The sequence below is a fragment of the Thalassospira profundimaris WP0211 genome (assembly GCF_000300275.1).
Lineage (GTDB): Bacteria > Pseudomonadota > Alphaproteobacteria > Rhodospirillales > Thalassospiraceae > Thalassospira > Thalassospira profundimaris.
In genome coordinates this window covers 173,015-230,685 of record NZ_AMRN01000005.1, presented here as the reverse complement: position 1 = coordinate 230,685, position 57,671 = coordinate 173,015, and the positions used below count along the sequence as shown (strand labels likewise).

Below are 57,671 nucleotides of genomic sequence, written 5' to 3'. Positions count from 1 at the left end.
CGGTGATCGACGGATCTGCTTTTGCTTCCGCCACTGCTTTCAGATCATTCATTGACAGTCTGGCAACGGCGTCCTGTGCAAAGTCACGCACTGAAACAGTCATGATCTCTTGCAGGTCCTCGGGCATCGAATTCCATTTCTCGAGGTTCATTGATACCTCAACTAGCGGCATGGAATGGAAACCCGGATAGACAGGATGAACGGCGACCTTATGAAGGCCCTGCTGATGGTTGGTTGAAAACACCGTAGAGTCGGCAGCATCAATCACGCCCTTGTCGAGTGACGTGTAGACTTCGGAGTAAGGAAGGTTCACCGGCACAGCACCTGCAGCGGCAAAGACTTCCTGAATAAGACCTTCCGGGGCGCGCACTTTCAGGCCTTTAAGGTCTGCAACCCCATCAAGCGGGCGATCCGAGACAAAGCCTTCGAGGCCTGTTGTCGTTGCACCAACAAAATGGAGGCCGTACGGCTCTTCAAGTTCATTCATCAATTCATAGCCGCCACCGTAATTGATGAACCGGAACATTTCATCAGGCGATGCCCATGCACCGATCGGATTGGCGACAAGGCCAAAGGCCGGATCTTTGCCGGAAAAGTAACTAACGTCAGTTATGTGGCCGTCCAGAATTCCGGAGCCAACAGCTTCCTGTGTCTCGCTATAATTGACAACCGCGCCAACGGGCAGAAGCTCGATCGCAATGCGGCCCCCCGACATTTTGTTGACGCGCTCAGTCCACTCTTCCTGAATGGCAAAGTTGGGGTTACCAGCCGGATCAACCGACTGGAATGTAAAATCAAATTCCTGCGCGACGGCCGTAGTTCCACTCAGCAGAAGCGTAGAAAAAGCGAAGATCAGATGTGTTTTTTTCATTGTGTCTTCCTCCCTGATTAAAGCATGTTTCAGCGATCCCATGCCTTTGGACCATTTCGTAAGTCAGACTCTATTTCCGCGCCAAGATCAACTTGCCGCACGCAAACGAGTTTGCATCGGTGCGTTAACCAGATTGCGCAGTCTACCGTCGCGCAAATATTGCATCGCGGTTTCAACCGAAAGACGGCGGGCATCGGCAACACTTTCGGGGCTAGACCATGCCGCATGCGGTGTCAAAAACAGCCGCTCGCCAACAATAGGATCCTGGCCGTTGGCATAGGCCCGCGCGATTGCATCTTCGGGTGCTGGCGGCTCCACCGGCAGCACATCAATACCGGCACCGGCAATCGTGCCGTTTCGCAAGGCATCGATCAGCGCATCAATATCGATAATTGCACCACGTGCCGTGTTGATCAGGATCGCATGTGGCTGCATCGCTGCCAGCCTTTCAGCATTGATCATCTTGTGACTTTCACGTGTGAGCGGGCAATGCAGGCTCACAACATCGCTTTGGGCCAGAAGGTCTTCAATGCGGTCAACGCGGTCAACGCCCGCAGCAATCTCAGTGCCTCGGGACACCAGTGGATCATACGCAACGACGCGCATTCCAAACGCTTTTGCCCGAAGTGCTGTTGCGATACCAATACGCCCAAGCCCCACGACACCGAATGTTTTGCCGCGAAGCCGTCCCAGCAGAGGGGCACGGGCATGATCAAAGCCGCCTTGCGGCGAGTCCATAAGGTTTCTGTGGTAAGAGCCGATACCTCGACGCATGGTCAACATTAGCGCGATCGCATGGTCAGCAACTTCGCTTGTGCCGTAGTCAGGCGTATTACAAACAGGGATGCCAGCCTCGGCCGCAGCATCCAGATCAATATGGTCGAAACCGACACCAGCGCGCACAATAATCCGGCAACGGTCCAGCTTTGCAATCACCGCGCGGGTGACCGGCATTTCATGCCACACAACCATCGCATCGCATTTAGCCAGCACATCAGACGGAATGTTGTCTGGCGAACGTTCCCGGAAAATATTCCAGTCGACCTGATCGCCGGCCGTGCGGCGCTCAATCTGCGCGTCGTCTGGATATTGCGCATCGGGTGTGAGTAGACGAAAGCGTGACATAAAGACCTCTTTGGGTTCATCGGCGTCAGATATCATTGAACTGTCATTCTAGAATTCTAGAATTTTAATAGCTTGTCAATGACGTTTTTTTGGTGTTTGATAGTCGAGCAAAATCAGCGAATTGATGGCAATTGGTGCCATTGGGGACCTGAACTGAAACCATGAAGGAGAGTAACGTGTCGCTCACTCAAGAAGCTTGTGAACGGCTTCGCGATGCGATTGTGTCGGGCAAATTCGAATTTGGCGAACGGCTATCCGAAGAACAGATTGCCCGTGCGCTTGGCATGAGCAAAGCGCCTGTGCGCGCGGCGTTCACGGATCTGCGCGATATGGGGTTGGTCAGCATTGTACCCCAGGCGGGCACATATGTTTTCACACCCACGCCTGAGGAAGTAAAAGAAATGAGTGGTTTTCGCGCGATGCTGGAGCGCGAGGCGCTTGGCAATGCGCTGGCTCTTAATCCAGACGGCCTTGTGCAGGGACTTTCCGTCGCGATCATACAAATGCAGCACGCGATTGAAGCCCAAGACTTCAGGCTCTATAGCCGTGCGGACAGTGCTTATCATCGTGTGATTCTGCAGCATGCCGGCAACCGATATCTGGAAAAGGCCTATGATCTGACCGCAACCGCACTTGAAGCGCTGCGTGCGCATTTGCAATCGGGTGAAGGGGATTTCTGGCAGCGATCATTTGCCGAACATACTCAGATGCGTGACCTGATGGAAAAAGGCCATTTCGATGATGCACAGGCTTTGCTTGAGGAACACATTCTGGTGATCAATCGTTCGATTTCTCTGCCGTCGGCTAACATCAACCAGCGCACCAGAAGTCGCCGAAGGTCTGATGAAGAATATGCATCCTTGCTGTCTTAACCGCGTCTTTAAGCTGACAGCTAAAACGGTAAAACGATATCAATACTAGCAGGCTCTGGAATCACATCAGCTGATTGCAACAAGCTTTAGTTTAGCGGGATGTCGTTTTCGGCCTTGCCGTCCTGATATTTGGCGGACAGGCGGTCATACTCGTCTGATATCGCCCTGGCACGTGATTGATAATCCGCCTTCCTGTCCTCCGGCAGCTCTGCAACCATGCCCATCATGGAATGGCTATCCCAGAAGGCATTGGATTTGTTGTATTCGCCGTCCTCAAGAGTGAAGACCTCCTTCATGATTTTCAGATCATGGGGAATGGCAAAGGCATCACGCGAATCTTCATACGAGAAGAAATAATAGAAATTATCAAACCCGGCCCATGTGATGGCCGACAGGCACATGGAGCACGGCTCATGCGTCGAAAGAAAAATCAGCTCCGACGTCGCCGGCCGCTGATCAGAGGGCATTTCATAGAACCGTTTCAGGCAATGGACCTCGCCATGCCAAAGCGGATTTTCAGTTTCATTGTTGGTTTCGGCAATGACCAGTGAAAGGTCATCCTTGCACAGGATCGCCGCGCCAAACAGTTTATTGCCGCCCGATACGCCGGCACGGGTTTTGGGCAGAATGTCGTCCTCTAGAACGGAAAACAGGCGGTCGAGGATATTCTGATCAGCGTTGGTATCGGTCATGTTGGCGGTCCCGGATGGCGGTGATTTTACATGCTGCTATTTCATCGCGTCCGGGCCGCCAAGCCAACCTGTTTTTCATATCAACAGGCGCTAAACAGCCTATCGATACGCTTTACAATCAAAGACCGCGCAATATGCCGTCATTATCAGGCATCTGGCGCCTTTCCGGCGGAACCGGAATATAGAAATCACGATCAAGCAAGGTGGTGATCGCAATCAGCGTCGGGGATTTCTGATCCCGTACCTTGGTGATCAACGCATGATCAACCGGGGCCATTTCGCGGATTTTGATGACTTCGAAAATCGGACCGTTGGGTGTAGCGAGTTTGAACTGGTCGCCGACCGCGACCGGACCATGGGACTGATGGGCCATTTGGATCTTCCCGTGAGAGTATGGATGTTTGCTCCGCACGACCTGCCCGTGTCCCGTATTACCCGGGTGTTTTGTTGTATGCGACAGATCGCGCTTGACCACACTGTTGCAGAGCTATCCGGCAATTCTGTGACAGAAATGGGATATTTGCGCTCGATTTGCGATTTTCTGCCGGTTTGGCCATCACAAAACAAAAAACACCCCGCCAGATCCGGACGGGGTGTTTTCAAATGCAGGTGGTTCAGGATAACCGATCAATCGATATCTTCGATTTCGCCGGCCGATCCGGTGACCTTGGCGGCAAGGGCTGCGGCCATAAAGGCATCGAGATCTCCGTTCAGAACGCCCTGGGTATCAGATGTTTCCGTGCCCGTGCGCAGATCCTTGATCATCTGATAAGGCTGCAGGACGTAAGAGCGGATCTGATGGCCCCAACCGATATCGGTTTTGCTGTCTTCGACAGCCTGTGCCTCGGCTTCGCGTTTTTGCAGCTCCGCCTCATACAGGCGGGCTTTAAGCATCTTCATCGCCGTATCGCGGTTTTTGTGCTGCGAACGGTCGTTCTGACACTGGGCAACGATGCCGGTCGGGATATGGGTGATACGCACAGCAGAATCGGTTCTGTTAACGTGCTGGCCACCGGCACCCGATGCACGGTACGTATCGACACGAAGATCCTTATCAAGGATTTCAATTTCGATATCGTCATCAATCACCGGATAGACCCAAACCGACGAGAAGCTGGTATGGCGACGAGCGGAGCTGTCATAGGGCGAAATACGCACCAGACGATGCACACCCACCTCGTTCTTGAGCCAGCCATAGGCATTATGACCCGTGATCTTGTAGGTCACCGATTTGATACCGGCTTCCTCGCCATCACTTTCTTCAAGCATCTCAAGCTTGTAGCCCTTGGACTCCGCCCAACGATAATACATGCGCGCCAGCATCGACGCCCAATCCTGGGCCTCGGTCCCGCCAGCACCGGCATGAATTTCAAGATAGGCATCATTACCATCGGCCTCGCCCGAAAGCAGGCTTTCAAGTTCACGCTTTGCCGCGATGTCGCGGATCGAGCGCAGAACCTCTTCGGCCTCTTCGACGGTTTCGTTGTCGCCTTCGGCTTCGCCGAGTTCGATCAGACCAACACTGTCTTCAAGCTCCTGGGCGAGCTTTTTATAACCATTGATGGCGTCATCAAGCTGGGTACGTTCACGCATGACTTTCTGCGCGTTTGCCGCATCGTCCCAAAGGGTCGGGTCTTCGGCAAGTGCGTTCAGTTCGTCGAGGCGTCTAAGAGCGTTATCCCAGTCAAAGATGCCTCCTCAGCAGTGCCATCGACTGCTTGATTTCATCGACCAATGCCTGTGCTTCGGCGCGCATTGATGTCTCCGTTATTCGTCTGAAAATCCGTTTTGCCACATCAAAGATGTAGCAATGTCGGCGTGGCTTATAACAGTTTTTGTCCCGCTTGAAACCCCTGCAACCATGCAAAAACCCGACACAGAATTTGTGCCGGGTTTCGCAACAAAGCCGTGATCAACGAATACGGTGATCAGCCAAAAACAGGATCGAGCGTTACGGTGTAAAGCTCTTCGTCGGCAACATCACGAAGCGACACGCGGAACTGTTCGGTTTCGGCATCGATATCGACCAGACCAAAGAACTGCAAACCATAGGACGGCGGCAGGTTAACGCCCTGCTCCTTGGTTGGGTGTTTGGTGAATTTCACCTGTGGACCGAACGTGTTGTCCATGTCGCTGGGGCCAAAGGTCCCGGCATGAAGCGGACCGGATACAAATTCCCAGAACGGTTCGAAGTCCTGGAACTGCGCCTTGTTCGGGTCATAGTAATGAGCTGCGGTGTAATGCACGTCCGCCGTCAGCCAGACCGTATTGTTGATTTTGGCATTCTTGATAAAGCGCAGCAGTTCAACAATTTCAAGCTCACGCCCGGCAGGTGCACCATCGCCATTGGCAAGGTTTTCAAACGTGCTTTTGTTTTTCCAGTCATCATAGACAATCATGCCAATCGGCATGTCCGCCGCGATGACTTTCCAAGTCGCCTTGGAATTCAAAAGGCCGCGCTTAAGCCATTCCATCTGCGCACGACCAAGGAAGTCGGTATTGTCGGTCGGTGTTGCACTGTTATTGGCATCGTTGGTGCCGCGATAGGTCCGCATATCGAGGAAGAAGATTTCCAAGGACGGACCATAAGATACCTTGCGATACACCCGCCCCGGTTCGGATGCGTGTTCGGTCACCGGCAGCATTTCACGGAATGCACGGTTTGCCCGTGCTGCCAGAAGGGATGCCGATTTTTCAGTGTATCGATCATCGCCAAGCAGCATCTCGCCCGGATACCAGTTATTGGTGACTTCGTGGTCATCCCATTGATAATAGACCGGGATCAGGCGGTTGAATTCGCGCAGATGCTGATCAAGCATGTTGTATTTGTAGTTACCGCGAAACTCGTCAATGGTTTCGGCAACCTTGGCGGTGTCTTCGGTGGTGATGTTTTTCCAAATCTGCCCATCCGGGGTTTTCTGGGTTTCGGCAAACGGACCATCGGCATAGATGGTATCACCGGAATGGATGAAGAAATCAGGGTTATGCTTGGCAATGGTGGCGTAGGTTTTCATGCCACCACGATCTTCATCGATGCCCCAGCCCTGCCCGGCAGTGTCGCCTGACCAGCCAAACCGAATATTGCGTTTCGCCGCCGGTGCAGTACGGAAATGGCCAATGATCGGCTCGGACGATGCGCGTGCGTCATCAAGGTTTTCAAAATGGATCTTGTAAAAAACATCCTGGCCGGCTGGCAGGTCCGCCAGCGCAAGCTTGCCGGCAAAATCACGTTCCGGCAGGACATCGACATGCGGAATGCGGACCGAATTTTTGAAGCCTTCGGTGGTTGCGATTTCAGTGATCATGCGTGATGCACGATCCGCACGCCCCCAGATGCAGGCGGTGTTGGCGGTCACATCACCGCTTTGCACCCCATGGGTAATCATCGGGCGATCAGCAGCACGGGAAATAGACGGCATAAAGAAACCACCCATGGCGGATGCAGCACCTGCTGTTGCGCTGGTGGCAAGAAATTTGCGGCGGGAAAGTCGAAACGACATAACGAAACCCTCTTCAAGGTATGAAAATCACCTTGAGGAGAATGACAAAATCAAATGACAGTGCGATGTCACCCGTTTGATCGTTTTGTCATTGTTTGATGACAGCGCAACGTCGCGAAAGGCCTGATTTGAAAACAAATTCTTTCAGATGAACACATCCCTGAACGAACAAAGCCGGATGCTGATCACATCCGGCTTTGTTGATATTTAAGCGGCAAATTCGCCGCCATATGATCGTTGTCACGCGGCCTAGTAAATGCCGCCCGGACCGGACACAGCGCCAGCGCTGTTATCCGAATTGCCGGATCCGCTATAACCGCCATCAATCACGTTGTCGTTTGATGCAGGGATGGTGCCGGGTTTGAAGGCCTCCCAGATCACGTCCTGAGCACCCGGACCAGCCGGAAGGCCGGTACGCGATTCAACACGGACCATGCGAATGCCCGGCGGTGTACGGAACGGAATGGCTTTGGTGCCTTCCAGTGCACCGCGCATGAATTCCTTCCAAATCGGGGCAGCGGCACTTGCGCCCTGCTCCTTGTCACCAAGGGACCGGTTGTCATCAAAGCCGACATAAACGCCAACGGCAAGATCGGGCGAGAAGCCGACAAACCATGCGTCACGCGAATCATTGGTCGTGCCGGTTTTACCGGCCAGCGGATAACCAAGCTCGGCGATTGTCCGGCCGGTACCGCGTGAAATGACGCCTTCCATGATATGAACCATCTGGAACGCACTGGCCGGATCGGTCAGTTGTTCACGGGTATCAGGCAGATCAGGCGGCATCTGGTTGCGGAATTCCACATCCTGACACAGGGTGCATTCGCGTTCGTCACGACGATAAATCACATTGCCGCGACGGTCCTGAATACGGTCGATCAAGGTCGGGGTGATTTTCTTGCCACCATTGACCAGTTCGGCATAGGCCGCGGTCAGTCGCATCACCGTCGTTTCAGCCGCCCCAAGCGACATCGACAGGACATCTGGCATTTCATCAACAATGCCAAACCGTTCGGCATAGTCGACAACCGTGGGCATACCGATGGTCTGGGCCAGACGCACCGTCATCAGGTTTCGCGATTTTTCGATACCAAGGCGCATGGTCGAAGGACCATAGAACTGGCCGCTATAGTTGCCCGGTTTCCATTTACCAAGCCCCGGCCCCTGATCAATCACAAACGGCGCATCAAGCACCAGTGTGGACGGGGTAAAGCCCTGGTCCAATGCAGCCAGATAAATAAACGGCTTGAAGGCCGAACCCGGCTGACGGCGGGCCTGTGTCGCACGGTTGAACTTCGACAGATCGTGCGAAAAACCGCCCGACATCGCCAGTACGCGACCGGTGTGCGGATCCATCGCCACCAGACCACCGTTGACGTTCGGGATCTGGCGCAGGCCATAGGTGTTGGGCGGAAGCGTCTCGCCATCAAGTTCGGCGAAGTGTTTGACGTAAATGACATCGCCGGGTTTCAGGACATCTGACGGGCGGTTAACGACCGCACCCAATGTCTGGCCCTTTTGCCACGGGCGTGCCCATGTCAGGAAGCGCAGCGGAATGCGGCCCTGCTCGCCATTCATCAGGCCCAGTTTTGCCTCGTTGGCATCGGTATCAAGAACAACCGCACGATCCCAAGGGATATCGGCGGGCGTTTCAACTTCGCGCAAGGCCTGTTGCCAGTTGCCAGACAGGTCGATAGTGGTGATCGGGCCGCGCCAGCCATGGCGGCGGTCATATTCGACCAAGCCGTCAAACAGCGCCTTGTCGGCGATATCCTGCAAACGCGGAACCACGGTCGAACGCACCGAAAGGCCACCGTCATACAGCATGCCTTCGCCGTAACGATCAACCAGCTGGCGACGGACTTCCTCGGCAAAGAAATCAGCCTGATAGGTATCAACCGATTCACGGCTTTTGCCCTGAAGCGGGGCCGACCATGCCGCCTGTGCTTCGGCCTCGGTGATGTAATTTTCTTCCAACATCCGGCCGATCACCCAGTTACGACGCGCCTTGGCTTCGTCGTGGTTACGGACCGGGTGGTAGTTCGACGGTGCCTTTGGCAGGGCCGCAAGATAGGCGGCTTCCTCGATATTAAGTTCATCAAGGGACTTGTCGAAGTAACGCAAGGCTGCGGCGGCGACGCCATAGCTGCCACTGCCAAGGTAAATCTCGTTCAGATAAAGCTCGAGAATGTGTTCCTTGGAAAAGGCGCGCTCGATCCGGAAGGACAGAATGGCTTCCTTGATCTTGCGCTCATAGGACACTTCGTTGGTCAAAAGGAAGTTCTTGGCGACCTGCTGGGTAATGGTAGATGCACCGACCGGGCGTTTACCTGTGCCCATATTAACAACGTTGGTCACGGCCGCACGCAAGACAGAGGCAAAATCGATCCCCGGGTGGGAGAAGAAGTTTTTGTCCTCGGCCGCGACAAAGGCATCAACCACCTTGGGCGGGATGGCCGAAATCGGTACAAAAACACGCTTTTCACGCGCATATTCGGCAATCAACGCACCGTCGGATGCATGAACGCGTGTCATGACCTCGGGCTCGTAATTTTCAAGCTGGGTGTAATCGGGCAGTCCTTGGCCAAAGTGCCAGAAGATCGCCAGCATACCGGCGCCGCCCGCAACCGCCATCAAGAACAGAAAGCCGAAAATACTAAGTAAAATTCGCATGTAAGCAGGTCTTTTTCATTTTGTTGGCCTGATCCGGTAGGGGCGCATATTCATGCACTCTTACCGGAAATGCAATGTCCCGGCAGACATTTCGCCTGTCTGTGCCGAAAAAACGGATGTATCCGCATTATAGCGGCAAAATAATGACAAGGTTGTGACAGCCGCCACGCCAGACAGCATTTGTTCGCAGCAACACCGCACCCAATAAATTCGCTGCCCGTATCGGACAGAGGCGAAATCATTGGCATCATGCCCGAGTATTAGAATTTGTGTTTCTCGAAATAGATATCAATTGCCCGCAAGACCGCATCGGCAATCTTTTTGCGATGAGCCGGGCTTTGCAACAACTTGGCGTCGGTCGCATTGGAAAGATATCCCATTTCAAACAGTGCCGACGGAATATCCGGCGCCTTCAGAACCGCAAAACCGGCAAAGCGATGGGTGCGACGCTGCAGTTCGATGCTTTGGGCAAGCTGACTGACCATGTTGGCCGCAAGGGTCGCCGACAGGTTCATGGTTTCACGTTGCGCAAGATCGATCAGAATGCTTTGCACCAGCGTGTTTTCATCGGAAAGATCAATTCCGGCAATCACGTCGGCCTTGTTCTCCTTGGATGCCAGTGCCGCGGCCTCTTTGTCCGATGCGTTTTCAGACAGGGTATAGACCGATGCGCCGCGATGCTTTGGATTGCCAATTGAATCTGCATGCAGGGATATAAACAAATCTGCGCCGGCCTTGCGTGCGATGTCCACACGTTGCCGCAACTTAAGGAACACGTCCTTGTCACGCGTTAATAGCACGCGATACCGGCCCGATGCGGTCAGGGTTTCGGCCAACTGGCGTGCGGCGGCAAGGGTCAGGTCCTTCTCATAGACATTGCCAACACCAATTGCGCCCGGGTCCACACCGCCATGTCCGGCATCAATCGCGATCAGCGGCTTTTCTTCGCCACCGCGGCCCGATTGCACCGCGACATCGACACTTTGTTCGGTCGCACTGGTATCGTTACGACTGCGCGCAGAATAGGCTTCCATGCTCTGGCGCGATGCGGTCAGAAACGCATCGCGCTGTGTCGGTTTAAGATCAACCACCAGACGGTTGGGCTTCCCGCCACCGGGCGGTAACGAGAAAATCTTTGAAACCAGTGATGGTTGGGCAACATCAAGAACCACACGGAACGTGCCCGGCTTAAACAAACCATACCGCAGACCGGAAATAAGCCCACCACCAGAAGTCACCTTGCCCGGCGGGGCGTTCCAGTCAATTTCTGGCATATCAATGATGATGCGGTACGGATCGGGCAGCAGGAAATAGGTAAAGTCGACTTCCTGATCGAGATCGATCACAAAGCGCGTGTAATCGGGATAAACCCCGAGCCGCGCACCAAGCACCTTGGCCGTTTGGGCAGACGCACCTGATACGATGATCTGGGATGCACACAACAGCGCAAACACCACCATCATCGTTCTGGCAATTTTAACCCGCAACGATCGCGATGGTGCGTTTTTCGGCGTGGAAAATGAAGTCGCGTGCTGTGAATACATCTGTCGTTTCAGCGCCTGTTACCCTGCAAGAGCATCTGTTAAGCGCTTATAGCAATGCGTTGGTTAACGGGCAATTGACCAACGACAGAACTTGCATGACAGACCTTTCAACTTTCCGCGATGGGCATGGCATGGGGCAAAACTGTAAAAACAGTGTGTTTTCATATATTTGCCCGAACCAAACCATCCAAAGGAAAATCGCGCGGATTTCTGTGTGTTTTTACACGTTACTGTCAGAAAGTCGTCACATCACGCAACAAAACTGTTTGTAGCATACGCATAAAAGGGATATGTTGCACCCGAGATTCCTATGCTTTGTGGTAAGCAACCAAAATGCCACCAGGCTGAGGACGCGACGAGTGCAGTTCTTACGGTCGGTGTCTCGGTGACGCGGCAATTCCCGCTCCCGATAGAGCCCTCCTTAAAAAGGCTGTCTTGGCGCGCTCGAAGACACGCAATCTAATTCTTTTTGTTTCAACACCAAAACCAGGTCCAACCGGAAGAGCAGCCGACACGCGATGACCCAGATACATACAGGACATATCGCGACCTTTATGGTTGGCGCCTCCGGACACGCCGGTTTGTTTGCATATCAGCGCAATTGCGCCCATAGCATTGAACTGGCGGGGCCTCCAGGAACAGGTTCCGAATGGTCAAACGTATGCTTATCGATGCAACGCACGCGGAAGAAAGCCGCGTCGTTGTTATTCACGGAAATCGCCTAGAAGAATACGACGTCGAAACTTCGACAAAAAAGCAAATCAAGGGTAATATCTATCTCGCGAAAGTCACGCGGGTAGAACCGTCGCTTCAGGCGGCCTTTGTTGACTATGGCGGAAACCGTCATGGTTTCCTTGCGTTCAGCGAAATCCATTCCGACTATTATCAAATTCCGGTTGCCGACCGTGAAGCTCTTGCCCAGCAGAGCAACACACAGGTCAAGGACGCCGAAATCGTCGAAGACAATATCGGCGATACCGAAGACAGCCCGAAAAAAGACAAGAAGCCGTCGCGTTCCCGCTCGCGCCGCAAACCGCGCGCCCAGAGCAAGGACGAAGCGTCCGACACGCCAGAGACAGAAAACACTGACGCCACCGCATCGGCCGAGGCCGCTGCCCCGTCAGATGCCGCAACCGACAATGCCGGTTCTGGCGAGGAAGAAGAAGCCAAGCCGCGTCGCCGTCGCCCGCGCAATCGTCGCAAGAAAAGCGATGATGTCGAAGCATCTGGCACCGACGCAGAAGCATCCTCTGACGGCAATGACGACAACGGTTCGGACGGTGACGACACCCCGACCGGTGGCAATGCCGCCATGTCTGCGGAAATCGCCGAGCTTGAAGTTGATGTCGATGACGACGCCAACGAAGTAACCGCACTTGACGCGACCGCCGATGTTGAAGAAGACATCGAGGATATGGGTGGTGATGACGACGGTGACGAGTTCGTTGAGTCACACAGCCGTCAGCTTCAGAAACGCTACAAAATTCAGGAAGTGATCAAACGCCGCCAGATCATTCTGGTTCAGGTCGTCAAGGAAGAACGCGGCAACAAGGGTGCGGCTCTTTCGACCTTCCTGTCGCTGGCCGGTCGTTATTGCGTTCTGATGCCAAACACCCCGCGTGGTGGCGGTATTTCGCGCAAGATCACCAATGCCAAGGATCGCAAGCGCCTGAAATCCATTCTGGCCGAGCTTGAGATTCCGGACGGCATGGCGGTTATCGTTCGTACCGCTGGTTCCGAACGCACCAAAGCCGAAATCAAACGTGACTTCGATTATCTGATGCGCCTGTGGGATCGTATCCGCGAAACCACCCTTCAGAGCCAGGCACCATGCCTGATTTACGAAGAAGCCGACCTTATCAAGCGTTCCATCCGTGACCTTTATGCACGTGATGTTGATGAAGTTCTGGTCGAAGGTGACGATGGTTACCGGGTTGCCAAAGACTTCATGAAGATGCTGATGCCGTCGCATGCCAAGCGCGTGCAGCCCTACAAAGATCAGGGCGTGCCGCTGTTCCACCGTTTCCAGGTGGAAAGCCAGCTTGATGCGATGCTCAACCCGGTCGTACAGCTTAAATCCGGTGGTTATCTTGTTATCAACCCGACCGAGGCACTGGTCGCGGTTGACGTTAACTCCGGCCGTTCGACCCGTGAACGCAACATCGAAGAAACCGCTTACAAGACCAACCTTGAAGCGGCCGAAGAACTCGCACGTCAACTGCGCCTGCGTGACCTTGCCGGTCTGATCGTTGTCGACTTTATCGACATGGAAGACCACCGCAATCAGGCATCTGTCGAACGCAAGCTGAAAGAAGCAATGCGCAACGACCGTGCGCGTCTTCAGATCGGCCGTATCAGCCCGTTTGGTCTGCTTGAAATGTCGCGTCAGCGCCTGCGCCCGTCGCTCGTCGAAAGCGCATTTGAAGTTTGCACCCACTGCCGTGGTGTCGGCCTTGTCCGTTCGATTGAAAGTGCAGCCCTTCACCTGCTGCGCGTGATCGAGGAAGAAGGCATGCGTCGCCGTTCCGGCGCACTGACCGTCCATGTTGCCAGTGAAGTTGCGCTTTATATCCTGAACCGCAAACGTGACTCGCTTGGCGAGATCGAAAGCCGTTACGGCTTCAGCGTCATGATCTTTGGCGATGACAGCCTGATTTCACCTGATCACCGTATCGAGCGTACACGCGCGAAAAAAGGTGACGAGGTCGAAGAGGTTTCTGCGGTTCTCAATACCGACAGTGTGTCGCTGACCGCGATCGAAAACCCGGTTGATCTCGAAGAAGAAGACGACGAAATCGAACGCAACGAAGACGACGATCAGGGCGGCAAGCGCCGTCGTCGCCGTCGTCGTCGCCGTGGCCGCAATGATGACCGCGATGATCGCAACAATGATCAACCGCAGGAAGCATCAGACGACAGCGATGGCGCATCTGATAATGCAGATGGCAACAATAATGATGACGATGATGACGAAAGCAATCGCAAGCGCCGCCGTCGTGGCAAGCGTGGTGGTCGCCGTCGTTCGCGTCGTCAGGACTTTGATGGCAACCGCACCCGTTCACCGGCAGATGATCCGGCCCTGACGGCAGCACGCCGCAATCGTGATCACGAAGCACCGGACGGCACGGATGAAAACACCGTGATCGACGCCGACAGCGAAGGTCAGGATGCGGATAGCTTTGATCAGGAAGGCGTTCGTGCCGGTCGTACCCGCAGCACCACTGCCCCGGCCCCGGCCCGTCCGCGTCGTGATCGCAATGACAATCGCCGCAATCGCCGTGATCGCAACAGCCGTTCTGATCGCAATGACGGTGATGAAGATCGTGGTGATGTGAAAAACATCCCGATCCAGTCTGGCCCGGCCCCGGAAGCAAAGCCTGAAACCCAGGCGGAAGCGAAACCGGAAGCCGCAAGCGCACCGGCATCTGCCCCGGCAGAAGTCAGCGCACCGGCACCGAAGAAAGAAACGCCAAAGGCAGAAGCCCCGGTCGAAAAAACGGCAGAAAAACCTGCTGAGAAGCCTGTAGAAAAGCCGGCCGAGCCGAAAGCCGCCGAGCCTGCCAAGGCTGAGAAAGCTGAACCGGCGCCTGCACCGGCAAAAGACGAAAAACCGAAGCCGAAGAAACGCGGCTGGTGGAGCCTCGGTCGATAAGACCGGGCATCTGAAGAAACAAAAAGGGCTGCCCATCAGGCAGCCCTTTTTTCGTCGTGATCTATTGAAAGGTCAGCGTTTCCAGTTCTGAAGCGCCTTGACCGCACCGATCATGGTGTCTTCGCTATGCGCGAACGAGAAGCGCACATAACCCTTGCCGCGCATGCGGTCGAAATCCGTCCCCGGTGTCGTGGCAACGCCGGTTTCTTCGAGCATCTGTTTACAGAACGCTTCGCTGTCATTGGTCAGATCGCGCACATCGGCATAGAGGTAAAATGCGCCGTCCGCCGGGGCAAACTTGGTGAAGCCCGCCTTGGGCAACCCGTCCAGCAGGATTTCACGATTGCGCGCATAGGCCGCGATGTTGGCTTGTAGCTCGTCCTCGCACTCGAAGGCGGCCACCGCGGCCAGCTGCGACAACGCCGGGGCCGAGATGAACAGGTTCTGCTGCAGACATTCGACCGCGCGCATAAGATCGGGCGGGACAATCGCCCAACCCAGACGCCAGCCGGTCATGGAAAAGTATTTCGAGAAACTGTTGATGATGATCGCCTCATCACCGAATTCAAGCGCGGTGCATTCGGCCACATCGCCAAACGAAATTCCCTGGTAGATCTCGTCACTGATCAGGCGAATGCCGTTTTCGCGGCAATAGTTTGCCAGTTCGCGATAGGTTTCAACATCAATCATGCTGCCCGCCGGATTTGACGGGCTGGCAACGATCAGACCATCAACCGGTTCATCCAGATCACGCAGCATCTGAACCGTCGGCTGATAATGGGTTTCCGGCCCGGCCGGCAGATTGATCGTATCAATACCCAGTGCGCTTAGGATGTTGTGGTAGGCCGGGTAACCGGGGGCTGCCATCGCAACACGATCACCGGCATCAAAGGCTGCCAAAAACGCCAGCACAAAGATCGATGACGAGCCACTGGCGACACAAACCCGTGCCGGATCGACCGAAACACCGAATTTGGTTTTGTAATGCCCGGCAATGGCTTCGCGCAGCGGATCAATACCCATGGCGTTGGTATAGCCGATCAAATCGGACTCGAGCGCCTTCGCAGCGGCCTCGCGCACCTTGCGCGGTGCCGGGGTTCCGGGTTGGCCGACTTCAAGATGATAGACAGCCTTGCCTTCCTTTTCGCGCGCATTGGCTGCGCGCATCACATCCATCACGATAAAGGGCGAAATTGCACCACGAAGGGATTGTTTCAATGCCATTTGTGGGGTCCTGAAATGTGTTTAAGAACAACAGGGCAGGATGTCCCCTGCCCTGTTGGTTGGTTTCTTGATTATCGGGTTCCGGCCATGCCGCCACCTGCCGGGTCGGCAAGGAACTGGCAGCTTTCCGGATGGGGTGGTGTGCCTTCAAGGCACTTGATGACATTGACCGAAGACACCTCATCGGAATTCATCGAAATACCAGATGCAGCACCAGTACCAATCAGATCTTCGGCCATGGTGGCGATCTGTTTGGTCGCACCGGCCGGCGTGCCCGTGCCGGCAATGCCGTAATAGTATTCCCAGACAAACGGGTTCACCATCAATGCCGGGCCCATCAGCGGGGTTGAAATCATGTTCGCATCCCCTGCAGCCAGATTAAGGCCAAACGCATCTGCGCCAAGACCCGCACCAAACGGTTTGTTCATGGTGGTGACACAGGCAACAGCATTGGCTGCGCGGTCGACAACGACAAAGCCACTGCGGCCAGCACCAGCCTGTGCGGCTTCAGAACCCGATGCGATATCTGCCAGATAACGGTTCAGGAAATCGGCAAGTTCGCTGCCCTCGGTAATGATCGAAGCGCCAGTGTTGGATCGCGGCGGATAGGCCAGATAAAGCGTTTCATTACCAACCTTGACCTCGGTCGCGGTTTTCCACTGCGGGCGATAGGTACGCATATCATCGGCGCTAAGTGTCCCGCCCGCCGCAGTGACAGCGTTGGCGATATCAGCCCCCAACGCACCGCTATAAAACTCGCCCGGTCCCTTGACGCGCAGTGACGTCAGAAGCGCCGCCAGATTGACCGCACGGATACGGTCACCGACTTCAAGCATCTTGCCATCCGGCATGAAGGTGGCGCGCAATGCCGGGCTGGCTTCAATCCGGGAACGGTTTGCCTCGATATCCTTAACCAGCGACCGCGATACCGGCACGCCAAGGCGGGCATATTGTTCGGCAGCACTGATCAGCGAGCCCCACTGCAAACGACCATAACGTGCGCTCAGCGCATAAAGGCCGCGCGGGACGGTCGGGATGGTGGTTGGCGTCTGATCGGAACCGGTGCGTGTGCCCGGACGTGGCCAGAAATCAAGAACTTCGACCTTTTTCGTTGCGCGGTCATGCACAACACAAACCCCGCCACCGCCAATGCCGGCAACAGATGGCTTGGTCACGGTCATGGTGGCGTAAAGCGCCACAGCAGCGTCCGCAGCCGTGCCACCGGCAGACAAAACATCCCGTGCATTCCGGACGGCACGTGGCTCATCAGCGACCACACCACCGAAATAACCGGACACTGCCCCTATTTGACCAAGATTTTCTGTTTCATTAGCACTACATGCGGCAAGACCGGCAGTCATTGCGATTGCGACCGCGATCCGCCATGATGGCTTGCGCGTCGGCACGGAACCGACATCAGTCGAACGAAAATATGGAACGCACATTTTGCTCAGACGCATTATTACTCTCACTGCCATTTTCCTTGTTGCCCTGCCTAGCACGGTTTTCGCGCAGGGTCGTTCTTTTATCCGCGATACAGAGATCGAGGAAACCCTTCGGATGTATGCCACGCCCATTTTCAGGGCAGCGGGCCTCGATCCGAATGGCGTGTCCATTTATATCGTTTCCGACAACAGCTTGAACGCATTTGTTGCCGGGGGCCAAAAGCTTTTTATCAATACTGGGCTGTTGTTAAAAGCAGAGACTCCCGAACAGGTTATCGGCGTTGTTGCCCACGAGACCGGCCACATATCGGGCGGCCATCTTTCGCGTGTTCATGACCAGTTGCGCAATGCGTCTGCAATCTCGATTCTTTCCACAATTGCCGGTGTTGCTGCCGGTGTTGCTGCGGGGCGCTCCGACGTCGGTACTGCCGCCATTCTGGGCGGTCAGAACGTGGCCACCCGTAACTTCCTTGCCTATTCGCGGACCCAGGAAAGCAGTGCCGATCAGGCCGGTGTGAAGTATTTAACAGAAGCAGGCATTTCATCGCGCGGGATGCTGGAATTCATGCAGACGCTTGAAGGTCAGGAATTGCTGAGTACCGCAAGCCAGGACCCGTATCTGCGCAGCCACCCACTGACCGTCGAACGTGTCGATTTCCTTGAAAATTATGTGTCCAACTCGTCACTCAAGGATGCAAAGGTCAGCCCGGATCTGTATGAGCGCCATGCCCGCATGCGCGCCAAGCTGTTTGCCTTTACCAACCATATTCAAAATACCATGCGCACCTATCCCGAAAGCGATACGAGCATTGCCGCACGTTATGCCCGCTCGATCGCCTATTACCGGGATTCGCAGCTTGAGCCCGCGCTTGAGATTATCGAAGGGCTGATCGCCGAGGAACCGTCCAATCCCTATTTCGAAGAACTGAAAGGCCAGATTCTTCTCGAATTCGGGCGTGCGCGCGATGCCATCCCACCGCTGCAAAAGTCGGCTGAACTTTCAAACGGTGCACCACTGATCCGACTTCTTCTGGCGCATGCAATGATTGAAACCGGCGATGAGGCCTATCTGGCACCGGCCAAGGAAAACCTGATCGGGGTACTGTCGCGCGAACGCGGCAATGCATCGGCATGGCGGTTCCGTGCGATTGTTGAAAACCGTCTTGGCAACGAAGGCGAAGCGTCCCTTTCGCAGGCGGAATACAGCCTTTTGACCGGTGACCGGCAAGCGGCGAGCTATCATGCGGTTCAAGCCGACCGGAAGCTTGAAAAGGGTACGGCCACATGGGTTCGTGCGCAGGACATTCTTCAGGCGACCAATCCTGATGGTGTACCGGGCAAGGACGCCGCCAATTGACGTCTTCGCCCGCTCTGCGCGCCAAGCCGCGGGCCGCGCGCGCCTTCACATCCAGAAGGGTTTTGGCGTCTGTAATGGTCGTGCTGGGATCTCTCGGCATGGCAAGTTGCAGCCTGCCGGGCGCTGGTGTGGATGTCAGTGGTGACCTGAAACTACTGTATGCGCCTTTTTCACTGTCCAACCCGCCGCGCTATTGGCAGGTCAATCAAAAGTCTGACGTGAACCCGGCCCCGCTTGGTTGGGAGGACAAGGACGGACGCATCGCCCTTGCCGCGCGCCCCGGCATGGGGGCATTTGAAATCGGTCGGCGGACAAATGTAATCGTGCTGGCCTCACCGTTTTTGTCGTTTGACTGGCAATTCAACAGTGCGGCCCAAGTCGGGGATGTTGAACTGGTGCTTGGTTTCCGACGGCAGGCACAGGGAAGCTGGACAGAAAGCGACCTTGGTTCCGGCAAACCAACCATGGATCAGGAAGTCCGTATCGCCGTTGGCCAGTATGAAGTGCGCTACGGTGAATGGCACCGCGAATATTTTGATCTGGCGACGCTTTATCGGCGATATTGGCCCGAAGCCGAGGCCAACGAGGTGCGCCTTGTATGGATTGGCATTGTTTCGGGCGATGATCACATCGCCGCACAGAATAGTGTGATACATCTAACGCATATTTTACTTTCACGTTAGCAACGAGATCACGTATCAAAAACCATCACATTTCATCAGGGTCAGGACCACAGCATTACACACTGGCCAGAGACAAAAGGACGTCCAATGAACTCCCATATCGCAAAACGCTTTCTTGCTGGCACAGCACTTGGTATCGGCATGCTGTTTGGTGCGCAGGCTGCCTTTGCACAGGATAGCCTGAGCGCTGCACAGAAAACCGAAATCGAAGGCGTTATTGAACAATATCTGCTTGATAACCCGGATGTTCTTTTGCGCGCGATCCAGAATGTCCAATCCTGGCAAGCGGCCGCACAGGCCCGCCAGCAGGCAGAAGCCATCACCCCTGTCTGGGATGCGCTGGTTGCTGACAGTTCCGTTCCCTCGGTCGGTCCGGTTGATGCGCCAGTAACCGTGATCGAGTTTTTTGATTACCACTGCGGTTATTGCAAGCGCGCCTTTGATGGCGTGAAGGAAATTGCCGAAAACAGTGACGGCAAGGTTCGCACCATCTTTGTCGAATTCCCGATCCTGCGCGAGGAAAGCACCCTTGCCGCGCGTGCTGCACTCGCCGCCGACAAACAGGGCAAATACATGGAAGCCCACGAAGCCTTCATGACCAACCGTGGTCTGCTTGATCAGGACCGTATCAATGAACTGGCCGCAGGCGTTGGCATCGATGTTGAACAGATGCTTGAAGACATGAAGGCGCCCGAAATCACCGGCATGCTGGCACAGTATTCGAGCATGGCGCGCGCTGTTGGTATTTCCGGCACCCCGGCCTTCCTGATCAATGGCACCATGGTTTCGGGTGCGGATATGGAGCGTGTCAATGCACTGGTCGATGCCGGACTGAAAGACGCGTCCTGATCAAGACGACCTGACCAAACACAAAACGCCAACATGTGCAGTTTTGTTGTTTCGTGGTCTCAATGAAAAAGCAAAAGGCCGTTTCGATAGTGAAACGGCCTTTTGCATTACAACATATCGCAAGGATATCGCCTAGATAATCCCGGCCAGTGGCGATGACGGATCGGCGTATTTCTTTTTGGGCATCCGCCCAGCCAGGAAGGATTCACGCCCGGCAATGATGGCATGTTTCATGGCGCGCGCCATACGGATTGGGTCCTTAGCCCCGGCGATTGCGGTATTCATCAAGACACCGTCACAGCCCAGTTCCATGGCAACTGCGGCATCGGATGCACTGCCGACACCGGCATCAACCAGAACCGGCACATTGGCGTTTTCCTTGATCAGCGCAATATTGACCGGATTCAAAATGCCCATGCCAGAACCGATCAAAGAGCCCAGCGGCATGATCGCGCAGCAGCCCATATCTTCAAGCATCTTGGCCTGAATGGGATCGTCGCTGCAATACACCATGACATCAAAGCCGTCCTTGATCAGGGCTTCGGCCGCCTTAAGCGTTTCGGGCATATTGGGATAAAGTGTGGCCTGATCGCCCAGCACTTCAAGTTTCACCAGATTCCAGCCGCCTGCTTCGCGTGCCAGACGCAAGGTGCGCACAGCATCATCGGCGGTAAAACAGCCGGCCGTATTGGGCAGATAGGTGTATTTTTTCGGATCGACATAATCGACCAGCATCGGCTGGTTCGGGTCGGTCAGGTTCACGCGGCGCACGGCAACCGTGACGATTTCGGCACCGGATGCCTCGATCGCGATTTTGGTTTCCTCAAAATCTTTGTATTTACCGGTCCCCACCAGCAGGCGGGACGAGAATTTCTTGCCCGCAACAACGAAACCGTCATCGTCTGCCGCGGCCAGGCCTGCTTCATGTGACCCACCGCCGATAAAATGCACGATTTCAAGTTTGTCGCCATCGGCCAGCAGGGTTTCGCCATAGGCCGTCTTGGGAACGATTTCCAGATTGCGTTCAACTGCGACCTTGGTCTGGGCGATTCCAAGCTCGCCAAGAAGTTCGGCAACGTTTCCAGCATTTTCGATGGTGCGGTCTTCACCGTTGATCGTAAGACGCATCTTTTCGTTTCATCCATGTGGTATCAAATTATTCACAATTGCCGCGCAGTATGCGCAGCACGCTCGCCCGAAGCAAGCCGTCTTGCATGGCTTTTTGGTGTTGATGGCCCGGCAAGCTCGCCTTGCCGGTCAATCATGCACCCCGGAAGCATCAAGGCCGCGTTGCAAAGGCCAATGCAAAGTTGCGTCAGACTTTGGTCGTGTTATAAACGCAACTCCAAATGTTGGGCATTCAGAAGCGGATTGCTTCGCGGTTCGGGCATTCCTGAACGGTCGAGACACCCTGCGGACTGATGCGCGATGGATGCTTCGAAGCAAGAATGGAAGTGAACGAGTTGACTGGTTTTAGGCAAAACCGACAAGAAGACTCTGGCATTCTTGGCAATGCTAAGGCATATACGCACACATCGGTTGCGATCCTTGAATCTTTCGCCGCATTGTTCATGGCGAAATTCGGGATTCATCTGTCCAATATTCAAAAGCGGAATGCATTCAGACACGATTTAAACGTCTCGAAAGCTGCAAACGGCATGATCTACGGCTTTGGCTCCCGGAGCACCAAGAACGCCCTGGATGCCATGCGCGGATTGATCCACACACCATCATAAAGATATCGAAATGAGCAAGTTCAACATCGACAATGACGCCATTCGCCAGCTCGCCGAGCTGCTGGACGACACCAATCTGACCGAAATTGAAGTTGCCGCAGGTGACAACCGTATTCGCGTCGCCCGTCAGGGCACCATGGTTGCTGCTGCTCCGGCTATGGCGCCGGCTGCTCCGGCTGCGTCCGCGCCGGCTGTTGCGGCGCCGTCTGATGCCGCCTCCCATCCGGGTGCGGTTAAATCGCCGATGGTCGGCGTTGTCTATTTTGCACCGGAACCGGGTGCGGCTCCGTTCATCTCGGTCGGCGCAAGCATTGCCGAAGGCCAGACCCTGATGCTGATCGAAGCGATGAAGACCTTCAACCCGATCCGCGCACCAAAATCTGGCAAGATCACCCAGATTATCGCGACCGACGGCCATCCGGTCGAATATGACGAGCCGCTAGTCATTATTGAATAAGCCGGGGTATCAACCGCATGTTCGACAAAATCCTGATTGCCAACCGTGGCGAAATCGCGCTTCGAATTCAGCGCGCCTGCCGCGAAATGGGCATCAAAACTGTCGCGGTGCATTCCACTGCTGATGCGGACGCCATGCATGTGCGTCTGGCCGACGAATCGGTCTGCATCGGCCCGGCAGCATCCAAAGACAGTTATCTGAATATTCCGGCCATTCTTTCGGCTGCTGAAATCACCGGGGCCGAGGCCATCCATCCGGGCTACGGCTTCCTGTCGGAAAACGCTGATTTCGCCTCCATGGTCGAAGAGCACGGCTTTGCCTTCATCGGCCCGACGCCGGAACATATCCGCATGATGGGCGACAAGATCACGGCAAAACAGACGGCCGAAAAGCTTGGTATTCCGTGTGTTCCGGGATCTGATGGTGAAATCACCAGCGTTGACGAAGCCCGCAAATGTGCCAAGGAGATCGGTTTTCCGGTCCTGATCAAGGCATCAGGCGGCGGCGGCGGTCGTGGCATGAAAGTGGTTGAGCGCGAAGAAGACCTTGCCGAAGCATTTTCCATGACCCGTAAGGAAGCATTGCAGAACTTTGGCAATGCCGCCGTTTACATGGAAAAGTACCTTGGCAAACCGCGCCACATCGAATTGCAGGTCATCGGGGATACGCACGGCAACGCCGTTCACCTGTTTGAACGCGATTGCTCTTTGCAGCGCCGCCACCAGAAGGTGCTTGAAGAAGCCCCGTCTCCGACCCTGACGCCCGAAGAACGCGAACGGATCGGTTCCACGGTTGCGAATGCCATGATCGGCATGGGGTATCGCAATGCCGGCACCATCGAGTTCCTCTATGAAAATGGCGAGTTCTATTTCATCGAAATGAACACCCGCCTTCAGGTGGAACACCCGGTCACCGAAATGATTTCCGGTGTTGACCTTGTGCGCGAACAGATCCGCGTTGCAGCTGGTCTTGAGCTGTCATTCAAGCAGGAAGACCTTGAAATTCATGGTCACGCCATTGAATGCCGCATCAACGCCGAAGACCCGCAGACCTTTGTCCCGTCACCGGGCAAGATCAAGGAATATCATGCACCTGGCGGACTGGGCGTTCGTGTCGACAGCGGTATTTACACCGGTTATTCGATCCCGCCCTATTACGACAGCATGATCGCAAAGCTGATTGTTCATGGTCGCGACCGTGAAGAATGCATGATGCGTCTGCGTCGTGCACTGGCCGAATACGCGATTGGCGGCATCAAAACCACCATTCCGCTGCATCAAACACTTCTTGCCAACCCGGACATCCAGAAAGGGGATTATGACATCCACTGGCTGGAAAAGTTCATGGGCATGAATAAAACGCTGTGATCAGCGCCTAAGCCTATTCCAAACGGGAACCTTCGGGTTCCCGTTTTTCGTTTGAGATTTAAATCAAAAATTTAATCGCGCTTCCCTATTATAAGGGACCGGTTCAAACTGGAAATGGTAACGACCTTGTCGCATGCGACCGGGTCACTCATATGTAAACAACCACCAGAAAAACAGGATCAAAGCAATTATCACTGCGATCATGTCAAACCAGCTGACCCCTGATCTTTTGATCCGCGCCTATTCCGTCGGGCTGTTTCCAATGGCCGAAAGCCATGATGATCCAACCCTGTACTGGATTGATCCGGAGTGGCGCGGCGTCTTGCCGCTTGACGGGTTTCATGTCCCGCGCAGCCTACGCAAGGCTGTGCGCAAGGGCACCTATAAGATCCATGTCGACCGGGCCTTTCCCGAGGTCATCCGCGCCTGTGCGGAGCCCACCGATACCCGCGATGACACCTGGATTAACAGCAACATCCTTGATGCATATTGTGCGCTTCACAAGATGGGCTGCGCGCATTCGATAGAGGCATGGAAAGACGGCGAGCTGGTTGGTGGTTTGTATGGTGTCAGTCTGGGCAAGGCGTTCTTTGGTGAAAGCATGTTTTCACGCGCGACCAATGCATCAAAAGTCGCCCTCGTCCATCTGGTCGCGCTGATGCGTCAGGGGGGCTACAGCCTGCTTGATACGCAGTTCGTCAATGATCACCTCAAACAGTTCGGGGTCGAGGAAATCCCGCGCGAACGGTATCGCAACGAGCTGGCCAAGGCATTGACGGGGCGCGCCAACCTTCCGTTTGAAGTCGATCCCGAAATCCTTGAAGAAACCCTGACAGGCGGCGATAGTAAGCCACACGCGCCCTCCTGAGTTCGGCCGAGCCGATTGACCTTCACGCCAAGACGAGCACCCCATGCAAATTCGCCCCGCCACCGACAACGACATTCCCGCCATTCTGGAAATTGTCGCCCCCATCCTTCGGGCCGGGGATACCTATGCCATTGATAGCAATCTAAGTGACGACGACGTCATCGCCTACTGGATGGGAAAGGACAAGGTCACACTGGTTGCCGAGGAAGACGGCAAGATCGTTGGCACCTATTACATCCGCCAAAATCAGGGCGGCGGCGGATCGCATGTTTGTAATTGCGGCTACATGACATCCCCTGCCGCCAGTGGTCGGGGCATTGCGCGGCGCATGTGTGAAGATTCGCTGGTCCGTGCCAAGGATCTTGGATACCGCGCGATGCAGTTCAATTTCGTCATCGCCAGTAACGCCGTCGCGGTACATCTTTGGCCAAAGCTTGGGTTTGAGATTGTCGGGCGCCTGCCCGGTGCCTTCATGCACCCGACATTGGGCGAAACCGATGCATTGGTCATGTATCGCAAGCTGTAAGCAACACAGAGACACCACAAAACGGAAAAAGGGCGGGCACCATCTGGCACCCGCCCTTTTTTATTTTATTAAACCGGTTCCGATCAGAACAGGAAGCGCACGCGAAGGGTGCCTTCGATCGCCGAGAGTTCCTTGCGAACGCCCTCGCCCGGTTTGATTTCCTCGTCGACTTCAACCACCACATAGCCGACACCGCCTTCTGAGCGCAGATACTGGCCGCTGATGTTGATGCCGCGACGGGCAAACACATCGTTGATCTTAAGCAGCACGCCCGGAACGTTGCGGTGAATGTGCATGAAGCGGGTATGGGTGCGATCCTTGACCGGAAGTGATACTTCCGGGAAGTTCACAGCCCCCAGGGTCGAGCCGTTATCGGAATAGGTGATCAGCTTGTCTGCGACCTCGATCCCGATATTTTCCTGTGCTTCCTGGGTCGAACCACCGATATGCGGGGTCAGGATGACGTTTTCCATACCGCGCAGCGGGCTTTCGAATTTTTCATCCTTGCCGGCCGGTTCGACCGGGAACACGTCAATCGCCGCACCGGCCAGATGGCCGCTTTCAAGGGCGGCCGCCAGATCTTCGATCACGATGACATTGCCACGTGCCGCATTGATCAGGTGTGCGCCCTTTTTCATCTTGGCGAGCTCAGTTGCCGTGATCATGTTCTTGGTCTGCTCGTTGGCCGGAACATGCAGCGATACCACATCCGATCTGGCAAGCAGTTCATCCATCGACGAACAGGAATTGGCATTGCCCATGGCAAGCTTATTGATGACGTCAAAATAAATGACATTCATGCCAAGCGATTCCGCCAGCACCGAAAGCTGCGAACCGATATGGCCATAGCCGATGATACCAAGCGTCTTGCCACGTGCCTCGTATGAGCCATGGGCATTTTTCAGCCAGTCGCCTTCATGGGCGGCTGCGTTACGTTTGGGAATACCACGCAGCAGCATGATGATCTGGCCCAGCACCAGTTCGGCAACCGAACGGGTGTTGGAATACGGTGCGTTAAACACCGGGATACCGCGCATCGCAGCGGCCTGCAGATCAACCTGGTTGGTGCCGATGCAGAAACAGCCGATCGAGGTCAGCTTGGACGCAGCTTCGATAACGTCTTCGGTCAGTTTGGTACGGGAACGAATGCCCAAAAAGTGCGCTTCGGAGACAACGGACTTCAGTTCGTCCGCGTCGAGCGCAGCAGGGTAATGGTCGACATTAGAGTAGCCGGCCTCTTTGAACATCTTTACAGCGTTTTCATGGATACCTTCGAGCAGGACAACCTTGATTTTGTCCTTCTCCAACGAAAGTTTGCTGTTCACGGCGCACCATCCTTTTCTTCGCGAGGGCGACACGGGAAAATCCCCGAGCCGTTTTCAGACCCATTCCAAATGGCCTGTGGCACAATGAAATAGGACTTAGATGCGCTTCCGTCAAAGGCTTTCCCTTGCGTAAATGCGCATTGCGCCTATCTTCTGAACGCATATACCGGCTAATGCGTATAAAAATAAGGCCTCGGGAGTTAAACCGGGCGCCTGGGGACCATCTGCAGGAATTCAGATTTGGCTGTCGAAATCAAAACCGTCACCGATATTCATCAAATCGGACAGGCCCAGTGGGACAAGTGTGCCGGGTTTGACAACCCGTTTGTCAGCTTTGCCTTCCTGTCCGCAATGGAAGACAGCGGATCAACTACTGCTGAAACCGGCTGGCAACCGTTTCACCTTGTCGCAGAAGATGAGACTGGTGATGTCATCGGGATTGTGCCGCTTTACGTCAAAGGCCATTCTTATGGCGAATATGTTTTCGATTGGTCATGGGCAGAGGCCTATGAACGTGCCGGTGGGCGCTATTACCCCAAATTGCAATCGGCTGTGCCATTTTCCCCAGTGCCGGGCCCGAGGCTTCTTGTCGCCAAGGATTACCCAGATCCTGACAGCGTGCGCAACGCCTTAATCAGTGGCATGACGATACTGCCGGAAAAGCTTGGCATGGCGACACTGCATGTCACGTTTTGCAGCGGCGATGAAAGCCAGCTGATGGAACAGGCAGGTTTTCTGGCGCGCACGGGCATGCAGTATCACTGGCGCAATCGCGACTATCAGAATTTCGATGATTTTCTGGGCGCACTGAATTCGCGCAAACGTAAAAACCTGCGCAAGGAACGCAAGCAGGTTCTGGAGGCCGGATACAGTTTCAAGGCACTGCGTGGCGATGATTTGAAACCGCATCATTGGGACCGGTTTTATCATTTCTATCGCGATACATCCGACCGCAAATGGGGACAGGCCTATCTGACGCGGGAATTCTTCGATCTTCTGCATGACCGTATGCGTGATCGTACGGTGCTGATTTGTGCATTCAATGACGGCGAAATGGTGGCCGGTGCTCTTAACTTGATCGGGTGTGAAACCCTTTATGGCCGCAACTGGGGGACGATCGACCGTACGCCACTTCTGCATTTCGAAACCTGTTACTATCAGGCCATTGATATTGCGATTGAGCATGGCCTTAAAACCGTCGAGGCCGGGGCACAGGGCGAACATAAAATCCAGCGCGGCTATGAACCGGTAATAACCCATTCCGCCCATCTGATTGCGGATCCGGGACTGAAACGCGCGGTCGCGCAATTTTTGACCCAGGAGCGCAACCACATCAGTCAGGACCGCGATTACATCCTTTCCGAACACAGCCCCTATCGCAAGGAACCATCAGGGTCGTAACCCGGCCCCGGATACCCCAAACAAAAAAGGCGCGGGAAATTCCCGCGCCTTTTGGTATTGATATGTCTTAGGCGTCAGACAGTACGGACGTCATTCAGGAAGCCGTTAACGTGACTGCGAAGTTCGTCATTGGCGGCTGCCAATCGCCCGACACTGTCAAGCTGGCCACTGGAAAGGTCACCACTTTCGGTGGTTGCACTGGCAACGCTTTTGACTGCATTGGTAATGGCAACGTTACCGTTCGCCGCCCCTTCGACGCTGCGCGAGATTTCCTCGGTTGCAGCGCCCTGCTCTTCCACCGCACTGGCGACAACCGACATCAGTTCATCAATCTTGTTGATGGTGTCGGCAAAGCCACGCACAGCCTCGGCAGCAGCGCCGGTTTCGCTTTGCATCTCGGCGATCTTGGCCGTGATCTGCTCGGTTGCCTTGACCGTCTGGGATGCAAGGTTTTTGACCTCACCGGCAACCACCGCAAAGCCTTTGCCGGCTTCGCCCGCACGGGCGGACTCGATGGTTGCGTTCAATGCCAACAGGTTGGTCTGATCGGCAATGTCACTGATCAGATTGACCACCTCGCCAACGCTTTGTGCCGCTTCATTGAGTTTTTCAACACGCTCGTTGGTGCGCTCTGTCTGACCGACCGCTTCCTGCGTGATTTCGGTCACGCGGGCAATCTGCGAGGAAATCTCAGATATAGATGCCGACAACTGAGCGGTTGCAGATGCAACAGTTTCGATGTTGGTCGAGGACTCTTGCGCCTGCTCGGCCACGTCCTGCGCATCCTGGTTGGCGCGTTGTGCGTGTGATGTCAGCGTCTCGGATGCCGAACGGACATCATCAAGGGCTGCGTTCACCGCATGCAGAACATCCTGGATTTTTTCATCAAAGCCCTTGGTAAGCGTTCCCATGCGCTGGGTGCGTTCAACCTGACGCTGGGCTTCGACTTTTTCCTGTTCGGCCATGCGGGCACGTTCACGTGCGTTTTCCCGGAAGACTTCAAGGGATTTAGCCATGGCCCCCACTTCATCGGCGCGTTTCATGTCAAGCGTTTCGATGTCAAGATTGCCAGCAGCCAGTTTACCCATGGCGTCGGTCATCTTACGAATCGGGGTTGCAATCATCCGCGACAAGGTACCACCAAACAGCACAGCCATGATGATAAGTAGAACGACGCCAACACCAAGCGTGACTTGGAATATCTGCATGGCTTGGGCGACTTCTGCCTCAACATCGAGAATCATTTGATCGATATTCTTGGCAAGCTCGCTTGCAACCGTAGTGACCTGGTCTGATAGTTCACGCGGCTCGCCCGATGCTTCAATCGCACGCGCATGGTTAACCGTCAGATAATGGCGCATTAGTTGCGCTTGTTGCGCTGCGATTTCTTCCCAACGGACAATCGCCCCATCCATTTCATCAATCAAGGTAGCGATTTCCGGGCTGATTGACGCATATGTCTTGAGAACATCGATGCGAATGTCGATCTCTTCGCGCGCTGTTTCATACCCAGCCAAGCCAGCGCGGTCGCCAGTCGTCAGGAAGTAGATAAGTTCCTGACGTGCGACAAGATAGGCGCGATCAAGGTCGCGATAGTCGCGTTCAAATTTCGAGAGATAATCGCGCTGATCATTGGCGTTGCTGACCTGCATGGTCGAAAAAACGCCTGCGCCAGCCACCATCAGGATTACCGCGATCATAATGGCAAAGCAGCTCATCAGCTTTGCCGGGATAGAGAGGTTCTCAAAGAATTTCATCGTATTTCTCCCTACAGACCGCGGCGACGCGCGAGTTCATTGAGATTGACCTCAACGGTCACGGCACCGATCGGCTGACGATCTGCATTGCTCATGGTCATGTTGAGCTGGGCAAGCCAAGCATCGGCCCCCTCGTTATATTCGGCCTCGTCGATGAACACGGCGTCGGGACCATTCGGATAGGTATTTTGAAACTTCGCTTCATCCCCCTGCCAGAAATCGGACGTGATGGAGCTTTGCCCGACATTCAGGCCAACGGCGTCCATCACAAAGATTTCTGCAAACATACCACCGGAGCGTGCCTGAACTTGTGTGAGGTAGCTCGACAGCGGGTTGGTCAGGATTGCTGCAACCAACGGCTGATCTTCCGCTTCGCGTTCAGCGCGCCACTGCAGATCGGCCGCATCAATCTGTTCCTGTGTCATGTCCGTGCGCAACTTGTTCTGCGAACTGATGGACAGTTCAACAACCGGATTTGCCAACCATTCCCGAATGTTTCTAATCACTTCATCCGTGATCAGTACATTGGGGTCCCCTGGCAACTCTGCCTTGGCAAAAGCAGCATGTGGCAGAACAAAAACTGTCGCTGCGAGCATACCGGCCAAAGCCACACCACTTTTGAATTTCATTCGTTCACTCCCCAGTCTATGCCAATGGCAGATCAATACTATCTATTAGTATAGATTCTTATACAAAAGGTAAAAAACAAATACAACCTTTTTTAGAATCTATAGCGATGTGGAACCGCACGAGAGGAGCTTCCACATTTTCTATATGTGGATTGCGCGCATAGAAACAACATGCGACCGGACTAGACATGGCGGTTGGGGGAGGAGGCCAGAAATCAGGCAAGAAAAAAGCGGCGGTAAAAACCGCCGCTGAGTTTGGTTGGGACACGAGCAAACTGCAGAAGATTACGTTGTTCCAGGCGCGAAACGCGCCCCTGCAAAGAACAACTGTCCATGCTGCCATAAGCAGGATGCGTGCCAACTTTATAACCCTCTCAAAAAACCGTGGTTTTTCGGGAAATTCCGGTCGCAATCCCACATGACTGAAATACATTACCTGATAATCTTTGCATTTCAAAATGCAAAAATTGCAAAATGCGAATTAATAAGTTTGCATTTTGCAAAAATATACCGGAGAGAATTAGAGCTGCATAATTTTCAGTAAGCTTATACACCTACTTAGCGCGTTTTTTCTTCGTCCGACTATTGAAGTTCAGAAGCGCTGGTGCCTTCTCGATGATTTCTTCGAGAATGGATTTCGCGATCTCAAGGTCGTCCTTTGCAGAGTCGTCGAGCTGACTGATATAGCGCGGATCGGAGATCATCCGCTCTGCCTCATAAAGGGTCCTGAGTTCACTTTGGAACATTTCGCGCGCACCAAGCGGAAGGTTTTCCTTTGCACTCATGACAAAGAAGAATTTCAGGCTCGTCTTGATGACAATCCTGAGCATAACGACCTGAAGCTTGTGAAACTGTTTTTCCAGTTCTTCTTTTTTGGGATGGGATTCGAGCTTGTTCATCCGCTCCATAATCACCAGAGACAACGCCTTGAAGTTGTCGACTTCCTCACGAAACGGGCGATAACCGGTGACGTCGGACTTGTCAGCGTTCTTTTCAAGCGTATTGGCCAGCGCGATCAACTTTCGCGCACGCAGCTCAAGTCTGGATAGGAACTCCTCGACTTCGTTCCGAAATTTTCGTTGTGCAGCCTGGCTCATGATATTCTGGCGTTCTTTATATGATTATGCCCAGGGAACGATATCCCCGGGCACCAATCTATACTGCCAATCATTAACAACAACCTGAAAACCGAAAAAGGTCCATTTTAACCGGCCATTTCCGGATCTTTTTTCTGTTGTTTCTCGCCATTCTCATCTTCCGGATAACGGAAGGTAACAGCATCGTCTTCGATATCGACCAGCACAGCCCCGCCCTTCGAAAGCTTGCCAAACAGCAACTCTTCGGCGAGCGGCTTTTTAACGTGTTCCTGAATGACACGGCCCAACGGACGCGCCCCGAAGGCCGCATCGTAGCCGCGCTCTGCCATCCAGGCCCGCGCTGCTTCGGTCAGCTCGATCGAGACATTGCGATCCGCCAGCTGTGCTTCAAGCTGCAGGATGAACTTGTCGACAACCATCTTGACGACTTCCGGCTGCAGGTTGGCGAAAGGAATAACCGCATCCAGACGGTTACGGAATTCGGGCGAGAAGGTGCGCTTGATCGCCTCTTCATCTTCGCCAACACGCATTTCACGTTTGAAGCCGATCGGCGGCTTGGCCATGTCAGATGCACCGGCATTGGTCGTCATGACCAGCACAACATTACGGAAATCAACCGTTTTGCCGTTGTTATCGGTCAGCTTGCCATGATCCATGACCTGCAGAAGAATATTGAACAGGTCCGGATGGGCTTTCTCGATCTCGTCAAGCAGCACAACCGCATGCGGATGCTGATCAACGGCATCGGTCAGAAGACCACCCTGGTCAAACCCGACATAGCCGGGAGGCGCACCAATCAGGCGTGATACGCTGTGGCGTTCCATGTATTCGGACATGTCAAAGCGGATGAACTCGATCCCCATGACCGTTGCCAACTGCTTGGTGACCTCGGTCTTACCAACGCCGGTCGGCCCCGAGAACAGATAACTGCCAATCGGTTTTTCCGGCTCACGCAGACCTGCACGGGCCAGTTTGATCGCACTGGCAACTGCTTCGATTGCCTTGTCCTGGCCAAACACAACCGTTTTCAGGTCACGCTCAAGATTTGCCAGCGCCTTGCGGTCATCGGTTGAAACCGATTTTGGTGGGATGCGGGCGATCTTGGCGACGATTTCCTCGACATCACGCTTGCTCACCGTGCGTTTGCGTTTGCTGGGTGCAACCAGCATGCGCGATGCGCCAACCTCATCAATCACGTCAATTGCACTATCGGGCCGCTTGCGGTCACTGATGTAGCGCGATGCCAACTCAACCGCCGAACGCAGGGCTTCGTTGGTATATTTGACCTGATGGTGTTCCTCGTAATAGGGCTTGAGCCCCTTGAGGATCTTGACGGTATCGGCTTCTGACGGTTCCTCGACATCGATTTTCTGGAAACGACGCACAAGGGCGCGGTCCTTTTCAAAGTGCCCCCGGAATTCCTTGTAGGTGGTTGAGCCGATGCAACGCAGCGACCCGCTTGCCAGTGCCGGTTTCAGAAGGTTCGAGGCATCCATTGCCCCGCCCGACGTCGCACCAGCACCGATCACGGTGTGAATTTCATCAATGAACAGAACAGCACCTTCGTACTCTTCAAGTTCCTTGACCACAGCCTTCAGGCGTTCTTCGAAATCCCCACGATAGCGCGTACCGGCCAGAAGTGCGCCCATATCAAGGGCAAAGATCGTCGCGTTTTCAAGAACCTCTGGCACATCGCCATCGTTGATACGGCGCGCCAGCCCTTCGGCGATGGCGGTTTTACCAACGCCGGGATCACCGACATAAAGCGGGTTATTCTTGGTACGACGGCACAGAACCTGAATGGTGCGGTCAATCTCGTTCTGGCGACCGATCAGCGGATCGATCTTGCCGCTCTGCGCCTTGACATTAAGGTTCACACAATAGGCTTTAAGCGCCTCGCCCTCGGCCGGACCGCTTTCGTCGCTTTCTGGCGACATGCCTGCAACCGGCTCTTCATCGGCACCGCGCGGGATGCGGCGCTCATTAAGTTCGGTCGCCTTGGCGATACCGTGTGAAATGTAGTTTACCGCATCGAGACGCGTCATATCCTGGAGTTGCAGATAGTAAACCGCGTGCGATTCCCGTTCAGAGAACAGGGCAACAAGCACGTTGGCACCGGTCACTTCCTCGCGGCCGGAAGACTGGACGTGGATTGCAGCGCGCTGGATCACGCGCTGGAAACCGGCGGTCGGTTTGGGATCTACCAGACGCGCACTGATCAGGCCGGAAAGCTCGCTATCGGCGAATTCCAGCAGATCGGAGCGCAGCCGATCAATATCAACCCGGCAGGCCTTCAGCACTGCCAGCGCATCCTGATCTTCGGTCAGCGATAACAGAAGATGTTCAAGAGTGGCATATTCATGCCTGCGCTCCGACGCATATGCGAGCGCACGGTGCAGGCTTTCCTCAAGATTGCGCGATAGCATATGTCACTCCTTCTCTAAGGTACACTGCAGCGGATGCTGATTCTGGCGGGCCAGGTCCATGACCTGGTTTACTTTGGTCTCTGCGATTTCGTAGGTGAATACACCGCACACTCCGACACCCTTGCGGTGCACCTGAAGCATGATCTCGGTGGCTTCTTCACGTCCTTTTTCAAAAAACCGTTCCAGTACGTGAACGACGAACTCCATCGGAGTATAGTCGTCATTCAGCAACAGCACCTTGTACATGGACGGCTTTTTGGTCTTGGGCCGTGTCTTTGTTACGATCCCCGTGTTCGGCAGATCAGTGCCGTCATTATCCTGTTCAGTCATCGTCTACTTACCGGAACCCTTATTTCCTGCATGATCTCCATGATAGGTCATTGCCAAACTCTTTCAAAGTCCGCTACGCGGTTCTCACTAGGAATTTATTGTGCATCCGAGTTTCGTTCGTTGTCTATCTTCGATTCATTTAGGCTGCGAATAACGCACTGCAAGATCAGGCGACAAACTTCGTGATTATTGTCACTCCAAAATTATCCGGGACGCGAAAAGATACATAAAAAAACGGGCATGGCTAAAAGCCATACCCGCTCGGGACTGGAAGGTGCTGGGATATCCAACATGCATCCATTGCCTCATTTCAGCGTAACATTCGTTGCCTTGCTGATGGCATTCAGGCCGTCCGAAAAGGCAGAAAACATCAGTTCCTGCATCTTTTCACCTTCGGCCACACTGCTTTCATAGCAGCGATTGACGATGCGTGAATGCAGCTCCTGAAGGTCTGCAAGACTTTCAACCTTGGTCAACTCATCAAGATCTTCCTGCGAGGCTTCAAATTCTTTTTGCATCCACGTCGAAAGCTCGGTGCCAATGCCACCGGTCTTTTCAAACATCGCCATGGTTGCCTGCCAAACTTCCTCGAAACTTTTCTTCTGGGTATCAAGCAGCTCTTCATACTGAGCAGCAACCCGCGACCCGGCACCGGAAAAAACATCGGCCTGACCAGTCATGGTTTCAAAGATCTTGCCGAATGCCTCATTGGCAGCAGAAACACTTTCTTCGAATGCCTCATTGCCAGCAGTGACCATTGCTTCGACCTCTGGCGTCTTCCAAAGTTCGAAATAGGGCTCCATCCCCGTTCCGTCGATGAACAATGCACCAAAGCCAAAAACGTCGCCCTGCTTTGGCTCTGCCTTCGGTTTGACATCAACCGATTTTGCGGTTGCAGTGGACTTGGCTGGGGTTTGGGTCGTGGCCGGCGTTGCCGCAGGCTTGGAGACAGCAGACTCTGCCACCACGGTTGCCGGTGCAGCCGATTTCTCAGACGTCGCGGGTGCCGCGGCCTTCGGCGCAGGTGCAGATTTCGATGCCGTACTTGCCGGTGCCGCAGCAGCCTTTTTCGGCGCAGACTTGGCAACGGTTTTCTTTTTCGGGGCGGCGGAAGCGGCAGACTTGCTGGTTGCCGTAGTTTTGGGTTTCGTGCTCACAGTATTGGCCTTTTCGCTTTTGGTGGGGGATTTGGGCGCTGTCGACTTGTTTGCTGGCGGTGTCACCTCACTAGCAGGTCGCGCGGCCCCGGAATTCGCAACGGAAGGTTTCGTGGCAGATTCAGCCTGCTTTGATGCAGGCCCAGATGGCGAAGATGTCTCAGCCTTGGCAGGTTTCGGGGACTCTGCATTTTTTTCGGAAGCACCGGCCGACGCGGCATCTTTGACCGGCGTTTTGGCAGCAGATACCTCACCCTTAGCGACCGTTTCAGACGAAGCAGCCTGACCTGCAGCTTTGGTCGACGTACCGTCACTCGGCGTCTTTACCGTATCGGGCGATGGTGAAGGCGATGCCTTTTGCGCTTCCGCCGTCGGCTGCTGAGCTGCGGCTTCTATCTCGGAAGATGTCATTACCTTCCGCTTGGCAGGCGCAGACTCCCCTGCCGACGGGACTGAAGCTGCTACAGTTTTGGGTGACGACGCGGAAGCCTGCTTGGTTGCAGTTTTCCCGGCTAGTTTCTTTTTGGAATCAGCCATTGCCTCAACCTCCTGATCACCGGAATATCTATCCGGATCAATGTTGCATTGCAACATAACCCTAGATGGAATTACCCCGCCTCGTCAAGTACAGTTTAGTGACAAATACGCCATATTTCCCAGCATATCTCCAACGGAAAACGCCGGAATTCCACGAAATTTTTAAAACAGCAACTTGATCAAGGCATTAGCCCACAGTTTTGCTGCATTGCAATAAATTTAACAGGCCGGGCAATAACATGAACACGTCACGCCATCGCCCGGTTGCAACATTTTCGTACCCTAGCGAAGCGTATTTCCGCGCACGGTTCTGTAAAACTCACCGGAGTCGCTGTTCTGGACATGATGCATCTGTGCCGCCGATTGCGATCGTGCGTTTTCAGCGGCAGGCGGCTCCGGAAGGTCTTTTTCAACCGAAGAAAGGTTTGCCAGAACTTCCGGGAACTTAAGGGCACGCAAATCATCCACACCTGATGCCCAGGTACCCAACGTTATGCCACCCGAAGAGCACCCTATGGCGACCCAGTAAAAATCATCGGAATACAGACGCAGACCATCACGGTTTTGCGTTCCGAAACCTTCGGCCTGAAGCGCATCGGTGATGGCGAGATAAGAATCGCGGTCAATGCGATCAACGGCCTCTTCGCCCCCAAACGCACCAAGCGGTGCATTGACCTCGACATTGATTTCCTTGACCTGTATCGGCCCGAACACGCGGGTGGTCAGATTGAATTCCTCAAACCCGGGATACGGCGTTAATTCAAAGACGCGGACTTCCTTGTAATACTCGGCATTATAAATAATGCGAATTTGCCCTTCTGCATCGCCGGCTGCACAGGCCTGACGAAGATCATCGGCATTAAGATAAGAAAACCATGATGCCTTGCGGACAAGTGGATTGCTGACGTCACTGGTTTGGGTAAAGGTACAACTGGCAAGGCCTGCAATCACCAGTGCGGCAAGACCTGCTTTGGCCCAGCTGGCGCTGCGGGTCCCCGTATTGGTGTGAACTGGAGCCGTCTTTTCTGACATTCGATCCTCGATTTTTTGCTAATCTGGAGATATAAAATACAGTCTCGCGAATAAAAATGGCCATCTCAAGGCCCGAATGACGACCACCGAAATTCGATGTTCTTAAACATTTGTTTAAGGCTGTGATGCGACAGTGAACTTATTTAGTTCTTGGGGAAACCTCAAAGCCGAGCCCGATATAATGCGTTTAATGACCCTTTCCGGGCCAACTGCAATGGCCAAAGCTCTGTCCGTGACGCGCTCGCTGAGCATGCGTGGCGTTGTCGCTGTGCTTTTGTGTCTGGTTGCGACTATTTCACTCACTGTTCTCTCGCCGTCCGCTGCACAAGCGCGGACCTATACGGCGATGATTATTGACGGCGACACTGGCGAAACGCTTCATGAATATCGGGCGGATCACAAGGTCTATCCGGCGTCGCTGACCAAGATCATGACCCTTTACATGGTCTTTGATGCCTTGGAACATGGCAAGGTATCGCTTTCGACTCGTATGAAGGTTTCCAAACGTGCCTGGGGCCAGGCCCCTTCCAAACTTGGTCTTCAGCCGGGCGAAACCATTTCCGTCAAGGATGCCATTTTGGCGCTGGTTACCAAATCGGCCAACGACATTGCAGTTGTTGTCGCCGAACATCTTGGTGGCACCGAAATCAAGTTTGCCCAGATGATGACGTCCGAGGCACGCCGCCTTGGCATGTCGCGCACCACCTTCCGCAATGCATCTGGCCTGCCCAACCGCGGGCAGATGACCACCGCACGCGACATGATCAAACTGGCTGTGGCGCTGCGCAAGAATTACGGCAGCTACTATCATTACTTTGCGACCCAGAAGTTCCGCTTTGGCAACCGCACCTATGGCAACCACAACAATCTTCTGGCGTCCTATTATGGTACCGACGGGATCAAGACCGGCTATATCAATGCATCGGGCTTCAACCTTGTTGCCTCGGTCAATCGCAATGGCAAACGCCTGATTGGTGTTGTGTTTGGTGGCCGCACGGCCCGCACCCGTGATGACCAGATGAAAAAGCTTCTTGATCAGGCCTATATGAAGCTGACCAAGGACGGTGAAATCGTTGTTCCGCGTCCGCGCATCAGCCCGGAAGACAAAATCCTGCCAGCGGATGCGCAGTTGCTGATTGCCAAGCGCAGCACGCTTCGCGAAGCAGAACAGCCGGGCCGCATTGATACGCAAACCGTTGTCACCCGTCTGAAGCCGGAAACCGGTGCAGGATGGGGCATTCAGGTTGGCGCCTTTAGCGACCAGCGCCGGGCACAGGAAGCAGTCCTTGCCGCGGCACGTACCGCCCCCGATGTTCTGCGCCTGACCCGTGCTGCGGTCGAGCAGCAAGCCAGTGGTACCGGTGTTGTCTATCGCGCCCGTCTGCTGGGCTTTGATGGCGAGAACGAAGCACGCGCCGCCTGTGACGCGCTCAAGCGTGAAAATGTTGCGTGCATCCCGGTCAATGCAGGTGATGCTGGCTAAAAGCCAAACTGCACAGAGATACAAAAAGGCCCGTCAGGAAATCTGACGGGCCTTTTTAATTTTGTCTTGGCTGAACGTCTTAATTAGTGACCGCCACCTGGGGCAAAGAAGTCATCCGAAGACAGACCGCTTTTGACCAGCTGATCGGTCACCTGTCCCTTCAAACGTTCCAGCCCGGCATCATCAGCGGCCTCACAACGGGCCACGATGGCAGGCTGGGTGTTGGATGCACGCAGCAGCCACCAGCCATCATCGGTGCTGACACGCACACCATCAATGCCGCTGACCTCGGCGCCGGCTTCGGCAAGGCGGGCACGGACTTCTTCAATCAGCGCGAACTTGCGGTCATCCGGGCAGTCGATACGGGTTTCCGGCGTATTGACCGCAACCGGCATGGCGGCCCGCCATTCGGCAAGGCTTTTGCCACTTTGAACCAGAATGCGATACAGGCGCACGGCGGCATAAGTCGCATCGTCATAGCCGTAATAACGCTCGGCAAAGAAGATATGGCCGCTCATTTCGCCGGCGATCGGTGCCTTTTCCTCGATCATCTTGGTTTTGATCAGGGAATGGCCGGTCTTCCACATGATGGCCTTGCCACCAATCCGGTTGACCTCGTCAAACAGGGTCTGACTGGCCTTGACATCGGCAATGATCGCAGCGCCCGGCTGACGCTGCAAAACGTCTGCGGCATAGATCTGCAACAGCTGATCACCCCAAAGGACGTTGCCCTTGCCATCAATCACGCCAATCCGGTCACCGTCACCGTCAAAGGCAACACCCCAATCGGCATTGTGTTTGGCAACGGCAGCCTTGAGGTCAACCAAGTTGGCCTCAACGGTCGGATCAGGGTGGTGGTTGGGGAAACTGCCATCGATGTCATCAAACAACAAATGATGCGTACCGGGCAGCTTGGCCGTCAGTTTACGCACGACATCACCGGCAGAACCATTGCCGCAATCCCAGACAATCGTCATCGGATTGGGAACATCGCAGTCAAGCTCGGCCACAAGGCGTTCGACAAAGCGATCTTCGATATCTATGTCGCTTGCCGTGCCCTGCCCGGTTTCGAAATCACCGTTGGCGGCTATTTTGCCAAGTTGCTGAATGGCGTCGCCAAATACCGACTTGCCAGCATTAAGCATCTTGAAGCCGTTATAGTTCGACGGGTTATGCGAACCGGTGACCATGATGCCGGCATCGGTTTTTTGATCATAAACCGTGAAATACAGCATCGGGGTCGGCCCGCGACCAATGCGCACCACGTCACAACCGGTCGACAGAATGCCTTCGGCCAATGCCGCCGCCAGTTCTGGCGAACTCAGACGACCATCACGCCCCAGGGCAACGCGCTTTCCGCCAGATCTGCGTACCATGGTCCCGAAGGCTTTCCCCAACGCATTGGCGTCTGCCGCATGCAGGGTTTCGCCAACAACGCCACGCACGTCATATTCGCGCAAAACAGAGCTATCAAACTTGTGTCCGGCGGAATTCGTCATGATTAGGATTTGCCTCCGATAGATGCACGACCGACACAGGAATAGCTGAAACCGTTTTCAGCCATCTCGTTCGGATCGTAAACGTTACGCAGATCAACGACGATCGGGTGTTTCAGCGCGTCCTTGATGCGGTCAAGGTCCATACCGCGGAATTCGTTCCACTCGGTCAGGACGACCATTGCATCGGCGCCTTCGACCGTATCGTAAGCGTTGTCGCAATAGGAAATGCCATCAAGAAGCTTCTTGGCTTCTTCCATGGCTTCGGGGTCATAGGCCTTGACACTCGCCCCTGCCGCGATCAGGGCAGGAACGATATCAAGGCTCGGCGCATCGCGCATGTCATCGGTATTGGGTTTGAAAGCCAGCCCCAGAATACCGATGGTCTTGCCCACAACAGAGCCACCGCATGCCGTAATCACGCGATCTGCCATCGCCTTTTTACGCTTGGCGTTGACATCAACAACCGTCTCGATGATGCGAAGCGGGCTGTTATATTCCTGTGCGGTGCGCACGAGTGCGATGGTATCTTTCGGGAAGCAGGACCCACCATAGCCCGGACCGGGATGCAGGAACTTCTTGCCAATACGGCCGTCAAGACCGATGCCGCGTGCAACATCATGGACATCCGCACCGACCTTTTCACAAAGATCGGCAATTTCATTGATGAATGTGATCTTGGCGGCGAGGAAGGTGTTGGCCGCATATTTGATCATTTCCGACGTTTCACGGGTGGTGAAGACAATCGGGGTTTCGATCAGATACAGCGGACGATACAGATCAGACATCACTTCGCGGGCACGCTCATCACTGGTGCCGATCACAACGCGGTCCGGGCGCATAAAGTCGCCGATCGCCGACCCTTCGCGCAGGAATTCCGGGTTAGAGACCACTGCAAATTCTGCATCCGGGCGCTTTTCACGAATGATGCGTTCGACCTCGCGACCGGTTCCTACCGGGACGGTCGATTTGGTCACGATGACGGTGAAGCCATCCATGGCTTCGGCAATTTCTTCGGCCGCGGCATAAACGTAACTCAGATCGGCATGACCATCGCCGCGGCGGGTCGGTGTGCCCACGGCAATAAAGACAGCGTCCGCATCCTTGACCCCTTCCTTGAGGTCGGTGGTAAAGGACAGGCGGCCTGCCTTGACATTATTTTCGACCAGAACATCCAGACCGGGCTCGTAGATTGGCATGATACCGTCTTCGAGACGAGCGATTTTTTCGACATCCTTATCGACACAAACAACGTCCGTACCGAACTCGGAAAAGCAGGCACCGGAAACAAGTCCAACATATCCGGTCCCGATCATAGCTACGCGCATGGAGGTTTTATCCTGGTAAGTAAATCCCGACCGGAACAGATCACATCGCTATTCCGGTCGGACATTGTTGACATGAATGGTTATTCTGCCGCTTCGCCTTCGGCGAATTCGTGAATAAGCTTGCGGACATCGTCGCGCATATCTTCACGGGCCAGGGCAAATGACATTGTGGCTTTCAGGAAGCCGATCTTGTTGCCGCAATCAAAACGACGGCCTTCAAAATTATAGCCATAGAACGGCACCTTGCCGATCATTGCGGCCAGCGCATCGGTCAGCTGGATTTCATTACCAGCGCCGCGCGGGATGTTTTCAAGCACCTCGAAAATGCCGGGATCAAGGATGTAACGCCCGATGGCCGACAGGGTCGACGGGGCTTCTTCGGGTTTTGGTTTTTCAACCATGCCGCATGCACTTACAAGGCGGCCATTGGTGCCTTCGATTTCGAGCACACCATAGCGGTGAACTTCCTCGCGCGGGACATCCATGACGGCAACCATGTTGCCACCCGTACGGCCATAACTGTCGACCATCTGCTTCATGCAGGGGACTTTTGACTGGATAAGGTCATCGGCCAGCAGCACGACAAACGGCTCGTCACCGACCAACGACTTGGCGCACAGAACAGCGTGCCCGAGGCCAAGCGGGTTGCCCTGACGGGTATAGGTCACACGACCGTTTTCCGGGATCATTTCAAGCGCTTTGGACAGTGCTTCTTCCTTGCCGCGCTCGGTCAGGATCGCCTCCAGCTCGGCAGAGCGATCAAAATGGTCCTCAATCGCGGTTTTGCCGCGACCGGTTACAAAAATGAATTCTTCGATGCCGGCCGCAATGGCTTCTTCGACAGCGTATTGAATAAGTGGCTTGTCAACGACCGGCAGCATTTCTTTTGGCATTGCCTTGGTGGCGGGCAAAAAACGGGTTCCCATGCCTGCGACCGGAAAAACTGCCTTCTTGATTCTTTTTGACATTCAATACTTTCCTTTTTCAACCGCTGCACGCCAGTCCGTATTGGAATTGCCCGCATATATGCTTCTGCCACAATTCCAGAACACGGATCAAGCAAGCGCACGTATTATTGACGCTAATCTTTACATAGCCGTAACAAAAGGCTTCGGGCGGCATTGATCTTTGAGGCCAGATAGTCCGATCCACCATGATCCGGGTGAACCGCCTTGATCTGCTTTTTATAGGCCCGGTTGATTTCCTCGCGGGTGGCATTATCCGCCACACCCAGGATTTCTCGGGCCTCTTTCGCCGTCATGCCTGATGCACTTGAACTCCTTTTGCCACCTTGGCCTTGCTCGTTATGGTTGCGGTCGCTTCCTCCGTTTTGTGCTCCGTCTTCGCCGTGGTCTTTCTGTTGCCAGCTTTGCCATCCCGCACAATCAGGACGGCGTTCAAGATAGGCTTCCAGAACCGCCCGGCTTTGGTCGGTTGCACTGCAACAGTCAACATAAAGCGACTGCAGGTCGTCAAGTCCCAAGCTGTCAAGATCGGCCCCGGCAAAGGGACCGCTGACAACGCCACCGCGCATTTGCCCGGTTTCAAGATCAAGCACCATATGCAGAAATTCAGTGCGAATTTCCGAACTTGATCCCGCACCGGATGTGCGGTTGCCAAAACTTCCCGGCTGGGCGCGTTTTCGGGACGCTGCAAAGATCCTGCGAAAAATTGGCCACAGGAATCCAAGCTTCATCATCCGAAACAAGAACGGCACAGTCGCCGCCAAAGCAGCACCCATCGCGGCAATCTTGCCTGTGAGCAACAACCAGCCCGCAAGCATGATCAACACCAAGATGATCAGAAATAAGACAATTTTACGGATTTCTTTGGGCTCGGCCTCTGTCATCCAGCGAATGAAGAAGCCAACCCCGATAAATGCTGCGATTCCGATCAAAAGCCACTGCATCAACGCGGCTTTCGCAATTGATGACCAAGCCTGAGCACTTCCTCGGACCCGGTTTTCTTTTGATAGATCGAAAGTCCGGACTGCCCGCCCACCGCATAGCTTGCCACTGCGCCCAGTAAATCACGAAGCTTGCCGGCTGCACTGGCATCAAACTGCATGAAGGCACCACCGGTTATTCGCGCAATTTCGCCAAAGGCAAATGCCGCATCCCGATCGTGGCCTTCCTGAAACATGAATGCCTTTACCCCCTTAAGCGCCAGTTTCCCGGCAATCGGGGCCAGATGATCTGGATTTTCCTCGATACAGTCGCCGACATAAATCAAGGCATCAATTTTTTTATCACCCGCTTCACGTTCGACATGGGCCAGAACCCGTTCGATCTGAGTATGCCCGGCACGGCAGGTGACCTTGGTGATATAGTCGCGAAATGATTTGGCGTTGCGGCACCAGCCACTTGATTTGCATTCCGAAAGCCCGCGAAAGAACACAAGCTGCACATCAAGGGCGCCAACACCGTCGACCGCCTCAAACATTTCCGCCTGAATTTCAGCCGCGCTGTCCCAGCTTGGCTGGCGGCTGGCGGTTGCATCCATGGCAAAAATCAGTCGTCCCTGTGCTGGCCCGGATGATGGCGCGTGTACCGCCATCTGCCGCGCCTTGCCCAGGAAGTCTGCCACTTCATTGGCGTCGGATGTCTCTGGAATGATGTCTTTGCGCGTCAAGGAGACCTGCCTGCTTCATATTCCGGTTGGACAATTTGTCGTCCCACAAGATATAGGCCGGATGCAGTCAGATCGGCAACTCCTCGCCGTCAGCCGGCTTGAAGCCGATCACTTCCAGAAGCGATCTGACTTCCTGACGGGCGGCCATGTGCGACATGCTCATCGGGATGCCGACACCCTTTTCACGCAGATCCAGCAGCGTCAGACCTTTGAGGAAAAGTTCGCGATAAATCACACGTTCGCCAAAGCCCGGCGCCTGACGGAAGCGGATGCGATCGGCCAACTTGTCGACGATTTCGGCAATGTCACGTTTGTTGCGCGCATCAAGATGTGAAAGACGGTTACGCATGACGATCCAGTCAATCGTGCCGCCATCAATCGCCGCCCGACGTTTGCGCGCATCCCAGACCATCTCGGCATAGATGCTGGGTCCCTTGATATCAAGGCTATCCGGATCAATCCGCGCCAGCATATCTAGGTCGATGAAGCTGTCATTGATTGGGGTGATCAGCGTATCGGCACAGGCATGCGCCAGACGAGACAGGTAATTGTCACTGCCCGGGCAATCCATGACGATGAAGTTGCAGCCGATCACCATTTCACCAAGAGCGGTCGTAAAGCGTTCGCGCTCGTCCAGCTTGGCTTGGTTGGCATCGGGCAGTTCACTGCGATAAATCGGCCGATGATCGGGCACCGGAAGCTTAAGGCCCTTGCGGTCATTAAAGGCGTTCCGGTTTTCGACATAGCGTGTCAGCGTCCCCTGACGGGCATCGATATCAAGCGATCCGACCTTGAACCCCATCTTCATAAGGGAAACGATCAGATGCATCGCCGTTGTCGATTTGCCTGACCCGCCCTTTTCATTGCCGATCACGATTACATGGGCGCGATTGGACGGCGGTTGTTTGTCCGTTGCCGTCTGCTGGCCCGCGCTGTCCCCGTTCGCGCCGGTCTGTTGCACCGTCATGATAAAATGCTCCGTATCTTCAGGCTTTTTGACTTTGTCCCCAAGGCCAACCTCCCCAATGAGCCCGTTTGCACCCAAAAATCAAGGTAAAAGAGATCACGTTAACAGGCATCGGTTGACTGCCCCCTAGCCAATCTAGATGCACAAAGGTAAAGATAAGGGTAGCGCAATACAAAAATGCGCCTGAAAACATATAGAAAGGACGCAATGTGAGGTATCGGGCGGCTTTGATCGGCAGCATGTTTGCAAGCCTTCTGGTGGCAACACCACAGATGGCCGTCGCACAGCAAACCGGCGGGTTCGAACAAATCCCGCAAGACCAGAGCCCTATTGTCTTTGCCTCGGACATCGAGGGTCAGAACAGCTTCCTGCGTCAGTATCGCGATAACAGCACGGTCTTTGTCGGCCGCTGGTATGCGCCGCGCTCGGTAAGCGAATCCCCTGCCGCTGCAAGCGACCTGTACCTAGAAACGGTCTATACGACCTCCGCGCCCGGTTTTAGGTTTAGCACCGCCATGGCGTCCGAGCAGTTGCTTGATATGTTTGACGCGCTTCGCGGCCGTACCAGCCTGAATGGTGCAAGCTTCGTGCAGCAAACCCGATACGGCCCGATTGCCCTGTCGCCCTTTACCCGCAACGGGTCGCAATGCGTTTCCTTTGTCGGGCAATGGGACCCGCAAACACCGGCCCAACGTGGCAGTCGACTGCTGGGCTACTACTGCACCCCGACACAGGTTCAGGCCACAAGTAGAAGCAGTGCGCCGCTCAGTGGTCTGCCAATGATTGATGCCCAGGAATTTGCCGCCGGTTTCTTTGGCCGATTGAACATTGAACTCGCGGAAAATTCGGCAATTGCCGCCACTGTTGTCGCACCAGCAGATGAAACCCCGCTTCAGCAGCCTGAAGGCGAAACCACCCCGCCGCCGATTGATGGCATTGATATCATCACCAACTGGCAATCGGTGCGCGGAACCGGCACGTTGCGCTTTGATCAGCCATCGGGCGAAGGCACGATGATCCTTGATGATGACCAACGTCATTGCGAGGGCATCTGGCGCCATGAAGGCGGCGCCTATCAAAGTGATACGCTTCCGTTCGGGACTTGGTATGTCTATTGTAACGACAGCAGCTTTGCGCGCGGTATTTACACCAGCGAATCCCCGGCTGTTGTCACCGGTAATGGCAAGGACAACCAAGGACAGGCTGTCTATTTCCGCCAGGCAAACTAAACCCACCACCCTAACCAAGATACACGTGATCATGACTGCAGATATCCAAACCATCGTCATCGGGGCCGGCGTTGTCGGCCTGGCCTGTGCCCGTTCACTTGCGCGAACCGGCCGCGAAGTCCTGATCATTGAACAGCATGATGCGATTGGCACCGAGACCAGCGCACGCAACAGCGAAGTCATTCATGCCGGAATTTATTATCCGAAAGGCAGCCTGAAGGCCGAGCTTTGCGTCACCGGGCGCGAGATGCTGTATCGTTATTGCGAAGAAAACGGCATCGAACACAAACGCACCGGCAAACTGATTGTCGCCACGGCCGAGGACCAAATGGCCGCGCTGGCCGGGATTAAGGACAAGGCTTTTGAAAACGGTGTCACTGACCTTGTCTGGCTGTCCCGCGAAGAAGCCCTTGAACGCGAACCAGCCCTTCATTGTGTCGGCGCCCTAGAAAGCCCGTCAACCGGCATTGTCGATAGCCATCAACTGATGGTTACCCTGCTGGGCGAGGCGGAAAATCATAGCGCAACGCTTGCGATCAACACAAAGGTCACGGCCGTCAGTTTCGAAAACGGACTTTATACCGTCAGCACCACCGATGCCGATGGCGAAGAAATGAGCCTGACCTGCGCGGAACTGATCGTTGCCGGTGGCCTGCATAGCCAGACCTTGAGCCGGAACTTTACCGGCCTGCCACAGGCATCTGTCCCGCCGCAGCATTATGCGCGCGGCTGTTATTTCACGCTATCGGGCAAGGCACCATTTTCCACCCTGATCTATCCGGCCCCCGAACAGGCAGGCCTTGGCATCCACCTGACCCTTGATATGGGGGGGCAGGCACGCTTTGGCCCGGACGTGACATGGGTTGATGCGCCAAACTATGACGTCCCCGAAGAACGTCGTGCCGCCTTTGCCAAAGCCATCCGCAAATACTATCCCGACCTTGATGAAAGCGCGCTTCAGACCGGCTATGCCGGGGTGCGCCCGAAAATTCAGGCCCCGGGCGAAGCTGCGCGCGACTTCATGATTGCTGATGAAAAACAGCACGGGCTTAATGGTCTTGTAATGCTCTATGGTATTGAATCACCGGGTCTTACTGCATCCCTTGCAATTGGCAACCGTGTGACCGAGTTGATCACACAGCAAGGCGCAATGAAGGCAGCATCATAAGATCGCCCATATCATCAGTGATGGATAAAGGCATGGCCAAGCAACCTTACAGCACGTCAGGGCGGACCCGACAAACGGCGCAAAATGCGTCTGGCGGAAAAGCCGCGCCCAAATCCATCTCGCGCCGACATTTCCTTGGCACCGGTGCGGCGGGGCTTGGCGGGGCATTACTGGCATCAACACCGATTGTTGCAGTTGCACAGCAGCTAGAACCTTTTATCCCAGCCCCCAATAGCCTGACCGAGGGGCTCCCCGGCCTGACCGACACCGGAAAGCCTGAAAAAGACTTCGTCGAGGAAATGCGCGATTACGTCATCGCGATCAGTCGGTGGGCAAAAAGCTATCGCAGTGACTTTTCGATCATTGCGATGAATGGCCTGGAACTGACCGAGTTTCTTGAAAAAACCCTGTTTGCCACACGTGGCGTTGCGGAACCGGCCAGAAACTATTTGCGAGCACTTGACGGCATTTTGGTCGAAGCCCCGTTTTACGGCTTTGACAAATACGGCGAAGCCACCAATGCCGAAGAAACCAAATACATCCTTGGCTATCTCGAACGGCTGAAACTTGAAGGCCTGCAGTATCTTGCGGTCGATTACACCGAAAATCGATCCGACATGGACAAGGCGCGCGCGCAGCTTCGGGGGCTGGATGCACTTTATTACGCAGCCCCACCGCCGGGCATGCAGCTTTCATCGCTGGCAAAGGTTCCAAGCACACCTTTCGGGGCAAACCCGCATGTGATCGACAATATCCGCGAGGCAAAGAACTTTGCCCTGGTGCTTGATAGTTCGCCCTATGGCACGAAGGACGCCTATGTCGATGCGCTGGTTGCAACCAACTATGACACGCTGATCATTGATCCGTTCCATCGCGGGACCATTCCACTAACCTATGATGATATGAAGCGGCTTCGTTACAAGAAGACCGGAACACCACGGAACTTGATTTCGTACCTCAATATCGCGACGGCCGAGACATATCGTTATTACTGGCAAAGCGGATGGCGTGCCGGAAGTCCCGATTTCATCAGTGAAGGCAACCTGATGGCACGTTGGGGACAGGAAAACCACGTGCATTATTGGTCACGCGAATGGCAAAGCATCATCTTTGGCAGCGAAAACAGCTATCTTGGCAACATCATGAAGCTTGGCTTTGATGGTGTTCTGATGGCGGGTATTGATGAATATTCCTGGTGGCTTGATTACTAGGCCGCGCAGACATTTCGCATTCCATCATCACAAACATATGACCTGAACCTGTGCGTGATTACGCCAAGGACATTTGACGCAGCACCCCTGTTTGGGCAGTGTGGTGGGTGTCGAATGTCGGCAATTCAAAAACATGATCAGCATCGCGGCGCCAGGAGGCCCATATGTCCGAACCCATCATCCACTATTTCTTCGTGCAATCACCGTGGTCTTTTTTCGGGTTTCGCCGCGTTGTCGACATCGCCAAAAAACATGGCGTGGAAATTATTCATAAGCCCTGCCGGGCAGCCGATGTCTGGGAACATGGTGGTGGCGTGCCTTTGGCAAAACGCCCGAAACCGCGTCAAGAATACCGACTTGTTGAACTGAAACGCTGGTCGGATTATCTCGGCATTCCGATCAATCTGCATCCGACCCATTTCCCGGTCGATGAAACACTTGCCGCGCGCACCATCATCGCCGTTCAGGACGATGGCAAGGACGTCAGTGCTTTAACAGAAACCCTGATGGGGGATATCTGGCTGCGTGAACGTGATGTTTCGCTGCCCGCGACCGTGCGCGAGGCCCTGATATCAACTGGCCTGTCGACGGAATATCTCGAACATGCCGACTTGCCAGAGATCGCCAAAATCTATGACGAGAACTGCCAGTCCGCACGGGATCGTAACATCTTTGGTGTGCCGACATATTTTGTCGGCAACGAGATGTTCTGGGGGCAGGACCGCCTTGATTTTGTTGAACGAACGCTTCAACAGAACGCCTGATCAAGCGCGCCATAGCACCTTAAAAACCACCAAAACAAAATATTATGCGGGCACTTTTTCGCCTCTGGCACGTTAACCAGAGCAGCAGAAACAGTAAAAAAGCCCGCATTTAAATGACACAAAGCGCATCTGATTTTCAAAAGGACTTCCTGACCCGGCTTGAGGAAAAGACACCGAACGAGCCGGAATTTCACCAGGCAGTGGAGGAAGTCGTCGGCTCCATTGCCGGTTGGTATCTTGATCAAACCGAGATGCGCAAAAATGCGGTTCTTGAACGCTGCACGGAACCGGATCGCGTGCTGCAATTTCGCGTGGCATGGGAAGACGATGACCAACAGATACAGGTCAATCGCGGCTGGCGCATTCAGTTCAATCAATCGATGGGCCCCTATAAAGGCGGCCTTCGGTTTGCCCCGACGGTAAGTACCAGTATCTTCAAGTTTCTTGGGTTTGAACAAACCCTGAAAAACAGCCTGACCGGCTTGCCGATGGGCGGGGCAAAAGGTGGTGCCGACTTTTCGCCAAAGGACAAATCTCCGCAGGAAATCGGCCGTTTCTGTCAGGCATTCATGCAGGAACTATATCGCCATATCGGGCCGGATACCGATGTGCCCGCCGGTGACATCGGCGTGGGCAGACGTGAAATCAGCATCCTTTTTGGTCACTATATCAAGCTGACGCAAAAGTGGACCGGTGCGCTGACCGGAAAAGGATGCCACTTTGGCGGCAGTGCCGGCCGCACAGAAGCAACCGGCTATGGCTGCATCTATTTCCTTGGTCACATGCTTGATCAGGAAAACAAGGAAATCAAAGACAAACGCATTGCGATCAGTGGTGCAGGCAATGTTGCGCTTCACGCCGCGCGCAAGGCCATAGAACTTGAAGCCAAGGTCATAAGTCTGAGTGACAGCTCCGGCACTATGCACTTTGCCAATGGCCTGACAAACGACCTTCTTGATCAGGTTGATGACTGGAAAAACAACCAACGCAAATCACTGTCAGAATTTGACGGCGGCAAGAATGCTGACTTCCTTGAAGACAAGAGCCCCTGGGGGCTTGAGTGCAATATCGCCCTGCCCTGCGCGACCCAAAACGAGCTTGATGAACAAGACGCCAAGCAGCTTGTTGAAAACAAGGTGATGATGCTCTGTGACGGCGCGAACATGCCGCTGACGGCAAAGGCGCAGGAAGTATTCATCAACGCCAATATCCCGCATGCCCCTGGCAAAGCATCCAATGCCGGCGGCGTTGCAGTAAGCGGCCTTGAACAGAGCCAGAATGCGCAGCGTCTGAGTTGGGATACGGAAAACGTCGACAACCGCCTTCGTGAAATCATGTCCAAAATTCACAAGGACTGTATTGAAAACAGTCCGGACGGAAAAATCATCAATTATCGCGATGGTGCCAATCTTGCTTCGTTCAAGCGCGTCGCAGAAACCATGAATGCATTCTGGCTTTCGTAATCAAACCCGGCAGTTGATGCGATTGTAGTTTGCGGCTCTCTCACGACTGAAACCAAGGAGTTTCCCCATGAAAGTTGCCGATATCGCAATCAATTTACTGAGTGACCTTGGCGTCAAACATGTGTTTGGCATCCCAGGTGACGCAATCAATGACATTACATTTGCCCTTGAAAACAGGGATGAAATTGATTTCGTGCTTGTCCGGCATGAAGAAGGCGGCGCGTTTGCCGCATCCGCACAGGCGAAACTGACCGGCAATCTTTCATGCTGTGTCGGCACGGCGGGTGGCGGAGCCATCCATCTTCTGAACGGCCTTTATGATGCCCGTCATGACCATGCCCCGGTTCTTGCCATCACAGGCCAGGTTGATTCGGAATTTATCGGCACCGAGTATCATCAGGAAGTTGACCTGAAAAAGCTGTTCGAAGACGTCACCGTCTATTCCGAGACGATCATGGACCCGGCACAGGCCCCGCGTATCCTCAAAGAAGCCTGCAAGGCCGCGATTGAAAATCGTGCGCCCGCCCATGTCTGTATCCCGAACAATATCGCCAGTGCCGATTGCGCCGATGATCCGATCAATATTGCAACCTTGTTGGCCACCCGCAAAGTTTCCCCGTCCAGCGAGAACCTTGATCACGCTACCAAACTGATTGATCAGGCATCAAAGCCCGTCATACTTGCCGGTATCGGTGGTGCCGAGGCAGCGCAGGAGATCTTTGATCTGGCGCACCGGATTGATGCACCGATCGTCAGAACCCTGCGCGCCAAAGACTGGCTTGATGACGACGATCCCATTTGCATTGGTGGGCTGGGCCTTCTGGGGGGCAAACCGGGGCAGGATTCTGTCGAAGATTGCGATTTGCTGTGCATCGTTGGGGCCGATTTCCCCTATCAGGAATTTTTCCCCAAAGATGCCAAAACCATCCAGATCGATAGCAATCGCAGCCAGATCGGCAAACGGCTTGATATTGATGCCCCGTTGATCGGAAGCGCCAAGCTATCGGTGCAAGGCCTTCTTGATCGCGTCACTCCCAAAGACACCGAAACACAGCGCAAACACTGGATCGATAAAGTCAAGGATCAGCAAGACGATTGGTCAAAGATCGAGAAATCCGACAAAAGCCCGCTTCACCCCGCAAGCGTCATGGCCGCAATCGGAGACCATGCCGCCGATGATGCCATTTTCCTGGTTGATACCGGAACGACCACAGCCTGGGCCGCGCGGCATTTGCGAGTAAAACGTAACCAGCGTTTCACCCTGTCGTCCGGGCTCGGCACGATGGCTTTTGCCCTGTCCGGCGCCAATGGCGCGCAGCTTGCCTATCCTGATCGTCAGGTGGTCGCCATTGCGGGTGACGGCGCATTCAACATGCTGATGGGTGAACTTTTGACCGCTGCCGAATACGATCTGCCGATTACGGCGGTTGTCTTTGACAACAGCAAGCTTGGCTTTATCGCACTGGAACAGGAAGCCAAAGGCCTGCCTGAACATGCAATCGCCTTTAAAAACCCGGATATGGCGGCCATCGCCCAGGCCTGTGGCTGTCTTGGCCTGCGTGCGGAAAACACCAAGGAGCTTTCAAGCGCGCTGTCACAAGCGTTTGCAAGCAAGAAGCCAACCGTCATTCAGGTCCCGGTTGACCCTGACGCCCTGATCATGCCGCCAAACCCGACCTTCTCGCAGGCACAGAAATTTGCCGTTGCCAAGGGGCGGGAAATGCTCGGAAAGCTGAGGTCATAGGCCGAAATGCCCTGATGAAGCCTGCTTTGTTTTGCAGGTTCAGCTCAGAAAAAAAGCGTGGCAGCAAAGCTGACCACGCTTTTTTTTCGAATATGTTTGGTGACTGTTATCCTAGGCGTTTGACGTGATCGACAACGAAACCATCTTCTGACGGATAGCTATTTTCGATCATGGCAAGGGCCTTGGTTTCGTCGCTGGCCGCAACTTCATGAGTTTGAACATCAGCCCAGCGGTCATCAAAGAGGTCGTGGGATCGGTTCTCTTTGACACATTCGCGCACAGCCTGATTGTGCAGTTCAACTTCATATACGGTTTGGCGATGGCCTGTGAATGCAGACATATCCGCCGCTCTCCTTATATTTTGTTCGCTGGCGCCGCCCAGACGCCAACCTGTCCTGAACCGGGAATCTCAATCACAAGATACCCAACCGTGAGTCTACGTTTCGCACCTTAACGAGCCGTAAATTGTCCGGTTAATTGATAGTTCCAGATTAATTGCTCCGGTTTCAAGTGCGAATTTGGCATAGGCGCATGACGAATACCCTGATTCAGGACAAATCGCCGCAAGTGCACTGCACCATAAAAGCCAGGCTGAAACCGACCAATTTCACCCACAAAAGAATCCCTGTCGGGTCGAAAATGCCACCTGCCTTCAAACAGCGAAGATGCTGCAGCGCACAGTGCGCGCAATAAAATTACAATGCAGCTTTGGCAAACTCAGAATAATTCCACACCAAAGCAGCCCCTCAACCGAAACGATCTTTTTTGCACATTCGCGGAATTAGAAATTGATCCAACGCCGGATGCATCAAACATAAAGGGATAAGCAGGAAACAGCCTGCACCAGAAAAATGATGCTGCCAGGAGGCTGCAAGAGGATGAACGTCTTTTCCGATATCGCCTTTGATGACCACGAACAGGTCGTCTTTGCCAGCGACAAAACCACCGGCCTGAAAACCATCATCGCGGTCCACAACACCAACCTTGGCCCGTCACTTGGCGGCTGTCGCATGTGGCCCTATGCCAGCGAACAGGACGCCATCCATGATGTTTTGCGCCTGTCGCGCGGCATGACTTACAAATCCGCACTCGCCAACCTTCCGCTTGGCGGCGGCAAGTCGGTCATCATCGGTGATCCGCGCAGTCAGAAGACGCCAGAACTCTTCCGCGCAATGGGCCGCGCTGTCGAGCAACTTGGCGGGCGCTATATCGTTGCCGAGGATGTCGGCACCAGCCCCGAAGACATGGGTCATATCGCAAGCCAGACCAAGCATGTCGGTGGCATCAATGATGGCAAGGACCCGGAGCGCACCGGTGATCCGTCCCCCTTTACCGCCTATGGCGTTTTCATCGGGCTTAAGGAAGCGGTGCGCTTCAAACATGGCAGCGACGACCTTACGGGCATGCGGGTCGCAGTGCAGGGGCTGGGGCATGTCGGCTATCACCTCTGCCGGATGCTGCATGCGGCCGGGGCCAAGCTGATTGTTGCGGACCTGAATGCCGCCAGCATGAAGGCCGCTGCCATGGAATTTGGCGCAACCGCGGTTCCGGTTGATAAAATCCTGTCGGTTGATGCCGATATCCTTGCCCCTTGCGCCCTTGGCGGGGTGATCAATGACAAAACGATCGAGGAACTCAAGGTTGGTGTGATTGCCGGTGCGGCCAACAACCAGCTTGAAGATGATCGCCATGGCGAAATGTTGCGCGAAGCCGGGATTTTGTATGCCCCGGATTACGTGATCAATGCCGGCGGTGTCATCGAAGTCTATTACTGTCGCGAAGGCAAAACGGTTGCCGAAACCAACATGCATATCGAAGGCATTGGTGAAACCGTGCGCGAGATTTTTGAACGCGCCAAACAACAGAACCTGTCGACCGGCTTTGTCGCCGATCGCCTGGCCGAGGAACGCTTTGGCCTGAAAAAGTAACGGTGCTGATCAAGCAGCATCTGCCACAAACAACAAAGGCGAGGCCCATGTGGCTTCGCCTTTTTCGTTTTGTACGAATTGCCTGGAAGTAGCTTACTCGGCGGCAATCGGTTCGATATTTGCCGTCACAGCCGCTGCATCATCGCAATCGCAATTGCCGCAGGTCCTGGCCTGAAGCAGTTCTGCACGCATGTGGCAAGCACATTTGCCACATTGCGGCGCGCAACCATGGAAACGGAAAACTTCCGCCGGACGTGTCGCCCCGCCCTGCTCGGCGGCACGGCGGACGTCTTTCTCCTTGAGCGCATTACAAATGCAGACATACATGGTGCGATTGCAATCAGTTATTAATTACGTATCGACACCTCTAAGATAAATGCGAATGGTTTTCAAACACTTTTGCAACAAACCCGGACAAAAAAATTCCCCGCAAGGCCGAACGCCTGCGGGGAATTTTCGAAAAACTGTTTTATCACAAGGCGATAAAAGTGATCAGGCCTTTGCGATGTGGCTAACCACCTTGGTCACACCTTTGATCCGGCGCACGATCGACAGGACCTTTTCAAGCTCTGCATCGCTTTGTGCCTCGCCCATGATGTAGACGACATTCTGCACCGACTGCCAACGATAGTTGACGGAACTCACACCTTTTTCGGCCAATAACAATGCCTTGATCTGGCTTTCGATCCAGACGTCGGACACGGACTGGGTTGCCGAATCGGTCGGAACGGCGTTCTTGCCATATTCATCTTCGGCCCGGTGATAGGCATCAATCGTTTCCTGATCGGCAATTACCAGATGGTCATAGACCGTTTTGATCCGGTTATCCTGTTTGACCAGCGATATGACGTCATAATACTTGCCCTTGGAATCCACCATGCCGGTGACCATGACATTCTGTTCCCAGATGTCGATATTCACATCCATCAGATAGGTGTGATCGACCTTGGAGAACTCGCCAAGGATGCCAGACTTGATCTGGGTATCTTGCCACTGATCATTGCCGGTGCGGTCTTCCAACGGCATTTGCAGCGGTCCGCAGGCCGCCAGCGGTACCGCCAGCAGCGCACATACCGATACCGTTTTCAGAACACGGCCAATGCCGCAGTTTACCTTGATCATTCCTGTTCTCCTTGTTCATGCCTGCCTGACATGGGTCAATCTTCTTGCGTCAGTTCAAACGCCGCAGGACGTCAACTGTTCCGACCAATAGCTATTGCAGCCAATTTTGACGAAAAAAAGCCCGACCGTGTTCAGGCGCGCACATCCTACATCAGAGATCACGAATGAATGAAAGAAAAATGGACCGGGAATTTCGTCCCGGTCCATCTGACATGTCCATCTGGCAGATCAATCTTCTTCCATCGACATCAGCGATGCGTTACCGCCCGCCGCCGTGGTGTTGATCGTGATCGTCTTTTCAGTGGCAAAGCGATGCAGGAACGCCTCATCGGGCAATGCACCGTCATCCTCGGCGCCGCTATCGGAAATCAGCGACAGGATCGCGCCATCGCGCTTGGCCAGAAGCTGCTTGAACGACGTCACGCGATCAAGCGATGCCACGCACGATACCCCGGCGATATCACCATCATACATCGCGCCCAGACCGGTATTGGTGCCGACCGCCTTGACCAACTTGGCCGGAAGGCCTGCCTGCTGTGCGAGTGCTGGAATATCGGCAAGCCATTTCTGATCGCCCGCAAGGATCACCGCATTGCCCGCGGCAAGGGCGGCACCAAGATGGCGGATGATTTTTGCCGGTTCCGCATCCTTGTCCGCCTGGATCAGGTAAACACCACGTCCCTGACAATAAAGGTCGTTGGTTTCACCAGTCGGCCCGGGCATCCGGGTTGGTGCCACAAAGCCGTTTTCCGAAAGGGCGGCAAAGTTCGCCACATGATCGGCCCCCGCCATCAGGGCATCATTGCCCGATGCATCCATCTTGGCCGACAGCTTTTCAAGGATGGTCACACGCGCATTGCCATTGGTTGCCTGCCATTCTTCCTGGGCGGCCAGCATCGCGGCATATTCGCTGGTCGCAATGACATCCTTGACGATGATCGGTGCACGATCGTCTGACACGTCATCATTGGAAATGGTATTTGCCTTCGCAATCGGCTTGGCAAAGCGTTCGACATAGTGCGGACCACCGGCCTTTGGACCGGTCCCCGATTTACCCTGCCCGCCGAACGGCTGAACACCGACCACCGCACCGATCTGGTTACGGTTCACATAGCAGTTGCCAACCCGCAGTTTCTGCGAAATCTCGCGCACGGTGGTATCAATACGGGAATGAATACCAAGGGTCAGGCCATAACCCGATGCATTGATCTGATCAAGGATCTTGGGCAGATCGCGCGCCTTATAGCGCACCACATGCACAACCGGGCCGAACACTTCGCGTTCAAGCACATTGATCGATGGGATTTCAAAGCAATGCGGCGCAAAGAAATTGCCGCCTTCGCATTCCGGAAGCATGTCACAGGCATGCAGAAGCTTGGCTTCTTTTTTCATGCGCTCGGCATGGGCTTCAAGAACCTTGCGCGATTTTTCGTCAATCACCGGACCGACATCAATATCAAGGAACTTCGGATCACCGACGCGCAGTTCCTTCATCGCACCGACCAGCATTTCACACAACTTGTCGGCAATGTCTTCCTGAACAAACAGCACACGAAGGGCCGAGCAACGCTGACCGGCCGACTGGAAACCGGAAATGATTGCGTCCTGCACGACCTGTTCGGGCAGTGCGGTCGAGTCCACAATCATCGCGTTCTGACCACCGGTCTCGGCAATCAGTGGCAACGGAACGCCCGGGCGTTTTGCCAGCGCCTGGTTGATCACCTGTGCGGTTTCGGTTGATCCGGTAAAGGCGACACCGGCAATGCGCGGATCATTGATCAGCTGATTACCAATCACACGCCCCGGCCCCGGAACCATTTGGAATGCCGAGCCCGGAACGCCGGATTCAAGGATCAGTTCTGCCGCACGGGCAGCAATCAGTGAAGTCTGCTCTGCCGGCTTGGCAATCACAGCATTTCCTGCTGCAAGGGCTGCGGTTACTTGCCCCAAGAAGATCGCAAGCGGGAAGTTCCACGGGCTGATGCAAACAATCACCCCCCGGCCT

General features: G+C 54.5%; 49 protein-coding genes (2 of these 49 running past the window's edge). 20 read left to right on the top strand and 29 right to left on the bottom strand.

Translation table 11 applies throughout. From position 1 onward, the window contains the following. A protein-coding gene (locus TH2_RS11630) for a TRAP transporter substrate-binding protein (protein WP_008890629.1) crosses the window boundary here: on the bottom strand, positions 1-871 show its 5' portion. The gene continues 146 nt to the left of window position 1, outside the view; 871 of the gene's 1,017 nt are visible here — the first part of the coding sequence; it begins with the start codon at positions 869-871; its stop codon lies beyond the left edge, outside the window. An 87-nt stretch (positions 872-958) separates the two neighbouring features. Continuing rightward, positions 959-1,996: a C-terminal binding protein gene (locus tag TH2_RS11625; RefSeq protein WP_040823677.1), complete on the bottom strand. Its 1,038-nt coding sequence runs from the start codon at positions 1,994-1,996 to the stop codon at positions 959-961. Positions 1,997-2,172: 176 nt separating this feature from the next. Here TH2_RS11625 and TH2_RS11620 point away from each other — a divergent pair, with 176 nt between their 5' ends. Continuing rightward, the gene (locus TH2_RS11620; protein ID WP_008890627.1) at positions 2,173-2,868 is read left to right on the top strand and encodes a GntR family transcriptional regulator; all 696 of its coding nucleotides are present in this window, start codon (positions 2,173-2,175) and stop codon (positions 2,866-2,868) included. 86 nt (positions 2,869-2,954) lie between these two features. On the opposite strand, the gene TH2_RS11615 is transcribed toward TH2_RS11620, so the two are convergent. From TH2_RS11615 to TH2_RS11590, 6 genes are all read right to left on the bottom strand, one after another. Next, the gene (locus tag TH2_RS11615) at positions 2,955-3,560 is read right to left on the bottom strand and encodes a nucleoside deaminase (RefSeq protein ID WP_008890626.1); all 606 of its coding nucleotides are present in this window, start codon (positions 3,558-3,560) and stop codon (positions 2,955-2,957) included. A 118-nt stretch (positions 3,561-3,678) separates the two neighbouring features. Beyond that, a complete protein-coding gene (locus TH2_RS11610) occupies positions 3,679-3,933 on the bottom strand; it encodes a hypothetical protein (protein ID WP_008890625.1) in 255 nt (84 codons plus the stop codon). A gap of 254 nt (positions 3,934-4,187) precedes the next feature. Beyond that, positions 4,188-5,316 (bottom strand): peptide chain release factor 2 gene (prfB, locus tag TH2_RS11605; protein WP_120226253.1). Its coding sequence is split into 2 segments (ribosomal slippage): positions 4,188-5,246 and positions 5,248-5,316, totalling 1,128 coding nucleotides; the frame shifts between segments, so codons are not numbered across the junction. Positions 5,317-5,488: 172 nt separating this feature from the next. After that, complete coding sequence (locus tag TH2_RS11600; RefSeq protein ID WP_008890623.1) at positions 5,489-7,060, bottom strand: alkaline phosphatase D family protein; 1,572 nt, start codon at positions 7,058-7,060, stop codon at positions 5,489-5,491. Between the two features lie 249 nt (positions 7,061-7,309). Beyond that, entirely contained in the window at positions 7,310-9,733 is a 2,424-nt protein-coding gene (locus tag TH2_RS11595) for a penicillin-binding protein 1A (RefSeq protein ID WP_008890622.1), read from the bottom strand. Positions 9,734-9,993: 260 nt separating this feature from the next. Beyond that, the gene (locus TH2_RS11590; RefSeq protein ID WP_157194062.1) at positions 9,994-11,277 is read right to left on the bottom strand and encodes an N-acetylmuramoyl-L-alanine amidase; all 1,284 of its coding nucleotides are present in this window, start codon (positions 11,275-11,277) and stop codon (positions 9,994-9,996) included. Between the two features lie 649 nt (positions 11,278-11,926). Here TH2_RS11590 and TH2_RS11585 point away from each other — a divergent pair. Next, positions 11,927-14,929, top strand: a complete 3,003-nt coding sequence (locus tag TH2_RS11585; RefSeq protein ID WP_008890620.1) for an Rne/Rng family ribonuclease — start codon at positions 11,927-11,929, stop codon at positions 14,927-14,929. Positions 14,930-15,001: 72 nt separating this feature from the next. On the opposite strand, the gene TH2_RS11580 is transcribed toward TH2_RS11585, so the two are convergent. Both TH2_RS11580 and TH2_RS11575 read right to left on the bottom strand, forming a co-directional pair. Further along, a complete protein-coding gene (locus tag TH2_RS11580) occupies positions 15,002-16,153 on the bottom strand; it encodes a pyridoxal phosphate-dependent aminotransferase (protein WP_008890619.1) in 1,152 nt (383 codons plus the stop codon). A 71-nt stretch (positions 16,154-16,224) separates the two neighbouring features. Then, positions 16,225-17,613: a gamma-glutamyltransferase gene (locus tag TH2_RS11575; protein ID WP_008890618.1), complete on the bottom strand. Its 1,389-nt coding sequence runs from the start codon at positions 17,611-17,613 to the stop codon at positions 16,225-16,227. On the opposite strand from TH2_RS11575, the gene TH2_RS11570 reads away from it, so the two are divergent. The 3 genes from TH2_RS11570 to TH2_RS11560 all read left to right on the top strand — a co-directional run bounded on the left by TH2_RS11570 (position 17,546) and on the right by TH2_RS11560 (position 20,487). Beyond that, positions 17,546-18,955 (top strand): M48 family metalloprotease, encoded by a 1,410-nt coding sequence (locus tag TH2_RS11570; RefSeq protein ID WP_338010102.1) that lies wholly within the window; start codon positions 17,546-17,548, stop codon positions 18,953-18,955. The two genes, TH2_RS11575 and TH2_RS11570, sit on opposite strands and share 68 nt — an antisense overlap. Further along, on the top strand, positions 18,952-19,638 hold the full coding sequence (locus TH2_RS11565) for a hypothetical protein (protein ID WP_157194060.1): 687 nt from the start codon (positions 18,952-18,954) through the stop codon (positions 19,636-19,638). Before TH2_RS11570 ends, TH2_RS11565 begins: the two co-directional genes overlap by 4 nt. 87 nt (positions 19,639-19,725) lie before the next feature. Continuing rightward, positions 19,726-20,487 carry a DsbA family protein gene (locus TH2_RS11560; RefSeq protein ID WP_008890615.1) on the top strand — a complete coding sequence of 254 codons (762 nt, stop codon included), beginning with the start codon at positions 19,726-19,728 and terminating at the stop codon, positions 20,485-20,487. Positions 20,488-20,619: 132 nt separating this feature from the next. Here the strand turns inward: TH2_RS11560 and thiS are convergent, their stop codons facing one another. Then, positions 20,620-21,615 (bottom strand): sulfur carrier protein ThiS, encoded by a 996-nt coding sequence (gene thiS / locus TH2_RS11555; RefSeq protein ID WP_008890614.1) that lies wholly within the window; start codon positions 21,613-21,615, stop codon positions 20,620-20,622. 320 nt (positions 21,616-21,935) lie between these two features. Between thiS and TH2_RS11550 the strand changes: the two genes are divergently transcribed. The 5 genes from TH2_RS11550 to TH2_RS11530 all read left to right on the top strand — a co-directional run bounded on the left by TH2_RS11550 (position 21,936) and on the right by TH2_RS11530 (position 25,441). Next, positions 21,936-22,223 (top strand): type II 3-dehydroquinate dehydratase, encoded by a 288-nt coding sequence (locus TH2_RS11550; protein WP_008890613.1) that lies wholly within the window; start codon positions 21,936-21,938, stop codon positions 22,221-22,223. Positions 22,224-22,233: 10 nt separating this feature from the next. Beyond that, complete coding sequence (locus TH2_RS11545; RefSeq protein WP_008890612.1) at positions 22,234-22,680, top strand: acetyl-CoA carboxylase biotin carboxyl carrier protein; 447 nt, start codon at positions 22,234-22,236, stop codon at positions 22,678-22,680. Between the two features lie 17 nt (positions 22,681-22,697). Next, the gene (gene accC / locus TH2_RS11540; protein ID WP_008890611.1) at positions 22,698-24,047 is read left to right on the top strand and encodes an acetyl-CoA carboxylase biotin carboxylase subunit; all 1,350 of its coding nucleotides are present in this window, start codon (positions 22,698-22,700) and stop codon (positions 24,045-24,047) included. A gap of 202 nt (positions 24,048-24,249) precedes the next feature. Beyond that, a complete protein-coding gene (aat, locus tag TH2_RS11535) occupies positions 24,250-24,915 on the top strand; it encodes a leucyl/phenylalanyl-tRNA--protein transferase (protein WP_008890610.1) in 666 nt (221 codons plus the stop codon). Between the two features lie 43 nt (positions 24,916-24,958). Next, positions 24,959-25,441, top strand: a complete 483-nt coding sequence (locus TH2_RS11530) for a GNAT family N-acetyltransferase (protein ID WP_008890609.1) — start codon at positions 24,959-24,961, stop codon at positions 25,439-25,441. Positions 25,442-25,524: 83 nt separating this feature from the next. Here TH2_RS11530 and serA read toward each other — a convergent pair whose 3' ends face one another. Continuing rightward, positions 25,525-26,766, bottom strand: coding sequence for a phosphoglycerate dehydrogenase (gene serA, locus TH2_RS11525; RefSeq protein WP_008890608.1), 1,242 nt, complete (start codon positions 26,764-26,766; stop codon positions 25,525-25,527). Between the two features lie 240 nt (positions 26,767-27,006). On the opposite strand from serA, the gene TH2_RS11520 reads away from it, so the two are divergent. Beyond that, complete coding sequence (locus TH2_RS11520; protein WP_008890607.1) at positions 27,007-28,167, top strand: GNAT family N-acetyltransferase; 1,161 nt, start codon at positions 27,007-27,009, stop codon at positions 28,165-28,167. 74 nt (positions 28,168-28,241) lie between these two features. Here TH2_RS11520 and TH2_RS11515 read toward each other — a convergent pair whose 3' ends face one another. Both TH2_RS11515 and TH2_RS11510 read right to left on the bottom strand, forming a co-directional pair. After that, positions 28,242-29,924 carry a methyl-accepting chemotaxis protein gene (locus TH2_RS11515; protein ID WP_008890606.1) on the bottom strand — a complete coding sequence of 561 codons (1,683 nt, stop codon included), beginning with the start codon at positions 29,922-29,924 and terminating at the stop codon, positions 28,242-28,244. 11 nt (positions 29,925-29,935) lie between these two features. Continuing rightward, positions 29,936-30,553 (bottom strand): hypothetical protein, encoded by a 618-nt coding sequence (locus TH2_RS11510; protein ID WP_008890605.1) that lies wholly within the window; start codon positions 30,551-30,553, stop codon positions 29,936-29,938. Between the two features lie 188 nt (positions 30,554-30,741). On the opposite strand from TH2_RS11510, the gene TH2_RS11505 reads away from it, so the two are divergent. Continuing rightward, the gene (locus TH2_RS11505; RefSeq protein WP_008890604.1) at positions 30,742-30,975 is read left to right on the top strand and encodes a hypothetical protein; all 234 of its coding nucleotides are present in this window, start codon (positions 30,742-30,744) and stop codon (positions 30,973-30,975) included. Positions 30,976-31,107: 132 nt separating this feature from the next. Here TH2_RS11505 and TH2_RS11500 read toward each other — a convergent pair whose 3' ends face one another. The 5 genes from TH2_RS11500 to TH2_RS11475 all read right to left on the bottom strand — a co-directional run bounded on the left by TH2_RS11500 (position 31,108) and on the right by TH2_RS11475 (position 37,132). Continuing rightward, positions 31,108-31,650: a hypothetical protein gene (locus tag TH2_RS11500; RefSeq protein ID WP_008890603.1), complete on the bottom strand. Its 543-nt coding sequence runs from the start codon at positions 31,648-31,650 to the stop codon at positions 31,108-31,110. Positions 31,651-31,757: 107 nt separating this feature from the next. Further along, on the bottom strand, positions 31,758-34,076 hold the full coding sequence (gene clpA, locus TH2_RS11495; protein ID WP_008890602.1) for an ATP-dependent Clp protease ATP-binding subunit ClpA: 2,319 nt from the start codon (positions 34,074-34,076) through the stop codon (positions 31,758-31,760). Between the two features lie 3 nt (positions 34,077-34,079). Next, positions 34,080-34,406, bottom strand: coding sequence for an ATP-dependent Clp protease adapter ClpS (gene clpS / locus TH2_RS11490; RefSeq protein ID WP_008890601.1), 327 nt, complete (start codon positions 34,404-34,406; stop codon positions 34,080-34,082). A 305-nt stretch (positions 34,407-34,711) separates the two neighbouring features. Beyond that, positions 34,712-35,563 carry a phasin family protein gene (locus TH2_RS21275; RefSeq protein ID WP_157194058.1) on the bottom strand — a complete coding sequence of 284 codons (852 nt, stop codon included), beginning with the start codon at positions 35,561-35,563 and terminating at the stop codon, positions 34,712-34,714. Between the two features lie 819 nt (positions 35,564-36,382). Next, the gene (locus tag TH2_RS11475) at positions 36,383-37,132 is read right to left on the bottom strand and encodes a hypothetical protein (protein ID WP_008890598.1); all 750 of its coding nucleotides are present in this window, start codon (positions 37,130-37,132) and stop codon (positions 36,383-36,385) included. Positions 37,133-37,346: 214 nt separating this feature from the next. Between TH2_RS11475 and TH2_RS11470 the strand changes: the two genes are divergently transcribed. Continuing rightward, a complete protein-coding gene (locus tag TH2_RS11470) occupies positions 37,347-38,615 on the top strand; it encodes a D-alanyl-D-alanine carboxypeptidase (RefSeq protein WP_008890597.1) in 1,269 nt (422 codons plus the stop codon). A gap of 83 nt (positions 38,616-38,698) precedes the next feature. On the opposite strand, the gene pgmG is transcribed toward TH2_RS11470, so the two are convergent. The 6 genes from pgmG to TH2_RS11440 all read right to left on the bottom strand — a co-directional run bounded on the left by pgmG (position 38,699) and on the right by TH2_RS11440 (position 45,037). After that, the gene (gene pgmG, locus TH2_RS11465) at positions 38,699-40,114 is read right to left on the bottom strand and encodes a phosphoglucomutase/phosphomannomutase PgmG (protein WP_008890596.1); all 1,416 of its coding nucleotides are present in this window, start codon (positions 40,112-40,114) and stop codon (positions 38,699-38,701) included. A 2-nt stretch (positions 40,115-40,116) separates the two neighbouring features. Continuing rightward, positions 40,117-41,439 carry a UDP-glucose dehydrogenase family protein gene (locus TH2_RS11460; protein WP_008890595.1) on the bottom strand — a complete coding sequence of 441 codons (1,323 nt, stop codon included), beginning with the start codon at positions 41,437-41,439 and terminating at the stop codon, positions 40,117-40,119. 80 nt (positions 41,440-41,519) lie between these two features. Beyond that, positions 41,520-42,407 (bottom strand): UTP--glucose-1-phosphate uridylyltransferase GalU, encoded by an 888-nt coding sequence (gene galU, locus TH2_RS11455; protein ID WP_008890594.1) that lies wholly within the window; start codon positions 42,405-42,407, stop codon positions 41,520-41,522. A gap of 113 nt (positions 42,408-42,520) precedes the next feature. Continuing rightward, complete coding sequence (locus TH2_RS11450) at positions 42,521-43,348, bottom strand: J domain-containing protein (protein WP_008890593.1); 828 nt, start codon at positions 43,346-43,348, stop codon at positions 42,521-42,523. Next, a complete protein-coding gene (locus tag TH2_RS11445; RefSeq protein ID WP_008890592.1) occupies positions 43,348-44,070 on the bottom strand; it encodes a hypothetical protein in 723 nt (240 codons plus the stop codon). The genes TH2_RS11450 and TH2_RS11445 overlap by 1 nt, the downstream gene beginning before the upstream one ends. 67 nt (positions 44,071-44,137) lie before the next feature. After that, entirely contained in the window at positions 44,138-45,037 is a 900-nt protein-coding gene (locus TH2_RS11440) for a division plane positioning ATPase MipZ (protein WP_008890591.1), read from the bottom strand. A 239-nt stretch (positions 45,038-45,276) separates the two neighbouring features. Between TH2_RS11440 and TH2_RS11435 the strand changes: the two genes are divergently transcribed. From TH2_RS11435 to TH2_RS11410, 6 genes are all read left to right on the top strand, one after another. Then, complete coding sequence (locus TH2_RS11435) at positions 45,277-46,266, top strand: MORN repeat-containing protein (protein WP_157194056.1); 990 nt, start codon at positions 45,277-45,279, stop codon at positions 46,264-46,266. A gap of 31 nt (positions 46,267-46,297) precedes the next feature. Beyond that, positions 46,298-47,434, top strand: coding sequence for an NAD(P)/FAD-dependent oxidoreductase (locus tag TH2_RS11430; protein ID WP_008890589.1), 1,137 nt, complete (start codon positions 46,298-46,300; stop codon positions 47,432-47,434). Between the two features lie 32 nt (positions 47,435-47,466). Beyond that, the gene (locus TH2_RS11425) at positions 47,467-48,645 is read left to right on the top strand and encodes an endo alpha-1,4 polygalactosaminidase (RefSeq protein ID WP_008890588.1); all 1,179 of its coding nucleotides are present in this window, start codon (positions 47,467-47,469) and stop codon (positions 48,643-48,645) included. Between the two features lie 164 nt (positions 48,646-48,809). Further along, positions 48,810-49,409 (top strand): 2-hydroxychromene-2-carboxylate isomerase, encoded by a 600-nt coding sequence (locus TH2_RS11420; protein ID WP_008890587.1) that lies wholly within the window; start codon positions 48,810-48,812, stop codon positions 49,407-49,409. Positions 49,410-49,522: 113 nt separating this feature from the next. After that, a complete protein-coding gene (gene gdhA, locus TH2_RS11415; protein WP_008890586.1) occupies positions 49,523-50,872 on the top strand; it encodes an NADP-specific glutamate dehydrogenase in 1,350 nt (449 codons plus the stop codon). Between the two features lie 67 nt (positions 50,873-50,939). Continuing rightward, a complete protein-coding gene (locus TH2_RS11410; protein ID WP_008890585.1) occupies positions 50,940-52,616 on the top strand; it encodes a thiamine pyrophosphate-dependent enzyme in 1,677 nt (558 codons plus the stop codon). Between the two features lie 106 nt (positions 52,617-52,722). Here TH2_RS11410 and TH2_RS11405 read toward each other — a convergent pair whose 3' ends face one another. Then, entirely contained in the window at positions 52,723-52,956 is a 234-nt protein-coding gene (locus tag TH2_RS11405; protein WP_008890584.1) for a hypothetical protein, read from the bottom strand. Between the two features lie 538 nt (positions 52,957-53,494). Here TH2_RS11405 and TH2_RS11400 point away from each other — a divergent pair. After that, positions 53,495-54,544 carry a Glu/Leu/Phe/Val dehydrogenase dimerization domain-containing protein gene (locus TH2_RS11400; protein WP_008890583.1) on the top strand — a complete coding sequence of 350 codons (1,050 nt, stop codon included), beginning with the start codon at positions 53,495-53,497 and terminating at the stop codon, positions 54,542-54,544. Positions 54,545-54,637: 93 nt separating this feature from the next. Here the strand turns inward: TH2_RS11400 and TH2_RS11395 are convergent, their stop codons facing one another. The 3 genes from TH2_RS11395 to putA all read right to left on the bottom strand — a co-directional run. Continuing rightward, on the bottom strand, positions 54,638-54,871 hold the full coding sequence (locus TH2_RS11395; protein WP_008890582.1) for a (2Fe-2S)-binding protein: 234 nt from the start codon (positions 54,869-54,871) through the stop codon (positions 54,638-54,640). 165 nt (positions 54,872-55,036) lie between these two features. Next, positions 55,037-55,666 (bottom strand): BON domain-containing protein, encoded by a 630-nt coding sequence (locus TH2_RS11390; protein ID WP_008890581.1) that lies wholly within the window; start codon positions 55,664-55,666, stop codon positions 55,037-55,039. Positions 55,667-55,894: 228 nt separating this feature from the next. After that, a protein-coding gene (gene putA, locus TH2_RS11385) for a bifunctional proline dehydrogenase/L-glutamate gamma-semialdehyde dehydrogenase PutA (RefSeq protein ID WP_008890580.1) crosses the window boundary here: on the bottom strand, positions 55,895-57,671 show its end. It continues 2,027 nt past the right edge of the window; only the last 1,777 of its 3,804 coding nucleotides appear in the window; its start codon lies beyond the right edge, outside the window — the gene reads right to left on this strand; the stop codon is at positions 55,895-55,897.

What these genes read in the sequence shown, in the direction of transcription:
- TH2_RS11625 (WP_040823677.1), bottom strand. Translation starts at nt 1,996, where the DNA reads ATGTCACGCTTTCGTCTACTCACACCCGATGCGCAATATCCAGACGAC.
- TH2_RS11615 (WP_008890626.1), bottom strand. Translation starts at nt 3,560, where the DNA reads ATGACCGATACCAACGCTGATCAGAATATCCTCGACCGCCTGTTTTCC.
- TH2_RS11610 (WP_008890625.1), bottom strand. Translation starts at nt 3,933, where the DNA reads ATGGCCCATCAGTCCCATGGTCCGGTCGCGGTCGGCGACCAGTTCAAA.
- TH2_RS11600 (WP_008890623.1), bottom strand. Translation starts at nt 7,060, where the DNA reads ATGTCGTTTCGACTTTCCCGCCGCAAATTTCTTGCCACCAGCGCAACA.
- TH2_RS11595 (WP_008890622.1), bottom strand. Translation starts at nt 9,733, where the DNA reads ATGCGAATTTTACTTAGTATTTTCGGCTTTCTGTTCTTGATGGCGGTT.
- TH2_RS11590 (WP_157194062.1), bottom strand. Translation starts at nt 11,277, where the DNA reads ATGTATTCACAGCACGCGACTTCATTTTCCACGCCGAAAAACGCACCA.
- TH2_RS11585 (WP_008890620.1), top strand. Translation starts at nt 11,927, where the DNA reads ATGGTCAAACGTATGCTTATCGATGCAACGCACGCGGAAGAAAGCCGC.
- TH2_RS11580 (WP_008890619.1), bottom strand. Translation starts at nt 16,153, where the DNA reads ATGGCATTGAAACAATCCCTTCGTGGTGCAATTTCGCCCTTTATCGTG.
- TH2_RS11575 (WP_008890618.1), bottom strand. Translation starts at nt 17,613, where the DNA reads ATGCGTCTGAGCAAAATGTGCGTTCCATATTTTCGTTCGACTGATGTC.
- TH2_RS11560 (WP_008890615.1), top strand. Translation starts at nt 19,726, where the DNA reads ATGAACTCCCATATCGCAAAACGCTTTCTTGCTGGCACAGCACTTGGT.
- thiS (WP_008890614.1), bottom strand. Translation starts at nt 21,615, where the DNA reads ATGCGTCTTACGATCAACGGTGAAGACCGCACCATCGAAAATGCTGGA.
- TH2_RS11550 (WP_008890613.1), top strand. Translation starts at nt 21,936, where the DNA reads ATGGAAGTGAACGAGTTGACTGGTTTTAGGCAAAACCGACAAGAAGAC.
- TH2_RS11545 (WP_008890612.1), top strand. Translation starts at nt 22,234, where the DNA reads ATGAGCAAGTTCAACATCGACAATGACGCCATTCGCCAGCTCGCCGAG.
- accC (WP_008890611.1), top strand. Translation starts at nt 22,698, where the DNA reads ATGTTCGACAAAATCCTGATTGCCAACCGTGGCGAAATCGCGCTTCGA.
- aat (WP_008890610.1), top strand. Translation starts at nt 24,250, where the DNA reads ATGTCAAACCAGCTGACCCCTGATCTTTTGATCCGCGCCTATTCCGTC.
- TH2_RS11530 (WP_008890609.1), top strand. Translation starts at nt 24,959, where the DNA reads ATGCAAATTCGCCCCGCCACCGACAACGACATTCCCGCCATTCTGGAA.
- TH2_RS11515 (WP_008890606.1), bottom strand. Translation starts at nt 29,924, where the DNA reads ATGAAATTCTTTGAGAACCTCTCTATCCCGGCAAAGCTGATGAGCTGC.
- TH2_RS11510 (WP_008890605.1), bottom strand. Translation starts at nt 30,553, where the DNA reads ATGAAATTCAAAAGTGGTGTGGCTTTGGCCGGTATGCTCGCAGCGACA.
- TH2_RS11505 (WP_008890604.1), top strand. Translation starts at nt 30,742, where the DNA reads ATGGCGGTTGGGGGAGGAGGCCAGAAATCAGGCAAGAAAAAAGCGGCG.
- TH2_RS11500 (WP_008890603.1), bottom strand. Translation starts at nt 31,650, where the DNA reads ATGAGCCAGGCTGCACAACGAAAATTTCGGAACGAAGTCGAGGAGTTC.
- clpA (WP_008890602.1), bottom strand. Translation starts at nt 34,076, where the DNA reads ATGCTATCGCGCAATCTTGAGGAAAGCCTGCACCGTGCGCTCGCATAT.
- clpS (WP_008890601.1), bottom strand. Translation starts at nt 34,406, where the DNA reads ATGACTGAACAGGATAATGACGGCACTGATCTGCCGAACACGGGGATC.
- TH2_RS11475 (WP_008890598.1), bottom strand. Translation starts at nt 37,132, where the DNA reads ATGTCAGAAAAGACGGCTCCAGTTCACACCAATACGGGGACCCGCAGC.
- TH2_RS11470 (WP_008890597.1), top strand. Translation starts at nt 37,347, where the DNA reads ATGGCCAAAGCTCTGTCCGTGACGCGCTCGCTGAGCATGCGTGGCGTT.
- pgmG (WP_008890596.1), bottom strand. Translation starts at nt 40,114, where the DNA reads ATGACGAATTCCGCCGGACACAAGTTTGATAGCTCTGTTTTGCGCGAA.
- TH2_RS11460 (WP_008890595.1), bottom strand. Translation starts at nt 41,439, where the DNA reads ATGCGCGTAGCTATGATCGGGACCGGATATGTTGGACTTGTTTCCGGT.
- galU (WP_008890594.1), bottom strand. Translation starts at nt 42,407, where the DNA reads ATGTCAAAAAGAATCAAGAAGGCAGTTTTTCCGGTCGCAGGCATGGGA.
- TH2_RS11450 (WP_008890593.1), bottom strand. Translation starts at nt 43,348, where the DNA reads ATGCAGTGGCTTTTGATCGGAATCGCAGCATTTATCGGGGTTGGCTTC.
- TH2_RS11440 (WP_008890591.1), bottom strand. Translation starts at nt 45,037, where the DNA reads ATGACGGTGCAACAGACCGGCGCGAACGGGGACAGCGCGGGCCAGCAG.
- TH2_RS11435 (WP_157194056.1), top strand. Translation starts at nt 45,277, where the DNA reads ATGTTTGCAAGCCTTCTGGTGGCAACACCACAGATGGCCGTCGCACAG.
- TH2_RS11430 (WP_008890589.1), top strand. Translation starts at nt 46,298, where the DNA reads ATGACTGCAGATATCCAAACCATCGTCATCGGGGCCGGCGTTGTCGGC.
- TH2_RS11425 (WP_008890588.1), top strand. Translation starts at nt 47,467, where the DNA reads ATGGCCAAGCAACCTTACAGCACGTCAGGGCGGACCCGACAAACGGCG.
- TH2_RS11420 (WP_008890587.1), top strand. Translation starts at nt 48,810, where the DNA reads ATGTCCGAACCCATCATCCACTATTTCTTCGTGCAATCACCGTGGTCT.
- gdhA (WP_008890586.1), top strand. Translation starts at nt 49,523, where the DNA reads ATGACACAAAGCGCATCTGATTTTCAAAAGGACTTCCTGACCCGGCTT.
- TH2_RS11410 (WP_008890585.1), top strand. Translation starts at nt 50,940, where the DNA reads ATGAAAGTTGCCGATATCGCAATCAATTTACTGAGTGACCTTGGCGTC.
- TH2_RS11405 (WP_008890584.1), bottom strand. Translation starts at nt 52,956, where the DNA reads ATGTCTGCATTCACAGGCCATCGCCAAACCGTATATGAAGTTGAACTG.
- TH2_RS11400 (WP_008890583.1), top strand. Translation starts at nt 53,495, where the DNA reads ATGAACGTCTTTTCCGATATCGCCTTTGATGACCACGAACAGGTCGTC.
- TH2_RS11395 (WP_008890582.1), bottom strand. Translation starts at nt 54,871, where the DNA reads ATGTATGTCTGCATTTGTAATGCGCTCAAGGAGAAAGACGTCCGCCGT.
- TH2_RS11390 (WP_008890581.1), bottom strand. Translation starts at nt 55,666, where the DNA reads ATGATCAAGGTAAACTGCGGCATTGGCCGTGTTCTGAAAACGGTATCG.